The 56458-nt window shown below is 63.1% G+C and carries 55 protein-coding genes (1 of these 55 cut by a window edge); 29 read left to right on the forward strand and 26 right to left on the reverse strand.

The window, feature by feature from the left end:
• Positions 1 to 61: 61 nt before the first annotated feature.
• The gene (locus tag EU811_RS01195) at positions 62 to 787 is read right to left on the reverse strand and encodes a methyltransferase family protein (protein WP_238703252.1); all 726 of its coding nucleotides are present in this window, start codon (positions 785 to 787) and stop codon (positions 62 to 64) included.
• A gap of 214 nt (positions 788 to 1001) precedes the next feature.
• Between EU811_RS01195 and EU811_RS01200 the strand changes: the two genes are divergently transcribed.
• The 5 genes from EU811_RS01200 to EU811_RS01220 all read left to right on the forward strand — a co-directional run bounded on the left by EU811_RS01200 (position 1002) and on the right by EU811_RS01220 (position 6467).
• The gene (locus EU811_RS01200) at positions 1002 to 2405 is read left to right on the forward strand and encodes an MFS transporter (RefSeq protein WP_142936704.1); all 1404 of its coding nucleotides are present in this window, start codon (positions 1002 to 1004) and stop codon (positions 2403 to 2405) included.
• 118 nt (positions 2406 to 2523) lie between these two features.
• The gene (locus EU811_RS01205) at positions 2524 to 3186 is read left to right on the forward strand and encodes a response regulator transcription factor (protein WP_142936705.1); all 663 of its coding nucleotides are present in this window, start codon (positions 2524 to 2526) and stop codon (positions 3184 to 3186) included.
• The gene (locus EU811_RS01210; protein ID WP_142936706.1) at positions 3183 to 4595 is read left to right on the forward strand and encodes a sensor histidine kinase; all 1413 of its coding nucleotides are present in this window, start codon (positions 3183 to 3185) and stop codon (positions 4593 to 4595) included. Before EU811_RS01205 ends, EU811_RS01210 begins: the two co-directional genes overlap by 4 nt.
• Positions 4588 to 5565 (forward strand): TAXI family TRAP transporter solute-binding subunit, encoded by a 978-nt coding sequence (locus EU811_RS01215; protein WP_142936707.1) that lies wholly within the window; start codon positions 4588 to 4590, stop codon positions 5563 to 5565. Before EU811_RS01210 ends, EU811_RS01215 begins: the two co-directional genes overlap by 8 nt.
• 65 nt (positions 5566 to 5630) lie before the next feature.
• Positions 5631 to 6467: a hydroxymethylpyrimidine/phosphomethylpyrimidine kinase gene (locus tag EU811_RS01220; RefSeq protein WP_446698031.1), complete on the forward strand. Its 837-nt coding sequence runs from the start codon at positions 5631 to 5633 to the stop codon at positions 6465 to 6467.
• A gap of 95 nt (positions 6468 to 6562) precedes the next feature.
• Here EU811_RS01220 and EU811_RS01225 read toward each other — a convergent pair whose 3' ends face one another.
• Positions 6563 to 7495 carry a cytochrome b/b6 domain-containing protein gene (locus tag EU811_RS01225; protein ID WP_142936709.1) on the reverse strand — a complete coding sequence of 311 codons (933 nt, stop codon included), beginning with the start codon at positions 7493 to 7495 and terminating at the stop codon, positions 6563 to 6565.
• A gap of 302 nt (positions 7496 to 7797) precedes the next feature.
• Between EU811_RS01225 and EU811_RS01230 the strand changes: the two genes are divergently transcribed.
• A complete protein-coding gene (locus EU811_RS01230) occupies positions 7798 to 8412 on the forward strand; it encodes a TetR/AcrR family transcriptional regulator (RefSeq protein WP_142936710.1) in 615 nt (204 codons plus the stop codon).
• Positions 8413 to 8462: 50 nt separating this feature from the next.
• Here EU811_RS01230 and EU811_RS01235 read toward each other — a convergent pair whose 3' ends face one another.
• Together EU811_RS01235 and EU811_RS01240 are read right to left on the reverse strand one after the other, a co-directional pair.
• Positions 8463 to 8846, reverse strand: coding sequence for a DUF1304 family protein (locus EU811_RS01235; RefSeq protein WP_142936711.1), 384 nt, complete (start codon positions 8844 to 8846; stop codon positions 8463 to 8465).
• A 225-nt stretch (positions 8847 to 9071) separates the two neighbouring features.
• Positions 9072 to 10586 carry an XRE family transcriptional regulator gene (locus tag EU811_RS01240; RefSeq protein WP_142936712.1) on the reverse strand — a complete coding sequence of 505 codons (1515 nt, stop codon included), beginning with the start codon at positions 10584 to 10586 and terminating at the stop codon, positions 9072 to 9074.
• Between the two features lie 145 nt (positions 10587 to 10731).
• Here EU811_RS01240 and aceA point away from each other — a divergent pair, with 145 nt between their 5' ends.
• A complete protein-coding gene (gene aceA / locus EU811_RS01245) occupies positions 10732 to 12048 on the forward strand; it encodes an isocitrate lyase (protein ID WP_110504936.1) in 1317 nt (438 codons plus the stop codon).
• Between the two features lie 410 nt (positions 12049 to 12458).
• Positions 12459 to 14111: a malate synthase A gene (gene aceB / locus EU811_RS01250; protein ID WP_142936713.1), complete on the forward strand. Its 1653-nt coding sequence runs from the start codon at positions 12459 to 12461 to the stop codon at positions 14109 to 14111.
• A gap of 207 nt (positions 14112 to 14318) precedes the next feature.
• On the opposite strand, the gene EU811_RS01255 is transcribed toward aceB, so the two are convergent.
• Entirely contained in the window at positions 14319 to 15512 is a 1194-nt protein-coding gene (locus tag EU811_RS01255) for an MFS transporter (protein ID WP_142936714.1), read from the reverse strand.
• Between the two features lie 82 nt (positions 15513 to 15594).
• Entirely contained in the window at positions 15595 to 16812 is a 1218-nt protein-coding gene (locus EU811_RS01260; RefSeq protein WP_223941744.1) for an ROK family transcriptional regulator, read from the reverse strand.
• A gap of 218 nt (positions 16813 to 17030) precedes the next feature.
• On the opposite strand from EU811_RS01260, the gene EU811_RS01265 reads away from it, so the two are divergent.
• Genes EU811_RS01265 through EU811_RS01290 form a run of 6 tightly spaced genes read left to right on the forward strand, consistent with a single transcriptional unit; the run spans position 17031 to position 22603 of the window.
• Complete coding sequence (locus EU811_RS01265; RefSeq protein WP_142936716.1) at positions 17031 to 17810, forward strand: sugar phosphate isomerase/epimerase family protein; 780 nt, start codon at positions 17031 to 17033, stop codon at positions 17808 to 17810.
• Positions 17807 to 18928: a Gfo/Idh/MocA family protein gene (locus EU811_RS01270; RefSeq protein WP_142936717.1), complete on the forward strand. Its 1122-nt coding sequence runs from the start codon at positions 17807 to 17809 to the stop codon at positions 18926 to 18928. Before EU811_RS01265 ends, EU811_RS01270 begins: the two co-directional genes overlap by 4 nt.
• 17 nt (positions 18929 to 18945) lie before the next feature.
• Positions 18946 to 20109 carry a Gfo/Idh/MocA family protein gene (locus tag EU811_RS01275; RefSeq protein WP_142936718.1) on the forward strand — a complete coding sequence of 388 codons (1164 nt, stop codon included), beginning with the start codon at positions 18946 to 18948 and terminating at the stop codon, positions 20107 to 20109.
• 1 nt (position 20110) lies between these two features.
• Positions 20111 to 21112, forward strand: coding sequence for a sugar phosphate isomerase/epimerase family protein (locus EU811_RS01280; RefSeq protein ID WP_142936719.1), 1002 nt, complete (start codon positions 20111 to 20113; stop codon positions 21110 to 21112).
• A 4-nt stretch (positions 21113 to 21116) separates the two neighbouring features.
• Complete coding sequence (locus tag EU811_RS01285) at positions 21117 to 22136, forward strand: Gfo/Idh/MocA family protein (RefSeq protein WP_142936720.1); 1020 nt, start codon at positions 21117 to 21119, stop codon at positions 22134 to 22136.
• Positions 22133 to 22603: a heme-degrading domain-containing protein gene (locus EU811_RS01290; protein ID WP_142936721.1), complete on the forward strand. Its 471-nt coding sequence runs from the start codon at positions 22133 to 22135 to the stop codon at positions 22601 to 22603. Before EU811_RS01285 ends, EU811_RS01290 begins: the two co-directional genes overlap by 4 nt.
• Here EU811_RS01290 and EU811_RS01295 read toward each other — a convergent pair.
• Positions 22600 to 22971 (reverse strand): type II toxin-antitoxin system death-on-curing family toxin, encoded by a 372-nt coding sequence (locus EU811_RS01295; RefSeq protein ID WP_142936722.1) that lies wholly within the window; start codon positions 22969 to 22971, stop codon positions 22600 to 22602. The genes EU811_RS01290 and EU811_RS01295 overlap by 4 nt on opposite strands.
• A complete protein-coding gene (locus tag EU811_RS01300) occupies positions 22968 to 23174 on the reverse strand; it encodes a ribbon-helix-helix protein, CopG family (protein WP_238703253.1) in 207 nt (68 codons plus the stop codon). Before EU811_RS01300 ends, EU811_RS01295 begins: the two co-directional genes overlap by 4 nt.
• 177 nt (positions 23175 to 23351) lie before the next feature.
• Here EU811_RS01300 and EU811_RS01305 point away from each other — a divergent pair, with 177 nt between their 5' ends.
• Both EU811_RS01305 and EU811_RS01315 read left to right on the forward strand, forming a co-directional pair.
• Positions 23352 to 24383 (forward strand): LLM class flavin-dependent oxidoreductase, encoded by a 1032-nt coding sequence (locus EU811_RS01305; RefSeq protein ID WP_142936723.1) that lies wholly within the window; start codon positions 23352 to 23354, stop codon positions 24381 to 24383.
• 333 nt (positions 24384 to 24716) lie between these two features.
• Positions 24717 to 24887 (forward strand): type II toxin-antitoxin system RelE family toxin, encoded by a 171-nt coding sequence (locus EU811_RS01315; RefSeq protein WP_342211710.1) that lies wholly within the window; start codon positions 24717 to 24719, stop codon positions 24885 to 24887.
• Positions 24888 to 24904: 17 nt separating this feature from the next.
• On the opposite strand, the gene EU811_RS01320 is transcribed toward EU811_RS01315, so the two are convergent.
• Positions 24905 to 25573, reverse strand: coding sequence for a response regulator (locus EU811_RS01320; RefSeq protein WP_142936724.1), 669 nt, complete (start codon positions 25571 to 25573; stop codon positions 24905 to 24907).
• Positions 25570 to 27150 carry a sensor histidine kinase gene (locus tag EU811_RS01325; RefSeq protein WP_142937103.1) on the reverse strand — a complete coding sequence of 527 codons (1581 nt, stop codon included), beginning with the start codon at positions 27148 to 27150 and terminating at the stop codon, positions 25570 to 25572. The genes EU811_RS01320 and EU811_RS01325 overlap by 4 nt, the downstream gene beginning before the upstream one ends.
• A gap of 298 nt (positions 27151 to 27448) precedes the next feature.
• Here EU811_RS01325 and EU811_RS01330 point away from each other — a divergent pair, with 298 nt between their 5' ends.
• The 5 genes from EU811_RS01330 to EU811_RS01350 all read left to right on the forward strand — a co-directional run bounded on the left by EU811_RS01330 (position 27449) and on the right by EU811_RS01350 (position 31541).
• Complete coding sequence (locus EU811_RS01330) at positions 27449 to 28453, forward strand: Bug family tripartite tricarboxylate transporter substrate binding protein (protein ID WP_142936725.1); 1005 nt, start codon at positions 27449 to 27451, stop codon at positions 28451 to 28453.
• The gene (locus EU811_RS01335) at positions 28450 to 28953 is read left to right on the forward strand and encodes a tripartite tricarboxylate transporter TctB family protein (protein ID WP_142936726.1); all 504 of its coding nucleotides are present in this window, start codon (positions 28450 to 28452) and stop codon (positions 28951 to 28953) included. Before EU811_RS01330 ends, EU811_RS01335 begins: the two co-directional genes overlap by 4 nt.
• The gene (locus tag EU811_RS01340) at positions 28953 to 30539 is read left to right on the forward strand and encodes a tripartite tricarboxylate transporter permease (protein ID WP_142936727.1); all 1587 of its coding nucleotides are present in this window, start codon (positions 28953 to 28955) and stop codon (positions 30537 to 30539) included. The genes EU811_RS01335 and EU811_RS01340 overlap by 1 nt, the downstream gene beginning before the upstream one ends.
• Complete coding sequence (locus tag EU811_RS01345; RefSeq protein ID WP_142936728.1) at positions 30536 to 30928, forward strand: universal stress protein; 393 nt, start codon at positions 30536 to 30538, stop codon at positions 30926 to 30928. The genes EU811_RS01340 and EU811_RS01345 overlap by 4 nt, the downstream gene beginning before the upstream one ends.
• Before the next feature lie 82 nt (positions 30929 to 31010).
• A complete protein-coding gene (locus tag EU811_RS01350) occupies positions 31011 to 31541 on the forward strand; it encodes a GNAT family N-acetyltransferase (RefSeq protein WP_142936729.1) in 531 nt (176 codons plus the stop codon).
• Here the strand turns inward: EU811_RS01350 and EU811_RS01355 are convergent.
• Positions 31538 to 33673 (reverse strand): amylo-alpha-1,6-glucosidase, encoded by a 2136-nt coding sequence (locus EU811_RS01355; RefSeq protein ID WP_142936730.1) that lies wholly within the window; start codon positions 33671 to 33673, stop codon positions 31538 to 31540. The genes EU811_RS01350 and EU811_RS01355 overlap by 4 nt on opposite strands.
• Positions 33670 to 34791: a glycosyltransferase family 4 protein gene (locus EU811_RS01360; protein ID WP_142936731.1), complete on the reverse strand. Its 1122-nt coding sequence runs from the start codon at positions 34789 to 34791 to the stop codon at positions 33670 to 33672. The genes EU811_RS01355 and EU811_RS01360 overlap by 4 nt, the downstream gene beginning before the upstream one ends.
• 148 nt (positions 34792 to 34939) lie before the next feature.
• Between EU811_RS01360 and EU811_RS01365 the strand changes: the two genes are divergently transcribed.
• On the forward strand, positions 34940 to 35638 hold the full coding sequence (locus tag EU811_RS01365) for a DsbA family oxidoreductase (RefSeq protein ID WP_142936732.1): 699 nt from the start codon (positions 34940 to 34942) through the stop codon (positions 35636 to 35638).
• A gap of 30 nt (positions 35639 to 35668) precedes the next feature.
• Here the strand turns inward: EU811_RS01365 and arfA are convergent, their stop codons facing one another.
• The 7 genes from arfA to EU811_RS01400 form a co-directional block, all read right to left on the reverse strand.
• Positions 35669 to 37207 carry an arabinosylfuranosidase ArfA gene (arfA, locus tag EU811_RS01370; protein WP_142936733.1) on the reverse strand — a complete coding sequence of 513 codons (1539 nt, stop codon included), beginning with the start codon at positions 37205 to 37207 and terminating at the stop codon, positions 35669 to 35671.
• Positions 37208 to 37256: 49 nt separating this feature from the next.
• Entirely contained in the window at positions 37257 to 38159 is a 903-nt protein-coding gene (locus tag EU811_RS01375; RefSeq protein ID WP_142936734.1) for a carbohydrate ABC transporter permease, read from the reverse strand.
• 2 nt (positions 38160 to 38161) lie between these two features.
• A complete protein-coding gene (locus EU811_RS01380; protein ID WP_142936735.1) occupies positions 38162 to 39082 on the reverse strand; it encodes a carbohydrate ABC transporter permease in 921 nt (306 codons plus the stop codon).
• Between the two features lie 36 nt (positions 39083 to 39118).
• Positions 39119 to 40453: an extracellular solute-binding protein gene (locus tag EU811_RS01385; RefSeq protein ID WP_142936736.1), complete on the reverse strand. Its 1335-nt coding sequence runs from the start codon at positions 40451 to 40453 to the stop codon at positions 39119 to 39121.
• Positions 40454 to 40691: 238 nt separating this feature from the next.
• Positions 40692 to 41693, reverse strand: a complete 1002-nt coding sequence (locus EU811_RS01390) for a LacI family DNA-binding transcriptional regulator (protein WP_142936737.1) — start codon at positions 41691 to 41693, stop codon at positions 40692 to 40694.
• Between the two features lie 158 nt (positions 41694 to 41851).
• Entirely contained in the window at positions 41852 to 42643 is a 792-nt protein-coding gene (locus tag EU811_RS01395) for a TIM barrel protein (RefSeq protein WP_142936738.1), read from the reverse strand.
• Positions 42640 to 43764 (reverse strand): Gfo/Idh/MocA family oxidoreductase, encoded by a 1125-nt coding sequence (locus EU811_RS01400; RefSeq protein WP_142936739.1) that lies wholly within the window; start codon positions 43762 to 43764, stop codon positions 42640 to 42642. The genes EU811_RS01395 and EU811_RS01400 overlap by 4 nt, the downstream gene beginning before the upstream one ends.
• A 107-nt stretch (positions 43765 to 43871) precedes the next feature.
• Between EU811_RS01400 and EU811_RS01405 the strand changes: the two genes are divergently transcribed.
• The gene (locus EU811_RS01405; RefSeq protein ID WP_142936740.1) at positions 43872 to 44870 is read left to right on the forward strand and encodes a LacI family DNA-binding transcriptional regulator; all 999 of its coding nucleotides are present in this window, start codon (positions 43872 to 43874) and stop codon (positions 44868 to 44870) included.
• A gap of 48 nt (positions 44871 to 44918) precedes the next feature.
• Positions 44919 to 45623 carry a TetR/AcrR family transcriptional regulator gene (locus tag EU811_RS01410; RefSeq protein ID WP_142936741.1) on the forward strand — a complete coding sequence of 235 codons (705 nt, stop codon included), beginning with the start codon at positions 44919 to 44921 and terminating at the stop codon, positions 45621 to 45623.
• On the opposite strand, the gene EU811_RS01415 is transcribed toward EU811_RS01410, so the two are convergent.
• Together EU811_RS01415 and EU811_RS01420 are read right to left on the reverse strand one after the other, a co-directional pair.
• Positions 45624 to 46271: a LytR C-terminal domain-containing protein gene (locus tag EU811_RS01415; protein WP_142936742.1), complete on the reverse strand. Its 648-nt coding sequence runs from the start codon at positions 46269 to 46271 to the stop codon at positions 45624 to 45626.
• Between the two features lie 22 nt (positions 46272 to 46293).
• Positions 46294 to 46593 (reverse strand): type II toxin-antitoxin system VapB family antitoxin, encoded by a 300-nt coding sequence (locus tag EU811_RS01420; RefSeq protein ID WP_024819465.1) that lies wholly within the window; start codon positions 46591 to 46593, stop codon positions 46294 to 46296.
• A gap of 145 nt (positions 46594 to 46738) precedes the next feature.
• On the opposite strand from EU811_RS01420, the gene EU811_RS01425 reads away from it, so the two are divergent.
• Complete coding sequence (locus tag EU811_RS01425; protein WP_142936743.1) at positions 46739 to 47659, forward strand: hypothetical protein; 921 nt, start codon at positions 46739 to 46741, stop codon at positions 47657 to 47659.
• 241 nt (positions 47660 to 47900) lie between these two features.
• The gene (locus EU811_RS01430) at positions 47901 to 49316 is read left to right on the forward strand and encodes a stealth family protein (protein WP_142937104.1); all 1416 of its coding nucleotides are present in this window, start codon (positions 47901 to 47903) and stop codon (positions 49314 to 49316) included.
• Here the strand turns inward: EU811_RS01430 and EU811_RS01435 are convergent.
• The 4 genes from EU811_RS01435 to EU811_RS01450 form a co-directional block, all read right to left on the reverse strand.
• Positions 49294 to 50274 (reverse strand): phosphodiesterase, encoded by a 981-nt coding sequence (locus EU811_RS01435; RefSeq protein WP_142936744.1) that lies wholly within the window; start codon positions 50272 to 50274, stop codon positions 49294 to 49296. The two genes, EU811_RS01430 and EU811_RS01435, sit on opposite strands and share 23 nt — an antisense overlap.
• Positions 50275 to 50417: 143 nt before the next feature.
• Complete coding sequence (locus EU811_RS01440) at positions 50418 to 50900, reverse strand: glutathione peroxidase (protein ID WP_142936745.1); 483 nt, start codon at positions 50898 to 50900, stop codon at positions 50418 to 50420.
• A 77-nt stretch (positions 50901 to 50977) separates the two neighbouring features.
• On the reverse strand, positions 50978 to 52495 hold the full coding sequence (locus tag EU811_RS01445) for a M23 family metallopeptidase (RefSeq protein ID WP_142936746.1): 1518 nt from the start codon (positions 52493 to 52495) through the stop codon (positions 50978 to 50980).
• 155 nt (positions 52496 to 52650) lie between these two features.
• Positions 52651 to 53046: a MarR family winged helix-turn-helix transcriptional regulator gene (locus EU811_RS01450; RefSeq protein ID WP_142936747.1), complete on the reverse strand. Its 396-nt coding sequence runs from the start codon at positions 53044 to 53046 to the stop codon at positions 52651 to 52653.
• A 184-nt stretch (positions 53047 to 53230) separates the two neighbouring features.
• Between EU811_RS01450 and EU811_RS01455 the strand changes: the two genes are divergently transcribed.
• From EU811_RS01455 to EU811_RS01460, 3 genes are read left to right on the forward strand one after another with little or no spacing between them, the layout of a single operon-like run.
• Positions 53231 to 54244: an MFS transporter gene (locus EU811_RS01455; protein ID WP_238703254.1), complete on the forward strand. Its 1014-nt coding sequence runs from the start codon at positions 53231 to 53233 to the stop codon at positions 54242 to 54244.
• 17 nt (positions 54245 to 54261) lie between these two features.
• Positions 54262 to 54447, forward strand: a complete 186-nt coding sequence (locus EU811_RS24025) for a hypothetical protein (RefSeq protein ID WP_223941713.1) — start codon at positions 54262 to 54264, stop codon at positions 54445 to 54447.
• Between the two features lie 34 nt (positions 54448 to 54481).
• Positions 54482 to 55405 (forward strand): oxygenase MpaB family protein, encoded by a 924-nt coding sequence (locus EU811_RS01460; protein WP_142936748.1) that lies wholly within the window; start codon positions 54482 to 54484, stop codon positions 55403 to 55405.
• 69 nt (positions 55406 to 55474) lie between these two features.
• On the opposite strand, the gene EU811_RS01465 is transcribed toward EU811_RS01460, so the two are convergent.
• Positions 55475 to 56458: the 3' end of a bifunctional proline dehydrogenase/L-glutamate gamma-semialdehyde dehydrogenase gene (locus EU811_RS01465; RefSeq protein ID WP_142936749.1), read on the reverse strand. 2478 nt of this gene lie beyond the right edge of the window; the window shows 984 of its 3462 coding nt (coding positions 2479–3462); its start codon lies beyond the right edge, outside the window; the stop codon is at positions 55475 to 55477.

A 56458-nucleotide genomic window follows, 5' to 3' on the forward strand; every position in this document is an offset into this window, starting at 1 on the left:
TCGGGGACCAGTTCATAACCACCCCTTCAGCCGAACCCTCTCTCACATCACTCGGAGGTGGTCATGAGTCACGAACCCTAGCCTGTTGTTCGGGAGTATGTGTCTTCGCATTGTCCCTAGCCCTCGCCGCCGACGCTGGCGGCGTGGCTAGGTGGAAGCTGGTGCGAATCAACCAGATGGGCGAGCCCACATAGCGGGGAACGTCTCTCTGATAGTCGGCATAGGCCTGGCCGAATCGCTCCCTGAGCATATTTTCTTCCCACAGCGCGCCCAGATGTTCCACCAGCATTCCAGCAGGCAAAGTCACCAGAGCCCAAGCGGAACCCCTGGAAACCGCCACACCTGAGTGAATCAGCCACCACCCCAAATACATCGGGTGGCGGCTCGCCGCATAGGGTCCGCTGGTCACCAAACCTTCGGGGTGGCCCAGAGCAAAGCTTCCAGTCGTTTTACGCCGGCGCTCCGCAACAGCCCAAGCGGTGATTCCCGCGCCGGTCAGCGCCAAGCCCACACCGGCCGCCCGGCGTCGGACGTCGCGCCCAAGGTGAGCGTCGCGCCCAAGGACGGAGGCGGGATGCACACGATCGAGGACTACATCCAGCACCAGGCCCACAACCTGCCCTGGTGGCAGCGGAATGCTGGCTGCCTCACGTTTCACCGCGCGGGCGGTTCGTAGAACTGCACCCATGCCAAGAAGATAACCCCGGCCGCCCGGGAAAGCCACAGCCGAACCGGCAGCCGGGAATCCTGTGGCAAGCGCCCGCCGTCGAGCACTAACCGACGTCACCCGAAACCTAAGGAAGTGTTAGGAAATCCCCCGCGGACTAGGGCTGTGCCGTGCATCACCCATAGTTTGGAACATGTCCTCTTCACCCCGGAGGGCCTTTCTTAGTCAACAAAGAGCCATGCGCAAGGACGCCATGAGCACGAGCTTCATGGACAGAACGAACTCATGCAAGACACGGCCGCTGCAAAACGCTGCCGTCCAGGAAGGTTCATTGATGAGCACCCAACAAGCTGCACCTCTGAGCGAAGCCGCCCAGACACGTAAAGCCGTGAGCAACATCCTCAAGGGCTCCGCGGGCAACCTCGTGGAGTGGTTCGACCTCTACGTCTATACGGTTTTCGCGGCGTATTTCCAGTCGCACTTCTTCAACTCCTCGGACGATCTGCAGGCAGGCCTTGAGGCGATGGCTGTCTTCTCGACGTCGTTCCTCATGCGTCCCATCGGTAGCTGGTTCTTCGGCCGCTATGCCGACCGGAAGGGCCGCAAGGCTGCGCTGACGCTCAGCGTGACGCTGATGTCGGCCGGTTCCTTCGCCATCGCGATCCTGCCGACGCAGGACGTGATCGGCCTCTGGGCCCTGATCCTGCTGGTGTTCATCCGTGTGGTGCAGGGCTTCTCGGTTGGCGGGGAGTACGGCACCAGCGCTACCTACATGTCCGAGGCGGCGACGGCCAAGCGTCGAGGCTTCTTCTCCAGCTTCCAGTACGTGACGCTGATTGGCGGACAGATGCTGGCCCTCCTGGTGCTGGTGATCCTGCAGAACACCATGAGCAAGGAAGACCTGACGGCATGGGGCTGGCGGATTCCGTTCGCCATCGGTGGTGTCGCTGCTTTGGTTGTTCTCTGGCTCCGCCGTTCCATGGAAGAAACGCTGTCCTCCGATCAGCTCCGCGCCGCCCACGTCAAGGTTGAGGGCGAGGCCCAGCCTGGCACTATGAAGCTCCTGCTCACCAAGCACTGGAAGCCACTGCTCATCTGCATCGGCATCACCCTTGGCGGCACCGTGGCGTTCTACACGTACACCAACTTCATCCTGAAGTTCATGAACGATACATCCGGCATCGCCAAGACCGATACCTCAGTGATCAACTTCTGGGCGTTGTTGATCTTCATGCTGCTGCAGCCTGTGTACGGCCTGATCTCGGACAAGGTTGGCCGCAAGCCCTTGCTGATCTGGTTCGGCGTGACCGGCGTGCTCTTCACGTGGCCGCTGCTCTCCACCCTTTCCGGCACCAAGGATCCGTTCATCGCATTCCTGCTGATGCTCGGCGGCCTGCTCATGGTGGGTGGTTACACGTCCATCAACGCTCTGGTGAAGGCTGAGCTGTTCCCGGCATCCATCCGTGCCCTCGGCGTCGGGCTCGGATACGCGATTGCCAACTCGCTGTTCGGTGGCACGGTTCCCCTGATCGGTGCGGCCCTGCAGAAGTCGGGTCAGGTGGACATGTTCTTCACCTACGTCACCGCCGCGATCTTCATATCGCTGCTGGTGTACATCTTCGCGTTGAAGAACAAGAAGCCCACGCACTTGGATGCGGAGCAGGGCAACGCCTTCGTGGCCAAGGGCACTGTGCAGGAAACCGACGACGACGGCATGAAGGCTCGCGTCGACGCCTAGCCTGCCTGCCTTGTGAGGCCCGTTCTGCGCACTTTGGATACTCCGAAGGGCGCAGAGCGGGCCTCGCAACGTTAAGCTCTAGTAGCGAACCAGCCCAGCGAACCGAAGGACCCAGACAGTGCACGTGCTCATCGTCGAGGATGACGACGCCATGGCGTCGGCCTTGAGCGCTGCCGTCGCCTCCGCTGGCCACAAGCACACCCGGGTTTCCCGCGGCGAGGACGCACTCCTGGCCCACCGCCAGCACGAGGTCATCCTCCTTGACCTCGGCCTTCCGGACCTGGATGGCTTGGATGTCCTGCGGAAGCTCCGCCAGGTCACGCAGATCCCCATCCTGATCCTGACGGCCCGCGACGACGAACGCAGTGTGGTTCTTGGACTCCGTTCGGGAGCGGATGACTACCTCGTCAAGCCGGTGAAGCTCGTGGAATTGCTGGCCAGAATCGAGGCCGTGACGCGCAGAACCAATCGGGCGGGCAATGCAACGCCGCACAGCATCGTGCTCGGAGAACTGGAAGTAGACCTCGATCGCCGCACGGCCGCCGTCGGGGAAAGACAACTGGCCCTGACCGCCACGGAGTTCGACCTCCTGAGCCTCCTCGTCAAGAACGCGGGCTCGGTTGTCACGCGTGAGCAGATCCTTGACGCGCTCTGGGGCGACGCCTTCCTGGCCCACTCACGGTCATTGGACGTGCACCTGACCGGCCTCAGGTCCAAGCTCCAGCTTCCCGGTTTCATCATCAACGTCCGCGGCGTCGGCTATCGCGTCGAGCAACCGTGAAAGTCCGAGTTCTCGGCATCCTGAGCCTGCTGGTGGTGATCATCGTGGTTACGGTGTCCAGCGTGATCCTGACCTCGGCCAGCCGGGAACTCACCCAGGAACTACAAATCAACCGCGTCGCAGCCCTGAACCGCTTTGCGCAACTGGCCAGCGAAGCTGCGGAGGATAACGACACCACCCAACTCCAGCGCGAGATGGACCGATACTCAGAGCTATATGATGAAGGAATTCTGATCCGGCTCCAACAGAAAACCCTCCGTTCCGGCGGCCTCAGCGAGGACCAGCCCGAGGTCAGGGATGCTCTGAACCGGGCGAGCCTCAACCTCAGCGACACCACGCTCAGCCCCATCCGTGCCTTTGGCTCCGGCGGGGACACTATTTCAAGATCTTTCGGCACCGCCAGCCAGGTACTCGGCGAGGTAGTCCTTGAAGTGGACCTCGACGCGGCCCGGCAGAAGCTACGGGAGCGCTGGCTCGCCGTCGGAACCGCCGCCTTGGCGCTGGGTGCGCTGCTCCTGCTGGCGGCATCGCGCATCACTGCCTGGGTCCTTCGCCCGGTGCACAGACTGAGCAAAGCTGTCCACGAGTTGGAATCCACGGGCAAAACCAGCCAGCTTCCTGAAGCCGGTCCGCCTGAGCTGCGCGAGCTGAGCCGCTCCTTCACCACTATGGCCGACGCCGTGACCGAAAGCATGGAGTCGCAGCGCCGGCTCATTGCCGACACTTCACATCAACTCCGGAACCCTGTTGGCGCGCTGCGCCTGCGCATCGATCTGCTGCAGCTCGCCTTGCGCTCGGAACCCGAGAAGGAGGCAGCCGCCGGCGTCGTTGCGGAACTCGAGCGGGTGGAGGAAATGCTCGACGGCGTGCTGAAGCTGGCTGCGGCGGAACACCGCGCCTTTGAGGGGGCTACGCGCGTGCAAGAAGCAGAGCACAAACGCCTGGCCGTCATCGACCCCTACCCGGTCCTGCAGGGTGAAGTGGAAAGGGCGGCGCCGGCCGCTCACCGTGCAGGATCGCAGCTGACGTTGTTGGCCCCAACCTCGGAAAACCACATCATGTGCGACCCCGACGAACTCGCGCACATGGTGGGCGAACTCCTCGCCAACGCCATCAAGTACGCCCCCGCTGCGCGTATCTCCGTGGCGACCCAGCCGACGCAAGGCGGCACCGCCGTCGTGATTTCCGACGACGGGCCCGGCCTCCCAGCCGAGCAACTGGCCGCGTCCACCACCAGGTTCTGGCGGGCGCCGCAGCACAGCAAGATTCCCGGCAACGGTCTGGGCATGACCATCGTGGAGCGGCTGGCGCAGGCAAACGGTGGGCGACTGATCCTGGAGCCGGGCGATCCCCATGGCCTGACGGCCCGCCTCGAGTTCGTGAAACCCAAGGAGGGCACGCATGCCTGACTTACCCAGGTTCTCCCGGCGGAACGCCCTCAAAACCGCCATCGCGATCGGCCTGGGCGGCAGCCTGCTCGCGACGACCACCGCCTGCACGCCGGAGGAACCCCTGCAGGAGCTCACGGTTGCAGGTGGTGAATCTGGTGGCTTCTATCTGGAGTTCGCCACTCTCCTGGCAGGCCTGTTGCAGCGGGAGCGCATCGCCGAAAGGGCCGTCGCATTGACCACTGGCGGCAGTCTGGAGAACATCCAGCGGGTCTTATCCGGCGAGGCGACGTTCGCCGTCGCACTGGCAGATGCAGCAGCCCAGGCCGCTGCCACCAGCCGGACCGGAGAGGGTTTGGTGGCGCTGGGCAAGGTGTACCAGAACTATGTCCACTGCATCGTCCGCGAAGACAGCGGGATACGGACCCTGGCAGACCTCGCCGGGAAGACCGCGGGCGTGGGCGAAGTGGGCTCGGGGACCACCCTGACCGCTGGACGGATCATCACAGCCGCGGGACTTTCTGAGCCGCCCCGCGCCGTGAAGCAAGTCAACCTCGGCCTAAACCAGGCCCTGGCCTCACTGCAGGACGGTTCGATTGATGTGATGATCCAATCGGGAGGAGTGCCCACCGCTCCCATCGCTGCCGCAGCAAAGGACATTGGACTTCGGCTACTGGATATTTCCGAGCTCATCCCGGCGACGCGGGCTCAGTCGGGGTTCTTTTACGATCGCGTCCTGATCCCCGCAAACAGCTATGGCAACGCTCCCGCCGTCTGGACGGTGGGCGTTGCCAACCTACTCCTGTGCCGCAGGGACCTTGCCGACCATGTTGTTCGGCAAACTGTGGAGGTGCTGGTGGAACAAGCCCAGGATCTGGTTCCCACATCCAGCACCGGCGTGCAATTCCTTAGCCCGGAGACGCTCATCAACACCGCGGGTATCCCGCTGCATCCGGCGGCCGAAGCTGCCTACAGGGCGCTGCACGGCTAGGCCTCACGATCACCTTTCACAGGCCGGAATCGGCGTACGACCGGGAAACTGGCAAAATGGAAACCATGACTTCAGCCGTTGCCCCTGCCATTGCCCTGACCATTGCCGGCTCCGAAGCGACCGGAGGCGCCGGCGCGCAGGCCGACCTCAAGACCTTCCAGGAACTCGGCGTGTTCGGCATCGCGAACCTCACCTGCATCGTTTCCTTCAACCCGAAGGACAACTGGAACCACCGTTTTGTGCCGGTGGACCAGCAGGTCATCGCAGACCAACTGGAGGCCACGACGGCGGCCTACGGTGCCGCTTCCGGCGCACCATCGGTGCTGGACACCGTCAAGATCGGCATGCTCGGAAGCCCGGCAACCATCAGCACGGTGGAGAAGGCGCTGACTGATGGCGCGTTCAAGCACGTGGTGCTGGACCCGGTGTTGATCTGTAAGGGCCAGGAACCGGGACACGCGCTGGACACCGACCAGGCTTTGAAGGCACAAATCCTGCCGCTGGCTACCTTCGTGACGCCGAACCACTTTGAAGCCGAGTCCCTGTCCGGGCTCACCATCACGGACGAAGAGTCCCTCAAGGCTGCCGCCGTTCGGATCCACGAAATCAGCGGCGCAGCAGTCCTCGCCAAAGGTGGGGTGCGGCTGGAAGGCCCCGACGCCGTCGACGTTTACTACGACGGTGAGACGCTGGAGGTCCTGCGCGCCCCGAAGGTTGGCGAAGTGGCCGTGTCCGGTGCCGGCTGCTCGCTTGCTGCCGCTGTGACCGCCGAACTGGCCAAGGGCGCGACGCCCCTTGAAGCCGCCCGCACCGCGAAAGCTTTCGTGACTGCCGGTATCAAGAACCGGGTGTCCTCCGGCGCTCCGTTTGATGCACTGTGGCAGGGTGGGGCTTTGTCCTAGCCTCTCTCGCTACAGACACAAGCAGCCGCCCCGGAAACACTTCCGGGGCGGCTGTTTTCTTTGCGCGAAGTTTTCTTTGTGCGAACGCGGGGACGCTAGCGCGAGACCTTGCCCATGAGGGAGGCAATAGGCCGCAGGAACAGTGGTCTGGCCAGGAACCAGGCCGCCGCGGTGAAGACAATGGACGCAGCGAAGATGCCGAAGCCCCACCAGCTGTTGTTATCGTCAGTGGACGCGTACATGTGGTTGAGGTTCCTCAGCGCGCCGGTTGCCAGCACCAGCGTGACGTGGACAATCACGAAGGCCACGAAGTAGATCATCACTGGGAAGTGGATCTTGCGGGCAAGCTCGATTGGGTAGAACTTGTTGATCGCTGCCTTCTTAGGCCACGCACCGGACATCCTGATTCCGGTAATGATGGCCAGCGGGGCCGCGATGAAGACCGTGATGAAGTAGGTCAGGAGCTGCAGGCTGTTGTAGTTGTTCCAGCCGTTTTCGACGGGCCAATTCAGCGAGGCGTATTGCAGGCCTGCTGAGACCGCGTTCGGGAAGACGTCCCAGTTGGTGGGGACAATGCGCAACCACTGGCCGGTGGCGAAGAGGAGCACGATGAAGATGATGCCGTTCAAGACCCAGAGTGCGTCCAGCGTCAGGTGGAACCAGAGATCCAGGCTGATCTTGGTGGGTGGGTTCTTGGTCTTGATGAGACCTTTGTTGTTTCTGGTCCAGTTGGCGGCCGGGCGGGTGGTGGTGCGTACCTGCCAGCCCGAACGGATGATCAGGACGATGAAGAACATGTTGAGGAAGTGCTGCCACCCGAGCCACGCGGGGAAGCCAGTGGGGGTGCCCTCAGGAATGGCCGAGTGCCCGGGGTAGTCCACCAGGAACTGCTGCACGGGCTGAAGGGTCCGGAGCCATTGAGCAACGAGCACCAGGATCAGTGCCACCACCAAAGCTCCTGCGGTGACGACGACGGGCTTGAACCACCTGTTCGACGTGATCCCGGACGACTTGCTTGAAACGGACATCAGGCCGCGTTCCTCTCTGGCTTGTTTGGCTGCGACCAGTTGGCGCTATATAGCGATTCAACCAGTTGCAGCCCGACGGTAAAAACGGCACCCGGGTTTCAGGGCGTCCTGCGTCAAAAATCGCAGCATTCGGATACATGCCGCAATGTGTATTTCTAGAACAGACTTCCAGAATTATTTCCCGCAGTTCAAGGCTCAGTCAAGACTTGTTGTTGGCTATGTGGATTCTTTCGGAGGTAGGATTCCAGAAAATAGCCGTCCGACACTCCGATCTACGTCCTGCCTGCGAGAGGAGCCCAAGCGTGGTCCGTAAGACGTCCGAAGTAGCCAGCAACGCGGGCTCGTGGCAATGGACCCGGACAGCAGCCACCCAACGCAACCTGCTGGACGCTGCCACCGACGTTTTCGTGGAACATGGCTTCACCGACGCGAGCATCTCCGACATTGTTTCCCGCGCGGGATCCAGCGTTGGCAGCCTCTACCACCACTTCGGTGGGAAAACCGAACTCTTCCTCGCACTCTGGGACGACTACCAAAACGAACACGAAAAGCTCGTTGCCGCGGCCGTGGCCAAAGCCCGGAAGGCCGGCGAATCCGATCCCCTGGCACTTTTCAACGTAGGCAGCCGGAGCTACTTCGACTACACGTGGAAGCACCGGGACCTGGAGCGCGTGTTCATCGAGGGCGACACTCCCCCAGGTTTCGAAGTCCTGCGGCGGGAACGTGGGCGCGAGTGGGTCCGGCAGAACACCGTGCTCCTCGGCGCCAGCGACGACACCCTGGGCCGACTCACCATAGCCGTGATCACGGACATCGTGACGGTGTCCGGTCAGGAAGTTGCCCTGAGCGCCTCCAAGCGCGAGGCCGACGAGGTTGTTGATGCTGCGGCCGTGCTGGTGAAGCGACTGGTCCGCTGATCCCTGGCTCGCCCGCTGCCCTTTGACCAGCCTTCGCCAACTACCACCCCCTAGCGAAATACAAGGTAAAAGACGATTGCCAACGCCGGGAAGAGCGCCTGGCCGATGGCGCTGAGCAGGAGGCGCTTCTCTGTGACCCACAGCCAGAAACCAAGGAAGACGTGGCACGCGCAGCAGAAAATCACTATGGCTGACCCGCTGGCGGGAGTGCCTGAGAAGTTCACTAGCCACAGGCCCACTGCGATGCCAAGGCCGAAGGTGATGTTGTAGGCGCCAACATTCATCGCCCACATCCGAACCGCTCGCACGTCTTCCGGCCTGATCAGGAAGATCCGGTGGAACCGTTGGTCGCCATGGAAGAAGATCTCCAGGACGCCAACGCTTATCAGTGCCAGGCCGGTGGATCCAGCGAGTATCTGGCTTAGCACATTCATGCCGCGCTCCTAGGCCAATCTTGCAACCTCCGCTTCTTGCGTGCAGGCTACTCCTCAGGCGCGAAGACCTTCAAGGGGCGGGCGCCGCCGCATTGACTGTTGAGCACCAGCCATCTCATGAGTAGCCCGGCCCTCGAATCTGAGGGTTTGGCAGCAAGCGCCATAGCCCAAGCACGCGGGACGTGAGAGAGCGATCGGCCAAAAGCCGCGGGACGTGAGAGAGCGTCAGCGCTCGGAGTGGGCCGCCAGGAAGCTGTACACCTCGGTCTCGTCCACGCCCGGGAACGCACCCGGGGGCATGGCGGCAAGCAAGTGCGAGTGTGCGCGGGCGGAGGGCCACGCATTGCCGGCCCACTCGTTCGCCAGCGAGGCCGGGGGACGCTTGCAGCAATTCGGGTCCGGGCAGTTTGACGTTGCCCGCGCCGTGGTCTCCCGGCCACGGAACCACTTCACATGCTGGTAAGGCACGCCGATGCTCAAGGAAAATTCACCAGCGGCCGAGCGTTCGGTGCGGGCAGTACACCAGTAGGTGCCCGACGGAGTGTCCGTGTATTGGCTGTAGGCGCTGAACTTGTCCGGCACGTCGAATACCGCCCGCGAGGTCCATGCCTTGCACGACGGCTGACCCTCGATGGCCCCCGTGTGGTCCTGCGGGAAGGCCACGCCATCGTTCTCGTAGGCCTTGTAGATGATGCCGGACTGGTGGGTCTTCTGGAAGTGTGTGGTGATGCCCAGGTGCTTGGTGGCCAGGTTGGTGAAGCGGTGCGCAGCGGTTTCGTAGGACACAGCGAAGGCGTCGCGGATGTCCTCCACGGCGATTTCCTTGGCGGCCTTGGCCTTCTGCAGGAACTCCACCGTGGCCTGCTCCGGCAGCAACAACGCCGCGGCAAAGTAGTTGGTGGCCACCCGCTGCGCCAGGAAATCCCCGTAGTTCCGGGGAGTTTCATGACCCAGGACGTAGTGTCCCAGCGCCTGGAGCAAAACAGACCGGGGATCGTGATCCTGGCGCTGGTTCTGCGTGAGATAAATTCTGCGGTTCTTCAAATCGGTCACGGACCGCGTGGAGTGCGGCAAATCGCCCACGTGATGCAGCGTAAATCCAAGGTTCTCGGCGATGTCCGCAATGACGTGCTGGCTGAGCGGACCCGTGGTGTAGCCAACCCCCTTGAGGACCTTCTGCGCCTCCGCCTCATACTCGGGGAAATAGTTACCGCGCTCGCGCATCATGGCACGCAACTCGCCGTTCGCGCGGCGGGCTTCTTCCGGCGTCGCCACCTGCTCATTTAGTTTGCGTTCGAGTTCCTGAAGCAGCCCCACCTGCGACTCAAGTACATCCAGCGGAAGCCGCGAGCTGATGCGGATTTTGGGCAGATTCAGGGATTCGTACAGCGGCCCGCGCTGGTACCGTTCCAACTCGATTTCCAAGGCTGCCCTGCGGCTGGGCGGCTCGGCCCCCAGCAGCTGATCGATGGTCACATTCAGTGACGCGGCGAGCTGCTGCAGCAGCCCCAGTTTGGGTTCGCGCTTGCCGTTTTCGATCAGGCTCAACTGGCTCGGGGCGGTCCCGACGGCGGCACTCAAGTCATCCAGCGTCAGCCCGGCCTGCTTGCGCAGATGGCGCACGCGGCGGCCAAGGCTGATGACGTCCAGTTCAGGGGACGCAGCGGACAACGACGGCGATGCTACTTCGCGATTCCAGCTCACAGGCGACATTTCTTGAGAATACGCGAAGAAGTGCATTTCTTTCCATAGTTTTCCTCTAGTAACCCTCTTGGAAGTGCAGAAAAGTAGGACTTACGAAAAAGAAATACAGATCCCGGGCAAGCCGGCCAATGCAGCAAAGGCGCAGCGGTGGCCGGCCCGGGCACCACATAGGAGATCAAAAATGACCGCATCATTTGAACCCGCAGAGCAGTCCGCAGAGCAGCAGGCCGCAGCGCTGGAACTTGAATGGTCCGCCAACCCGCGGTGGGAAGGCGTCACCCGTGATTACTCGGCCACCGACGTCGTCCGCCTCCGTGGTCGCGTCTCCGAAGAGCACACCCTGGCCCGCCGCGGCTCGGAGAAACTCTGGAAGCAGCTCACTGAGGAAGCTCCCACCGGCGGCTACACCAACGCCCTCGGGGCCCTGACCGGCAACCAGGCGGTGCAGCAGGTCAAGGCCGGCCTCCGCGCCATCTATCTTTCCGGTTGGCAGGTAGCCGCCGACGCCAACCTTTCGGGCCAGACCTACCCGGACCAGTCCCTGTACCCGGCCAACTCGGTACCCCAGGTTGTCCGCCGCATCAACAACGCCCTGCTCCGCGCAGACCAGATCGAATACGCCGAGGGCGTCAAAACCGTTGAAGACTGGCTGGTCCCGATCGTCGCCGACGCCGAAGCAGGATTCGGTGGCCCGCTGAACGCCTACGAGCTCATGAAGTCCATGATCACCGCCGGCGCCTCGGGCGTTCACTGGGAAGACCAGCTCGCTTCCGAGAAGAAGTGTGGCCACCTGGGCGGCAAGGTCCTCATCCCCACCCAGCAGCACATCCGGACCCTGAACGCAGCCCGCCTGGCAGCCGACGTCGCCGGTACCCCCACGGTGGTCATTGCCCGCACGGACGCCGAGGCAGCAACCCTGATCACCTCAGACGTTGACGAGCGCGACCAGGAATTCATCACCGGCGAACGTACCGCCGAGGGCTTCTACAAAGTCCGCAACGGAATCGAACCGTGCATCGCCCGTGCCAAGGCCTACGCACCGTACTCCGACCTCATCTGGATGGAGACCGGCACCCCGGACCTGGAACTGGCCCGTAAGTTCGCCGAATCGGTCAAGGCCGAGTTCCCGGACCAGATGCTCTCCTACAACTGCTCCCCGTCCTTCAACTGGCGCAAGCACCTGGACGACACCACCATCGCCAAGTTCCAGCGTGAGCTCGGTGCCATGGGCTTCACGTTCCAGTTCATCACCCTGGCCGGATTCCACGCCCTGAACTACTCCATGTTCGACCTCGCCCACGGCTACGCCCGTGAAGGCATGAGCGCCTACGTCGAGCTCCAGGAAAAGGAATTCGCCTCCGAATCCCGCGGCTACACCGCCACCAAGCACCAGCGCGAAGTCGGCACCGGCTACTTCGACGACATCGCAACCGCGCTCAACCCGAACGCATCCACTTTGGCCCTGGTGGGATCCACCGAAGAAGGCCAATTCCACTAATCAACACCCGACGGCAGCTGGTCCCGGCCTGAACCTCCGGCCTACAGACCGGCAACGCTCTGCCTGCGGAGGTCGAGCAAGGTAATCCTCCGCGTGCTATTCCCCATCCCCGCCGATAGACCTCGCAAAGCTCGGTCGACGGCGGGGACAGGGCCCCTTTTACGCACGCTTCCGGATCACCTTGTTCGACCGTTGGGTCGATCGGTACCGGGGAGGCAGGCACCCGGCCGGAGTGGCCGGTAGTGCGGCAGCCTGCGCAAAAGGGGACCCCTTATCAGGGTCTGTCCTCGCTCAGCGAGGTCAGACCCGCATAAGGGGGAATAGCAGGCAGAGCAGTTCCGGCCCGAAGGCCCCAACCCACCCAGACAAGCGCCGCCGTCGAACATTTGCTTCTCATAGGAGAGATTGAAATGAACAGCTTCACTGACAACTTCACTATCAATGGCATCACCATCACCGCGCAGCCCATTTGCCGGCAGAACGAGGTCCTCACGCCGGACGCCCTTGAGTTCATTGGCAAGTTGCACCGGGCGACGGCGGATCGTCGTCAGGAGCTGATGCAGGCACGGCACGCCCGCCGCAACCAGATTTCAGGGGGCCAGGATCCGCGGTTCCTGCCGCAGACCGAGGCCATCCGGAATGACCCGTCTTGGCGGGTCGCTCCCCCGGCGCCCGGGCTGGAGGATCGTCGTGTTGAAATCACGGGTCCGGTGGATAAGAAGATGACCATCAACGCCCTGAACTCGGGTGCGAAGGTGTGGCTGGCAGACATGGAGGACTCGTCCACGCCGACGTGGCGCAACGTGATCCAGGGGCAGCTGAACCTGACGGATGCGCTGGAGCGGCGGATCGATTTCACTTCTCCTGAGGGCAAGGAGTACAAGCTCAAGGCCGCCGAGGACCTGCCCACTATTGTGGTTCGCCCGCGCGGTTGGCACCTGCCGGAGAAGCACATGCTGATCGACGGGAAGCCGATCGCCGGCGGCATTGTGGACTTTGGGCTGTTCTTCTTCCACAACGCCCGCCGGCTGCTGGCCCAGGGCAAGGGCCCGTACTTCTACTTGCCTAAGATCGAGAACCACCTCGAAGCCCGGTTGTGGAACGACATCTTCGTCCTGGCGCAGGACCTGCTGGGCATCCCGCAGGGCACCATCCGCGCCACGGTGCTGATCGAAACCATCACCGCCGCGTTTGAGATGGAAGAGATCCTGTACGAACTTCGGGACCATGCTTCGGGTTTGAACGCAGGCCGCTGGGACTACATCTTCTCCCTGATCAAGAACTTCCGCACCCGTGGACCGCGTTTCGTGCTCCCGGACCGTGGCCAGGTGACCATGACCCAGCCGTTCATGCGTGCTTACACCGAGCAGTTGGTCCGGGCCTGCCACCGCCGCGGTGCCATGGCCATTGGGGGCATGGCAGCAGCGGTTCCGAACCGGAAGGACGAGGCCGCGAACACGGCGTCGTTCGAGAAGGTTCGTGCTGACAAGACCCGCGAGGCCAACGACGGCTTTGACGGTTCGTGGGTGGCCCACCCGGATCTGGTGCCCGTGGCACGCGAGGTCTTTGACAAGGTGCTGGGCAACAAGCCCAACCAGTTGGACCGCTCCCGCGAGGACGTCACCCCGGATGACCGTGCACTGATCGACATCGCCAGCACCGAGGGCACCATCACCGAGGGCGGGGTTCGCCTGAACATCGAGGTGGGCATCCGCTACATCGAGTCCTGGCTGCGCGGCAACGGGGCCGTGGCCATCCACAACCTCATGGAAGACGCCGCCACCGCGGAGATCTCCCGCTCCCAGCTCTGGCAGTGGATCCACTCCCACGCCATCACGGACCACGGGGACATCATCACCGCGCAGTGGGTGGAGGACATGCTGGATGAGGAATTCGCCCGCCTGGAACGCTTCGACGGAGACCGCTTCGCTGACGCCCGCGCCATCTTCGAAGAAGTCACCCTGGCCGAAGAATTCCCCACCTTCCTGACCATCCCCGCGTACGCCCGCTTCCTCACCGAGGCCCGTGAAGAGGCCACGGAAGAGGAGCTCGTCGCCGCTTAGGTCCAGGACCTGAGTAGCGACACAATCAAGCCCCGACGCTGGGCTGCCTGCACTTTTCGCAACAAGTGACCCCGACCGCCGGGGAGGCAGCCCAGCAGCGGGGCTTCTCCATGCCCGGGCCCTCCCGATTCGATGGCTCGCTGCACACCGTGCCGTGCGAACGGCATCCTCCGCAGGGAACCCCCGAATCGGGCACGCGAGAAGAGCTCAGCGCTGGCGGGCCACCCAGCGCACGGACAACGTGGTGCACACACAGAACGCGAGCACCGAGCCGAGGATCACGAACAGCGGCACCGTCCACCCATCGGTCTCACTGTGCACGAACCCAACAACAGTGGGAGCCAACGCGGCGAAGCAATAACCAACCCCTTGCACCACAGCGGACATCTTCCCGGCCGCGGCCTGCGACTGCGCAAACTTGATGATGGCAATGAAGATCACCGTGATCCCGCCACCCTGGGCAACACCGCCCAGCGAGGACCACAACCACCAGAAACCAGGTGCCAGCAACAAGCCCACGGGAACCGTCAGCCACAGCGCGCTCAAGGTGACCGCCACCGTCGTCGTACTGGTGAAACGGGCCAGGAGTGGCACGCCCAGGCCGCCCACGATCGCGAAAATCTGAAACAGCGAGGACCCCGCACCGGCTTCGGCGGTACCCATGGCGAGTTCGTCGGCAAGGAAACTGGGCAACCACGCGGTGACCCCGTAGTAGGAGAACGCCTGACCCGCGAAGCCGAGAGTCAGGCCTACAGTCAGCCAGCGAACACCCGCAACAGGACCGGCCCCGGAAGCAACAGGCAAGGGAACCGCAGCGGGAACAAACGCCCGCCGCGCACCCACTGTTGGAACCCAGAACAGAATGGCCGCCAACGCCAACAAAGCGCTCGCAGCCAGGGCAAGCCGCCAGCCCACCAGTTCGGCGAGGGGCGCGGTGGCCACGGAGGTAAGGAATGAGCCCACGTTGAGTGCAGCAGTGTAAACGCCCATGGCGGTTGCCTGACGCCGCGGTGCGAAGTCTCGACGGATGATCAGCGGCACTGCAATATTGCCGATGGTGATGGCCACGCCAATGATGACCGTGCCCACCATCACCGAGGCGCCACCGCCGCTGGATCGAATCACCACGCCCGCAAGAACACCCAGCAGGGTGAGCATCACCGCGAATTCAGCCCCCAGGCGGCGCCCGGCCAACGAAGCCAAAGGCGAAGCAAGGGAGAAGCAGAGGACGGGAATGCCGGTCAGGAGCCCGAGTTCCACAGGCGAGAATCCGAGATCCTGCTGTAACGAATCCACCACGGGCGCCACCGCCACGAAGGGTCCGCGCATGTTCAGGGCAATGAGGCCGATGCACGCGAGGATCAGCCAGCCGCGGGGTACTTTGGCGAGGAACTGGCTCATCGGGCGCACGGGGAAGGAAAGAAAGTACTCATCACTTTCATTGCTATCACGCTCCCACGCCGCGAAAGCCCTTAAAGAGGACCTAGCCCGCTGCTTGGAGCGTGGCCTCAATCACGGACGGTGAGAGAACATGCTGGGTCACCAGGTGGCTGGCGCCAAGGATCGCCGCGCGCTGACCGGCCATGGAAATGCCGATGCGCAGGTGCGTGGTGGCCAGGGGCAAGGACCGCCGGTAGACCACTTCGCGGATCCCGGCCACCAGGTGCTCACCTGCCTCCCCCACGCTGCCGCCGATGATGATCATGGACGGGTTGAGCAGGTTGACCACGGTGGCTAAAACATCGCCAACATCGCGTCCGGCCTGCCGAAGCGCCTGGATGGCCTGCAGGTTTCCTTCGCCAACGAGTCGCAGGACGTCGGCGCCGCTGGCAGCTTCCAGCCCTTGTGCCTGCAGTTGACGCGCGACGGCGGGACCTGAGGCCAGCGCCTCGAGGCAGCCGTGGTTGCCGCAGCGGCAGAGGACGTCGTCACCGCGGGGCACACGGACGTGGCCGAGGTCGCCGGCGGTGCCGTTGGCGCCGCGCTGTAATTGTCCGCTGCTGATGATGCCCGCGCCGATTCCGGTGGCCACTTTGATGAAGAGGAAGTTTTCATGGTCCGGCCAGTACGCGGTGCGTTCACCGAGGGCCATGATGTTGACGTCGTTGTCCACCAGGACTGGAACCGGCAGGGAGCGCTGAACGTACGTGACGACGTCGAATCCGTCCCAGCCAGGCATGATGGGCGGCTTGACCGGCCTGCCGCTGGCGTGTTCCACGGGACCGGGCAGGCCGATGCCTATTCCGGCGAGCTCGCCGGGTTCGCGGCCGGCTTCGGCCAGGAGTTCCATGCCCGCTGAAACCACGCGGCCCAGGACCACGTCCGGCCCGTCAGCGACCTCCTGCGTCAGCCGTCGCTCGGCCACGACGTCGCCGCCGAGATCGGTGACGGCAACAATCACGTGGGTAGCTCCGACGTCGACGGCCAGGACAACGCGCGCGGCGGGGTTGAAGGCAACGCGCGACGGCGGCCTGCCGCCTGTGGAGCTCGCCTCGCCAGCAGGGCCGACGAGCCCTGAGCTGATGAGGGCGTCAATCCTTGAGGCAACGGTGGAGCGGGCAAGGCCAGTGGTTTCTGCAAGCTCAGCCCGAGTGCGCGCCTTACCGTCGCGGAGGAGTTGGAAGAGATTTCCGGCGCGGGAGAGATTGCCGGCTTCGGGCACGGAGCTATTTCCGGCGTCGATTCCGGCCTCAGATGTCATGCAATTAGTGAAGCATGATTGCTTATGCATGTCATCCAGCAGAAGTTTCGCAGAATTCTTGCAACTTTTGCTAGACGCTCGGCAAAAGTCCCTTTAGGCTGAAAGGAGTTGGTGTCCAGTCCATTGACGTGTGGAATCGGTGGCTCCCCGAGGGGGTGCTCACTAGACTGGCGCCAAGGCCCTGATATCCCGGAAAAGCACTCCCGAAAAGGATCCCCATGTCGTATTCGCTCCAGCTGTATACCCTCCGTGATGCCATCCAGGAGGACCTGCCAGGCACCATCAAGAGGGTTGCCGAGATCGGTTTCACGCAGGTGGAGCCCTATAACTTCGTGGCCACGGCCAAGGAACTTGGCGCGGCGTTGAAGGAGAACGGCCTGACGGCACCGTCCGGCCATGCCCCGCTGTTGAGCCAGGACCAGGATGAGATCTTTGCAGCAGCCAAGGAGCTGGGCATCACCACGGTGATCGATCCATTCCTTCCCGCCGAGCACTGGCAGTCGGCCCAGGACATCCAGGCCACCGCGGCCAAGCTCAACGCAGCAGCGAAGAAGGGTGCCGAGTACGGCATCCGCGTGGGCTACCACAACCACGCATGGGAGCTGGAGTCCACCATCGAAGGCAAAACCGCCCTGGAGTACCTCGAAGGTTTGCTGGATCCCGAACTCGTCCTTGAAGTAGACACGTACTGGGTTGCCGTCGGTGGCCAGGACCCCGTGGAACTGCTGGCACGCCTGGGTGACCGCGTGAAGCTCATCCACATCAAGGACGGCCCGGCCACCACCGACACCAAAGCCCAGCAGCCCGCAGGCCAGGGCACCGTCCCGGTGCTGGATGTCATCGCCGCAGCGAAGTCCCTGGAAGTGGGCGTGGTGGAATTCGATGACTACTCCGGAGACATCTTCCAAGGCATCACCGAGAGCTTGAACTACCTCACCGCAGCGGCCAGCGCAGACGCTGCAACCGACACCCAGGCAGCAGAAGGAGCCAAGGCATGAGCTTCGCACCGTCTACCCGCAAAGGCCCCGTGGGCGTTGCCGTCATCGGCGCGGGCAACATCAGCAAGCAGTACCTGGACAACCTCACGGTCTTCCCGGACCTGAAAGTCCTGGTGATCGCGGACCTCTTCGAAGAGGCAGCAAAGGCGCGCGCCGAAGAATACGGGATCCTCGAATTCGGTGCCCCGGAGCTGGCCCTGAACCACCCCGACGTCGAGATCATCGTGAACCTGACCATCCCGGCAGCGCACGTCGAGGTCGCCACCGCAGCCGTCAACGCGGGCAAGCACGTCTGGACCGAGAAGCCCTTCTCCTTGGACCGCGAATCCGGGCTCGGCCTGCTCAAGGCAGCCGACGCCGCTGGGATCCGCCTGGGCACGGCCCCGGACACGTTCCTCGGCGCCGGGCTGCAAACCGCCCGACGCATCATTGAGCGCGGCGACATCGGCACACCCCTGACCGGCATGACCACGTTCCAAACCCCCGGCCCGGAGTCCTGGCACCCCAACCCCGCGTTCCTGTTCCAGCACGGCGCCGGCCCCCTGTTCGACATGGGCCCGTACTACCTCACCGCCCTGATCCAGACCTTCGGATCGATCCGCAAGGTGGCCGCCGTCGGTTCCTCCGCCAAAGCGACCCGCGTCATTGGTTCCGGCCCCAAGGCAGGCGAGGAATTCGCCGTCGAGGTCCCCACCCACGTCTCCGCGATGGCGCAGTTCGAAGGCGGCCAGTCCTCCCACAGCGTGTTCTCCTTCGAATCACCGCGCCTGCGGATGGGCTTCGTGGAAATCACCGGCTCTGAGGCCACCCTGTCCCTCCCGGATCCAAACTACTTCGACGGCGACCTCAAGCTCTGGCGTCCCGGCGCGGAAGAGCCGGAGATCATCCCTGCAACGGGTCCGGCCAACGGCCGTGGCCTGGGTGTTCTGGACATGGCCCGCGCCCTTCGTGCCGGTACTGCCCACCGGGCCACCGGCGACCTCGCCTACCACGTGCTGGACAGCATGGTCTCGATAGCCGAATCCGTGGAATCGGGTACCTTCTTGGACGTCACCAGCAACGCACCCGCCTCGGCCGCCCTCCCCGAGGACTGGGCACCCGAAACCGCCACCCTCTAGAGCCGGCGAGGAACCTGATGACTATTCCTACATCCTCGCCGCTGGGCGTCGCGGTAATCGGTTACGCCTTCATGGGTAAGGCCCACTCGAATGCTTGGCGGAACGTCTCCAGCTTCTTCGACGTCCCGGCCTTCGAGCAAAAAGTGCTGGTGGGCCGGGACGCAGATGCCGTCGCGGAAGCCGCCGCCAAGTACGGCTGGGCCGAGTCCGCCACTGACTGGCGCTCCGTGATCGAACGGGACGACATCCACATCATCGATATCTGTGCACCGGGCTGGATGCACGCCGAAATCGCCATCGCGGCTTTGGAAGCAGGCAAGCACGTTCTGGTGGAGAAGCCGCTGGCCAACACCTTGGGTGAGGCCGAGCTGATGACCGCAGCCGCCGCAAAGGCCCGGGACCGCGGTGTGCAGTCGATGATCGGCTTCAACTACCGCCGCGTCCCAGCGCTTGCCCTCGCCAAGGAACTCATTGCGGAAGGTCGTCTCGGCACAGTCCGGCATGTTCGCGCCGCGTACCTGCAGGACTGGCTGACCGACGCCCAGTCCCCCATGTCCTGGCGCCTCCGCAAGGAAACCGCCGGATCCGGCGCCCTGGGCGACATCGCCTCTCACGCCATCGACCAGGTCCTGTACCTTCTGAACGATGCTGTCACCGAGGTTTCGGGCCGCCTGCAGACTTTTGTTGATCAGCGCCCCGGCGCAGAGGGCCCGGAGGATGTCACGGTCGACGACGCCGCCTGGGTAAACCTCTCGCTCGCCTCCGGAGCAATCGCCTCAGTTGAAGCTTCCCGCGTAGCGACTGGCCAGAAGAACTCCCTGAGACTGGAAATCTACGGCTCGCTTGGTTCAATGACCTTTGACCTGGAGAACCTGAACGAACTCTATTTCATGGACACCACAGTGCCCGTCCGTGAGCAGGGCTTCCGCCGGATCCTGGTCAACGAGCCCGAACACCCGTACCTGGAAGCGTGGTGGCCGCAAGGTCACATCATCGGCTGGGAACACACATTCACGCACCAGATCCGCGACTTCCTCACCGCGATCGCCGCGGGTGAGTCGCCGTCGCCGTCGTTTGAAGAGGGCCTGAACGTCCAGCACATCCTGACCGCCGTGGAAGAGTCCGCGGCCGCCAAAAGCTCACTGATCCAGCTCACCGCATCCGTTACTGAAGGAGCCTGACATGCCCCGCCCGTACACCCTGTTCACCGGCCAGTGGGCCGACCTCCCCTTCGAGGAAGTCGCGCGTCTTGCTTCCGGCTGGGGCTACGACGGCCTGGAAATCGCCGTCTCCGGAGACCACCTGGACGCCTGGCGCTGGGACGAACCCGGCTACGTCGAATCCAAACTCGCTGTCCTGGAAAAGTACAACCTCAAGGTCTGGGCCATCTCCAACCACCTCAAAGGCCAGGCCGTCTGCGATGACCCCATCGACTTCCGCCACGAAGCGATCGTCGGATCCCGCGTCTGGGGCGACGGGGAACCCGAAGGCGTCCGCCAACGCGCCGCCGAGGAAATGAAACACACAGCCCGCCTCGCAAAAGCGCTCGGCGTGGACACTGTGGTCGGGTTCACCGGCTCCTCCATCTGGCAGTACGTCGCCATGTTCCCTCCCGTCCCCGAGAAGGTCATCGAGGCCGGCTACCAGGACTTCGCCGACCGCTGGAACCCCATCCTGGACGTCTTCGACGAATGCGGGGTCCGCTTCGCCCACGAAGTCCACCCCTCCGAAATCGCCTACGACTACTGGACCACCGTCCGGACCCTCGAAGCGATCGGCCACCGGCCAGCCTTCGGGCTGAACTGGGACCCGTCGCACTTCATGTGGCAGGGCATCGATCCCGTGTCCTTCATCTGGGACTTCAAGGACCGGATCTACCACGTGGACTGCAAAGACACCAAGCTCCGCCCCACCGGCCGGAACACCGTCATGGGCTCCCACCTGCCCTGGGGCGACCCCCGCCGCGGCTGGGACTTCGTCTCCGCCGGACGCGGCGACGTGCCCTGGGAATCGTCCTTCCGCGCCCTGACCGCCATCGGCTACAACGGCCCCATCTCCGTAGAATGGGAAGACGCAGGAATGGACCGACTCCACGGCGCCCCGGAAGCGCTGGCCGCCCTCAAGAAGTTCGACTTCCCGGCTTCGCAGACCTCCTTCGACGCCGCCTTCAGCAGCAAGGACTAAGCACGTGACCCTCAGCAACGGCACCTCTGATGGAACTATCCGCTGGGGAATCCTCGGCACAGGATTCATCGCAGGGCTCCAGACCAAGGACTTGAAGGAGAACGGTTTCACGGTGCAAGCCGTGGGATCGCGATCGTTGGAATCGAGTGAGTCGTTCGCTGGGGAGTACGGCGTGGCCACCGCGCATGGCAGCTATGAGGACCTTGTTGCAGATCCCCTGGTTGATGTGGTCTACGTGGCCACGCCGCACCCTTTCCACCATGAGAACGCCCTCTTGGCGTTGAATGCGGGCAAGCACGTCCTGGTGGAGAAGGCGTTCACCATGAATGCCCGCCAGGCACAGGACATTGTTGACCTCGCGGAATCCAAGGGGCTCGTGGCGCTGGAGGCCATGTGGACCCGGTTCCTGCCGCACATGATTCGCCTCCGGGACATCATCGCTTCAGGAACCATCGGTGCGGTACGCAAGGTGGTGGCCACCCACAACCAGAGCCTTCCCAAGGATCCCGCCCACCGGCTCAACGATCCCGCCCTGGGCGGCGGGGCGCTGCTGGACCTGGGCATCTACCCGGTCTCCTTTGCCTTCGACATCCTGGGCACTCCTGCGTCCATAAAGGCCAGCGCCTCCATGTCGGCCACCGGAGTCGATCGTCAGACCGCAGCGATCTTCGAATACGCCAGTGGTGCCCAGGCGATGGTGGATTGCGAACTCGACGCCGCCAGCGCCAACCGTGCCATGGTGATCGGCAGCGAAGGGTGGATCGACATAGAAAGCACTTGGTACAACCCGGTTCCCTTCACCGTTCATGCCGTGGACGGCAGTGTCATTGAGCGGTATGACCAGCCCGTCACCAGCCGCGGCATGCAGTATCAGGCTGCTGAACTGGAACGCCTGATCCGCTCAGGTGAGACTGCCGGAACCATCCTGCCGCCAGCCGAGACCGTGGCCATCATGGCCGCCATGGACGAAATCCGGCGCCAGGTAGGACTGAGCTACGACGCTGACCGGGTTGGTGCGGCATGAGCGAATCTGCACGCATGGTGGAGCTGAAGCAGCAAGAGGATGAACTGGTGTTCGGTTCGTTCGATCACCATGACGCATGGCGACTCGGCTCGCTGATCGCCAACCACGCCATCGCGTCGGACTTCGGCGTCGCGATCGATATCCGCAGGCACAACATTGTGCTGTTCCGCTGCGTCCTGCCCGGTGCCACGGGCGACCAGGAAGAGTGGATCCGCCGCAAGTCCGCCGCCGTGCTGCGATTCGAGCACAGTACGGCATTGTTGGGTGAACAATTCGCCGAGCGCAACCCGTTGGGCGGCGGATGGCTTGCCCCCGAGGACTACACCCTCGACGGCGGTTCCTTCCCCATCCGCGTCCGGGGAGCCGGTGTGATCGGTGCTGTCACGGTTTCGGGGCTGAGCTCTGACGAGGACCACCAGATGGTGGTGGACGGAATACGGAACTACCTGAAGACGGTAGGGGTCTAGCGGCGGGGCACCAAGTGCTGAGAAATCTCAGCGGAAGAATCCCGCAGTTCGATGGCGCCCGCGGCGACTCCAACCACAAGCTCGAAGCCTTTTTCCGTGGTGAAGTCATGCTTATATCCGTTGATCCACAGCAACAGCACCATGAGCGTCCACGCAGTTCGCTTGTTCCCATCTATGAGGGGATGGAACCGGGCGACAGACTCCAATAGCGCAGCTGCCTTAATTGCAAGATCAGGATAGGCTTCCGCTCCCATGACAGTTGTAGCCGGCCTGGCCAACGCCGAGGCCAACAAGCCAACATCGCGAATATGAAAGCCGTACCGGTCAACGACGTGAAGGGCGTCTTCAATGTCCAGGTACGCTGTCACGCGTCCTCAAGGCGCGTCAGCAGCTCAGCATCATGACTCATCACGAAATCAAGGCCTTCACTGATTTCGCGTCGACGCGCATGACGCTGCAGAACCAACTCTGCCCCCTGCAACAGGAGTGCGGACTTGGACGTGTGTTCCTCTGCGGCCAACTTCTCCAGCCGTCGATCGAGGTCTTCTGGGACGCGCAGATTCAAAGCCATGGTTCGATGGTACCAAAGCGGTACCTTGAACCTTGGAAGCCGTCATCAGTCACGTCGCTGTGAAGAAGCTGTGCTTGGCGTAACGTGCACCCATCACAAAAGGTAACGTCCCGCCGTCGTCCTCGGTACCGGCAATTATTCTGGGCAGTAACCTCACGCCCAGCCCGAAGGAAGCCCATGCCAACCCAAGAACATCCCCTCCGCAAGCTTGGATTCCTCACCATCGGCCTGTTCGACCCCACCGATCCGGCCGCCGGGCACCGATCCACGCTGGAGATCATTGAACTCGGTGAGCAGTTGGGGTTCGACAGCGCATGGTTGCGGCACCGCCATCTGCAGTTCGGCATCTCCTCCCCCGTGGCGGTGATGGCCGCCGCCAGCCAGCGCACGTCCAGGATTGAACTCGGCACCGCAGTAACGCCGCTGGGTTGGGAAAACCCGTTACGCCTGGCAGAGGACCTGGCCACCGTGGACCTACTCGCGGGGGGACGGATCAATCCGGGGCTGAGCGTGGGCGAACCCATGAACTACCACACCGTGAAGCATGAGCTGTACCCGGATTCTTCGGAATCAGAAGACTTCTCATATGCCCGCGTGGACCGGTTCGCACGGTTGGTGGCAGGCGAAAAAGTAAGGGACTTCTCCGGCAAGCAGGGCGTTGTGGAGGAGTACTCCAACCGGGTGGAGCCGCACTCACCCGGACTGCGCAGCCGCCTTTGGTACGGGGCGGGCAGCATGAAGTCGGCCGTATGGGCGGGGGCCAACAGCTTCAATCTGCTGTCCAGCAGCGTGATTTTCCCGGATAAGGACCAGGAACCGGACTTTGCCAGGGTCCAACAATCACAGATCCGGGCGTACCGTGAAGCCGCAGCAGCGTCCGGAAACACCGCCCGGGCTTCGCAGGGCCTGGTGGTCATCCCCACCGATTCGGCTTCCGCGGCCCAGCAGGAGAAATACCAGCGTTACGTCGATCAGCGCACTCCGCGGACCAGCGCTCCGCAGGGGCCCAAGGGCATGCTTTTCGCAAAGGACCTTATTGGCACCAGCGACGAAATCGCCGCGCAACTGTACGCCCATGAGGGCTTTCAGGAAGTGGACGAAGTCGCCTTCGCCCTGCCGTTCAGTTTTGACCACGAGGACTACGTGCAGATCCTTAGCGACATCGCCGGGAAGCTGGGGCCGGCATTGGGCTGGAACCCGACCGCATGAGCACCTAGCGCTGAAATGTACATTTCAGCGTAGAAAAGCCTAATTGGTGTATGAGCGAGATGACAGTCACTGTTGCGCGAAGTCGGCTTTCCGAAGCGGTTGATACCGCGCGAGTAAGCCACGAACCGGTGTATTTGTTGCGCCGTGGTCGCCGCGCCGCGGCACTGAGCTGCTCGAACCGAAATGACCGAGACCGGCAGTGGTGCCGTGCCATGGGAGGAAGTCAAAGCGGAGCTGGGCTTGGCTTGAGCTATTCAGTGCAGCTCGCGCCTGCCGCCGTCCGTCAGTTGCGAAAGCTCCCGCCGGACGCACGCCGACGTATTCAGGCTGCAATTGAACTCCTCGCCGAAACACCTCGCCCGCCAGAGGCAAAAGCTATCCGGCAACAGTGATGACTGGCGTGTCCGTACCGGCGACTTCCGGATTATCTATGAGATCCGGGACGCTCAACTTATTGTTCTGGTAGTCGCCATGGGCCACCGTCGTGATATCAACCAGCACTGATTCGCACCCCTCAGGACTCACCGCCCCTTCAGCACATATCGCCTTTCAGGGCGTCCGACGCCGTACTTGAGTCTGACCTCCAGCGCCCCCTCGTCGTGGAGGTACTCAAGGTAACGACGGGCGCTGACCCGGGACGTACCCAACTGTTCTGCAAGCTCGGCGGCTGAGAGGTCACCGGGCGCAGACTTGAGCGCCGATTCAACCAATTCGAGCGTCTCCACGCTGCAGCCCTTGGGAAGGGTCCGCTCGGAAACACTCAACCCGAAGACGCGGTTTACATCGGATTGCTCCGCTTCAACCTTGGACGCGTCCAGGCCCTGGTAAGCACTGAGATAGTGCTCCAGCCGCTCCTGTAGGTCGGATTGGGAGAACGGCTTGATCAGGTAATGGACTATGCCGCCGCGCAAAGCCTTCCGCACAGTCTCCACTTCGCGGGCAGCGCTGATCACCAGGACATCCAGCTCCGGGGCAATATCGCGGAGCTGGTGCATGAGGTCAAGCCCGTTGATGTCCGGGAGATGGATGTCCAACAGCACCAGGTCCGGCTGCAGCCGCTCGGTCTCCACCAGGGCCTGCGCACCCGTATGGGCCACGCCCACCACTCCGAAGCCGGGCGTCCGTTGGATGAACCCGGCATGGACCTTGGCCACCATGAAGTCGTCGTCGACGATCAGTACTTTAATCACGGCTGAGTTGCCCCCTTGTTGCTGAAGCGTGCAGAGAACACCGCTCCATGGTCGTTCGAGAAGCTCAGGTCCCCTCCGGATCGCCGGCAGATCACCCGTGACAACGCCAAGCCAAAACCGCGGGCGTCTCCCGGGCCGGGCTCTTTGGTGGAGAAGCCCTGCCGGAAGATGTCCTCGGCGGAGCCGGAGGGTACACCGGGGCCGTTGTCCCGGACCGTGACGGCCACCTCGTCACCGGAGTCTGCCACCAGCACCCGGACCGATGCCCCCGGAAGGCCGGTGACGGCGTCGAACGCGTTATCCACCAGGTTGCCCACCACCGTGGTGAGGTCCCGCGACAGTTCCTCGTTGACGCGCGGCAGCGCGGACTGCGGGTCCAGCTGCAGTTCCACGCCGCGCTCGGTGGCAAGACTGGCTTTGGCGATGAGGAGGGCCGCGAGCGCGGGGTCCTGGATGCGGCTGGTGACGTCATCGTTGAGCCTGGTCCGGTCCAGTGTGGCGCCGTTGACGAACTGGACTACGGAATCGTATTCGCCGATTTGGATGAGTCCGGAGATGACGTGGAGTTGGTTGGCGAACTCGTGGGCTTGGGCCCGCAGGGTGTCCGTGACGGTGCGGGTGGCGCCGAGTTCGCTCTCCAGGGAGGATAGCTCGGTCCGGTCCCTCAGTGTTGTCACCGAGCCGATGTCGCGGCCGTGCGAGCGGAGGGCCACGCGGTTCATGACTACCAGCCGTTCCCCGACGAGCACCAGCTGATCGGGGTCTGACTGCTCACGGGTAAGGACGATTTTCAGTGCAGGATCCACGTGCAGGGATCGCAGCTTTTTACCCACGCAGTCCGGTGGCAGGCCAAGGAGTTGCCGGGCGCTCTGGTTTGCCACTGTGATGCGCTCGTGGGGATCCAGCGCCACCACACCTTCTTTGAGGCCCTGCAGCATCGCTTCACGGTTTTCCACGAGCCCCGTGATTTCCCGCGGTTCCATGCCCAGGGTTTGCCGTTTGACGCGGCGGGACAGCAGAAGGGATCCGGCCACTCCGAGGACACTGGCCACGCCCAGATAGGTGAGGAGGTTGGGAACGGCGTCTCCCAGCCGCTCGATGGTGGAAGGGTAGTTCCGGCTGATGGAGGCTATGCCGATCATTGTTCCGGCGTCGTCCAGGACGGGGACGTGGGCGGAAAGTACGGCACCGTTACTGCCCGGCAGGACGCCTGTCCAGGCACGGCCTTCCATGACCCTGCTGTCACCGAGCGGCATCGACTGCCCCACCAGGCTTGGATCTGAGGAGGCCACCACGGTGCCGTCCATCCTGGCGAGCGCCACGTGGGAGGATCCGGAGACGGTGCGGACAGATTCGGCAACGGCGGGAAGTGCTGATCCGGTGCGGGGTTCGGCAGCAGGTAGCAGTGCACGCACCGTAGGGTTGTTGCCCAGGGCTTCGGCTGCAGAAAGCGCCCGGCGGCCTTCGGTCCGTTCGAAGGCGGCGGCGGATTGCGCCAGCGAAATAGCCACCACGGCAACAAGAACCGCCAGGACGATCAGCAACTGCAGCACAAGGTATTGCCCTGCCAAGGACATCCCTCGTCTTCGAGGCAGTCGAGTCAATCGCGTCACTGCTGGTTTCCTTTGGTGGCGCCTGTGAGCGGGGTGCGGGCAACTGCTCCCCCTGGCGTATCGGAACTATACCCCAGCGGCACAGAAGACCCCAGTGGTACAGAAGGCCAGCTCAGACCGTCAAAAACCGTGAACGCAATGAACTTAAAGATCACTGCGAACACAAGAGTGATCCCTGTCACTTACGGACCTAGCATCAAATCAACGGGGCACAACGCTGATCGCCCTGCACTGAATTTTCGATGATGAGAAGAGGAACACCATGCGCCAGATCCGCGCATTGCGAGTCGCCGCCGTCGCCGCCGGCATCGCCCTGATGGCCACCGGCTGCGGTGCCACAGGCAAGTCCACCAGCTCTGACAGCACCGGCGCAGCAGGACCCATCACCGGCCTCCAGATCATGGTTCCCAACACCCCCGGCGGTGGCTACGACACCACGGCGCGTGCAGCTGCGAAGGTCCTGGACGACGAGAAAATCTCCACCAACACCGAGGTCTTCAACCTTGCCGGTGCGGGCGGCACCGTGGGCTTGGCCCGCATCGTCAACGAGAAGGGCAACGGTGATCTCACCATGCTCATGGGCCTGGGCGTTGTTGGGGCGAGCTACACCAACAAGTCCGAGTCCAAGCTGACCGAAACCACCCCGCTGGCAAAGCTCATCGAGGAACCGGGCGCCATCATGGTGGGCAAAGACTCCCCGTACAAGACCATTGATGATTTAGTGAAGGCATGGAAAGCCGATCCTGCTTCCATCTCGGTTGGCGGCGGCTCCTCTCCCGGCGGTCCGGACCACCTCCTGCCGATGCAGTTGGCCGGCGCTGTTGGCATTGACGCCACAAAGGTCAACTTTGTTTCCTACGACGGCGGTGGCGACCTTTTGCCGGCCATCCTCGGTAACAAGCTCGGCTTCGCCGCTTCAGGTGCCGGCGAGTACCTGCAGCAGATCAAGTCCGGTGAGATCCGCGTACTGGCCACCAGTGGCGAGAACCGCCTGGACGGTGTGGACGCTCCCACACTGAAGGAATCCAACATTGACCTGGTCTTCACCAACTGGCGTGGCGTTGTGGCCCCTCCGGGCATCAGCGAGGACGACAAGAAGTCCCTGATCGCCGCCCTTGAGAAGATGCACGCATCCGCTGGCTGGAAGGAAGCTCTCAAGACCCACAGCTGGTCCGATGCGTTCGTTACCGGTGACGAGTTCAAGACATTCCTGACTGACCAGGACAAGCGGGTGGCGGACGTCCTCACCAAGCTCGGGTTGGCGTGAGCTCCTTAGCCACAGGCCTTAAAGGCCGCGCCGAGCTGGGGGTAGCCCTCCTGCTCGGCGCGGTGGGCGTCCTGGTCTTCCTGGATGCGAACGGCCTGGTGACCCCGTACTCCCAGTCGGACCCGGTGGGTCCGAAGACTGTTCCGTTCATTGTTTCCGGACTCTTGATTATTTGCGCCATCCTCCTTGCCATCAACGTCCTCCGGGGCGGCAAGGGTGAAGCCGAAGGCGGCGAAGACGTGGACCTCGCCCACTCTGCAGATTGGAAGACTGTCCTTCCCCTGGCAGGAGCTTTCATCCTGAATATCCTGCTCATCGACTGGGCCGGCTGGGTCATTTCCGGAACGGTGCTCTTCTGGGGCAGCGTGCTGGCACTGGGCAGCCGCCGCTACATTCGTGACGGCCTCATTTCCGTCGCCCTGGCCCTGCTGACCTTCTACGGTTTCTACCTCGGCCTGGGCATCGCACTGCCGGCCGGGCTCCTGGAAGGAATCCTCTAATGGACGTCTGGTCCTCCTTGATGGACGGTTTCGCCACCGCCCTGACCCCCATGAACCTCTTGTTCGCCGTAATCGGCGTCCTCTTGGGCACCGCCGTCGGCGTCCTTCCCGGACTTGGCCCGGCCATGACTGTGGCATTGCTCCTGCCGGTGACCGCTGCGTTGGAGCCCACCAGTGCCTTCATCATGTTCGCCGGTATCTACTACGGCGGCATGTTCGGCGGTTCCACCACCTCCATCCTCCTCAACACACCGGGAGAATCGTCGTCGGTGGTGACGGCGATCGAAGGCAACAAGATGGCCAAAGCGGGCAGGGCCGCGCAGGCGCTTGCCACTGCGGCCATCGGTTCCTTCATTGCCGGTACCATCGGCACTGCCCTGCTGGCCGTCTTCGCACCTATTGTGGTGCAATTCGCCGTCAGCCTGGGCGCTCCCAGCTACTTCGCGATCATGATTCTGGCCCTCCTTGCCGTCACCGCAGTCCTTGGTTCCTCAAGACTCCGCGGCTTCGCTTCGCTGGCCCTGGGCCTCGCAATCGGGCTGGTGGGCATCGACTCCGTGACCGGCCAGCGGCGCCTGACGTTCGGCCAGCCCCTGCTGGTGGACGGCCTGGACATTGTGGTGGTGGCTGTTGCCATCTTCGCCGTGGGTGAAGCGCTCTGGGTTGCCGCCCACCTGCGCCGGACCCCGCTGCACGTCATTCCCGTTGGCCGCCCATGGATGGGCAAGAACGACTGGCAGCGTTCCTGGAAGCCTTGGCTTCGCGGCACTGCCTTCGGCTTCCCGTTTGGCGCCCTTCCAGCTGGCGGCGCGGAAATTCCTACGTTCCTCTCTTACGTCACCGAGAAGCGGCTCAGCAAACACCCCGAGGAGTTCGGCAAGGGCGCTATTGAGGGCGTCGCCGGACCGGAAGCGGCAAACAACGCCGCCGCTGCCGGAACACTGACCCCCATGCTTGCCTTGGGCCTGCCCACCAACGCAACGGCTGCCGTGATGCTCGCTGCCTTTACGTCCTACGGAATCCAGCCGGGCCCGCAGCTGTTCTCCAGCCAAGGCCCCCTGGTCTGGGCACTCATCGCCAGCCTGTTCATCGGCAATTTCCTGCTCCTGCTCATCAACCTGCCCCTGGCGCCGGTCTGGGCCAAGCTGCTGCAACTCCCCCGCCCATACCTCTACGCAGGCATCCTGTTCTTTGCCACGCTGGGCGCCTACTCGGTCAATCTGCAGGCTTTCGACCTGGTGATCCTGCTGGTACTGGGCGCCCTGGGCTTCATGATGCGGCGCTTCGGGCTCCCGGTCCTGCCGCTAATCCTCGGCGTCATCCTTGGCCCGCGCATCGAAGGCCAGCTCCGCAAGACGCTGCAACTAAGCGCGGGCGACCCCGCAGGCCTCTTCAGCGAACCCATCGCGATCGTGGTCTACATCATCGTGGCGATCATCCTGGCCTGGCCGTTCATCTACAAGCTCATCCGACGCAATCGGCCAATGCCAGTGCTTGCCGGGCCACCTGTCCAGGACCGTCACACCGAGGCCGAAGCAACCCGCCACAAGACCACCCCGGTCCAGCACAAACAGGAGAAACCATGACCATCGTGGTGGGATACGTCCCCACACCGGAAGGCGAAGCGGCACTGACGCAAGCCATTGCCGAGGCCAAGAAGAGCAACGACACCCTGCTGGTCATCAACTCCTCCAAGGGCGACGCCCTGGTGGATAACCGGTACGCCCAGGAACCGGATATCCAAAGCATCGAGGAGCGGCTGGCGGACCATGGAATCCAGCACATCATCAAGCAGCCGGTCCGCGGCCATGACGCAGCGGCCGAGGTCCTGGACGCCGCCGACGAAAATGACGCCAGCCTGATTGTGATCGGCCTTCGCCGCCGCAGCCCAGTGGGCAAGCTCATCATGGGCAGCGTGTCCCAACGGATCCTGCTGGAGGCGGACTGCCCGGTGCTGGCGGTCAAGGCGGAGTAACAGGACTTTTTCGTACAGCTAATGCCCCTAAGATTCGTTCTTGGGGGCATTAGCTGTCCAAAAACTCGCAAGGGGGACTCACGTGACTGAAACCATCCGCACCGCAACAACGCACGACGCCGGGAAGCTGGCTGAGCTTGCCGCCATCACCTTCCCGCTGGCCTGCCCGCCTGGCGCCTCACCGGCGGACATCCAGGCCCACATTGAAAAGACCCTGAGCGAAGACAACTTTGAGGACTACCTCGCCGACGCGAAAATCACCATCCTGGTGATCGACGACGACGGGCAGCTCAACGGGTACACCATGCTGATTGCCAAGCCGACCAGCGACCCCGACGTCGCAGCCGTCTTGTCCGCGCTCCCCTCCACCGAGCTGAGCAAGTGCTACGTCCACCCGGACCACCACGGCAAGGGCGCAGCATCAGAACTCATCAGGGCCTCGTTGGCGAATGCTGCTGACAAGGGCGCAGCCGGGGTGTGGCTGGGCGTGAACAGCGAGAACGCGAAAGCCATCCGCTTCTACGAGAAGAGCGGTTTCCAGCGGGTAGGCACAAAATCTTTCAAGCTCGGCAACACCGTGGAGCATGACTTCGTCATGGAAAACGAGCTCTAGCCGAACAAGTCCCCCGTCAGCGGCGGCCGAGGGTCTGAGCGCAGTTCGAGCCCTGCCGGAAGCCCGCTTACGGTACCGGACGAACCGGAGGCTTGCACGGTGATCCGCGAGCGCCCCAGCAGCACGTTGTCCGCGCGGAACGACCCATAAGCGTCCGGCAGGATCGGCGCCAGATGCAGCACGTTCCGGGTGAAGTCGGGGTCGAACCGCAGCAGGATCCGGGCGAGTTGGACCGGCGCCGCCGCTGCCCACGCTTGCGGGGAACACGCCGTCGGATACGGAACCGGCTCCGAAAAGTCGCCACGGTCAAAGCCGCAGAAAAGCTCCGGAAGTTGCCCGCCAAAGTACTCGGCGGCGTCGAACAGTCCGCTCGCAACCCGGCTGGCTTCCTTCACGAAGCCGTACCGCATCAGTCCTGTGGCGACGAGCGCGGTGTCGTGGGGCCAGACGGAGCCGTTGTGGTAACTGACGGGGTTGTACGCGCCCATGTCGGACCCCAGAGTCCGGATGCCCCAGCCCGTGAACATCTCAGGGGACATCAGCCGCTCCGCCACCAATGGGGCCTTGTCCTCATCCACGATGCCCACCCAGAGGCAGTGCCCCATGTTGGAGGTGCAGGAATCCACGGGTTTCTTGTCCTTGTCCAGCGCCAAGGCAAAATAGCCCCGCTCCGGGAGCCAGAAGGCTTCGTTGAAGGCGGCTTTCAGCGCTTCGGCGCGGTCCGCGCATCGGCGTTCGACGGCGGGGTCCCCCGCTACCCGCGCCAGCAGGGACCGTCCCACGTAGGCCGCGTAGGCGTAGGCCTGAACTTCGCAGAGGGCTATGGGCGTCTCTGCCATGCGGCCGTCGGCGAAGTTGATGCCGTCCCAGGAGTCCTTCCAGCCCTGGTTCACCAAGCCGTGCTGGTTGGGCCGTTGGTACTCGATGAAGCCGTCGCCGTCGCGGTCCCCGTACTGCTCCATCCATTCGATGGCGCGGTCAGCGTGCGGGAGGAGGGATTCGATGATGTCCGTGCCGAGGCCCCACCGGCTGAGCTCACCGAGCGTTGAGACGAACAGGGGCGTCGCGTCCGCGGTTCCGTAGTAGGCGGTCCCTCCCAGGGCGAGCCCTGCTGTGACCCCGAGTCGCACCTCGTGGGGCATGCGTCCCGGCTCTTCCTCGGAGTCGATATCAACCTTGGTCCCTTGGAGCGTGGCCAGGGTCTGCAGGGTTCCGGCCGCCAGGTTGGGATCCACCATGAGCGACATATAGGAGGCAAGGAGCGAGTCACGCCCAAACAGTGCCATGAACCACGGCGCACCCGCGGCTACGGCGGCGCGGCCTGGGTGTGCGGGGTCGAAGATCCGCAACGAGCCCAAATCACGCTGGCTCCTTTCCAGGACTTCCTCTACGTTGGCGTCCGTCACGGCAATCCGGGGAACATGCTCTTCCCATGCGACGTGGCGGCGAACGCCCGGCGTGTGGTGCAGCGGCGTGGTTTCGGTAAAGGGGTCGCTAGGTCCTTTTCCGTTGACCAGGGGAAGGGCGATGATGCTGGTGGACCACTGGCTGCGGGCAGGAATGGTGACGTGGAACCGTAGCCCATCATCGGAAACCTTGGCGCCTGAGGCCCGGAACGACACACCCCGGCGTTGCCCGCTGGAGTGGAGGGAATCGATGTGCAGTTCTTTCCTGTGGGCCTTCTTCACAGGGTTGCCGGCTTTGTTGGTACGGCCGCCCTTGACGTCGAAGAGATCAGCGAGGTCGGCGTCGATCAGCAGTTCAATCTCGCACGGCGCGTCCTGGCTCGAATAGTTCCTGATGGTGATGTCGTCCCGCAGGCCGGCCCCCACGTGCCTTTGGTGCTGGACCACCAGCGGGCTGTCGAACCTGCCGTCTGCCGAGCAGGCCCTGCCAAGGTACTCAGCTTGGAAGGCGGTGGGGTTCCGGGCCACCAGCGGCTCCCGGAGCGCCCCGTTGACCCGCAGGATCCAACGCGACACTATCCGCGTGTCCTGATAGTAGGCACCTTGGGAACCGCCGCCGTGAATGTCACCGGAATGCGAGGAAATACAGAACGATGAACCTTCGACGACGGTGACGGCGCCCAGTTCTGACGCTCCGGCTTCGGTGTCTTCGTTCCAGGCAGTCATGGCCGGCGGGCCTCCTCCGGAGTTTTCCTTGAGGGTGGGTAGCCTTGGAGGGCTTGCCTCCGATTCTCTTGCAATACGTCCCCGCCGGGAAGAGGTCCGGCGCGGAATTGTTCAATGACCTTCGCGTAAAAGTCAACGTGGTCCGCTGCCATGCGTTGCGCGCTGAAGGATTCTTCCACGGAGCGTCTGCAAGCCTCACGGTCCAGGTCCGGGATGCGGCCAACACACTCCACCAATTTTCCCGTGGACGCCACAAAACCGGTGACACCATTCCTGACGATTTCCGGAGCTGCCCCGATGGGTGTGGCCAGGACGGGGGTTCCCGTGGCCAGGGCTTCGATCATGACCAGCCCAAAAGGTTCGTGCCACTGGATGGGGTTGAGCAGGGCCATCGCGTCGCCCATCAACTCGTATTTCTCCGGATCCCGGAGTTCGCCCAGGAACTCCTCGTTGGAAGCCAAGGAAGGCTGCACCACGTCATGGAAGTAGGCAAGTTCATCCGGTGCGTGCATCTTGGCTGCGATCCGCAGGGGGACATCCGCTGCCCGGGCAATACGCACCGCCTCCATGAGTCCTTTATCCGGGCACATCCGTCCCACGAAACACAGGTATCCCCCGGCGCCGCGGCCGGGGCTCACCGCGGAAAGGTCGATCCCGTGATGGATGACCGCCGAGATTTCCAGATCCTGGACCCGGCTGCACTGATCGTGGGAGATGGCGATGATGGCGGTGTCTTGTGCCATGTCCCGGTACAGGGTTGCCGCCCGTGGTGAGAGCTGCCCGTGGATGGTGGTCACAACGGGCACATCCTGCGGCCGGTGGGAGTAGAGGGGGCCGGCCAGGGTGTGATCGTGGATGATGTCCACATCGCCCATGTCCCGGTAGGCCCTGATCACATGGCCCAGCTCGCTCAGTGTGAGGCCGACTTCTTCCGGCTCACTGGGCCCAAAGCCCGGAAGCTGGGGCACCGGGCACGTGCTGTCCGCTGCCGTTGCAAGCAGTACCTCGTGTCCCGCATCCACGAACGCCCGTGCCAAGGCATCCACTACACGCTCAGTTCCGCCGTACTTTTCGGGCGGCACGGTAAACCAAGGGCCAACAATGAGTCCGATGCGCATGCTGGTGCCTCCGCGCAAAACCCCCATTCCAAGGGCTGGCTACATAACCCTTTACACAGACTATTTGCCTTGGCCTGCAACAACAACGGGTGAGGAAAATAACAGCCGGGTATGGAATGCGCGGGCGGCGCTCAGGGTTGCAGAGAGCATGAAGATTGAGATCTGGTCAGACGTCGCGTGTCCGTGGTGCTACATCGGCAAGCGCCGTTTTGAGACCGCCCTGGCACAGTTCCCGCACCGCGATTCCGTGGACATTGAGTGGAAGAGCTACCAGCTGGACCCCTCAATCCCGGAGCACTATGACGGCACGGAGCTGGACTACCTGAGCAACCGCAAGGGCATGGCTCCGGAGCAGGTCAAGCAGATGTTCGCCCATGTCACGGAGACGGCAAAGGGCGAAGGCCTGGACTACCACTTCGACAAGGTGGTGGTGGCCAACAGCTTCACCGCCCACCGCCTCATCCATCTTGCTGCCTCCCACGGGCGCCAGGATGCAGCCAAGGAACAGCTGCTCAGCGATCACTTTGAGCACGGCAAGGACATCGGCAACAAGGAGTACCTCACGGAACTCGGTGCCTCCCTCGAACTGCCGGCCGATGAAGTGGCGGAGCTTTTCACTACGGACAAGTTCACCGAGGACGTGAACATGGACATCAACGAGGCCCGCGCCATCGGCGTCACCGGCGTCCCGTTCTTCGTCATCGACCGCAAGTACGGCATCTCCGGCGCCCAGCCCGCCGAGCTGTTCAGCGAGGCCCTGAACCAGGCGTGGCAGGAAGCCAACCCGCTGATCCCGGTGGGTGCCTCCGACGCTGAGGCCTGCGGCCCTGACGGCTGCGCAATCTAGCCAGCCACCCGCCGTCGTGCGTTAACCCGGCTAGCCTTTCACCACATCAAGCTCGACGACGGCCCAGGACAATGCGGGCAGCGTCAGGCGCAGCTCCGAACCGGTCGCCTTCACACCTTCCAGAGCAGTCAGGCCAACGCGGCCCGGCTGATCCTGGGTGTTGATGGTCAAACGGTCCCCACCCTCCGGGATCTCCAGGACCTCGGCGCGGACCACCTGCCGGGCGTCGAAACCGCGCAAGGCAACCTCGACGTCGGCGGCTTCTTCCAGCCCGCGGTTGGCGAAGAACAGTGCCACCCGGCCCGTTTCCTCATTCCACGTAGCGCTGACGTCCACCAGGTCTGTGTCCCCAAACCGCGCATTCGAGTACTTGTCCGAGTCCACGGAGAGCCGCAGGATCTGGCCCTTGGCGAGCTCAGCCATCCGTGCGAACGGGTGGAAAATGGTCTGCTTCCAGGCAGGACCGTTCTCCTCCGAAAGGATCGGCGCAATGACGTTGACCAGCTGTGCCTGGTTGGCGATCTTCACACGATCACCGTGCCGGAGCAGCGAGTTGAGCAGCGTTCCCACCACCACGGCATCGGTGACGTTGTACTTGTCCTCGATCACGCGCGGGTGCTCGCGCCAACCGGCCTTGGCCACGTTGTGCGGCTGGTCTTCCGTGTCCAAGCCCCGCTGGTACCAGACGTTCCACTCATCGAAGGACAAGTTGATGTGCTTCTTGTGCTTGCCCTTGGCTCGCACAGCATCCGCGGTGGCGATCACTGACTCGATGAAGTAGTCGGTATCGACGGCGGAGGCCAGGAAGCTGCCGACGTCGCCGTCGTGCTCCTGGTAGTAGGCATGGAGGGAAACATAGTCCACTTCGTCGTAGGTGTGGGTGAGGACGGTCTGCTCCCACGCGCCGAAAGTCGGCATCGAAGAGCTGGAACTGCCGCAGGCCACCAACTCCAGCGTGGGGTCAACGAACCGCATGGCCTTGGCGGCTTCCTGTGCCAGGCGTCCGTACTCGTCGGCGGTTTTGTGGCCGATCTGCCACGGCCCGTCCAGCTCATTGCCCAGGCACCAGAGCTTGATGTTGAACGGGTCCTTGTGCCCGTTCTTGGCGCGGAGATCGGACAGGTAAGTTCCGCCGGGGTGGTTGGCGTATTCCACGATCTCGCGGGCCGCGTCCACGCCCCGGGTGCCCAGGTTGATGGCTTCCATGATTTCCGTGCCGGCTTGCTTGGACCAGTCCACAAACTCGTGAAGGCCGAATGCATTGGTCTCCACGGTGTGCCAGGCTCCGTCCAGCCTGCGGGGCCGGTTTTCACGCGGGCCCACCCCGTCTTCCCAGTTGTAGCCCGAGACGAAGTTGCCGCCGGGGTACCGGATGACGGTGGCGCCAAGTTCCTTCACGAGCTTCATGACGTCCTGGCGGAAACCGTTCTGGTCGGCCTCCGGGTGGCCGGGCTCGTAGATTCCGGTGTAAACACAGCGGCCCATGTGCTCCACGAAGGAGCCGAAAAGTCGTCGGGGTACCTCGCCAATGGTGAAGTCGCGGTCGAGGGTGATGCGTGCGCGGGACATGTATCTCCTTGGTTGTGTATCGAAACTGTTGATAAGTGGAAGGTGCCGGTCAGGTTCCGGCGAGTCCCGTCGTCGCGACGCCTTTGATGATTTGGCGCTGGAAGAACAGGAAGACGAGGATGAGCGGGAGCGCCGCGAGCAATGCGGACGCCATGTTCTGCGCGTACTGAATGCCGTAGGCGCTCTTGATGGTCTGCAGGCCAACGGGGAGCGTGAGCAGGTTGCCGTCGTTGGTGGCGATGAACGGCCACAGGAAGTTGTTCCACGCGCCGATGAACACGAAGATCGCGACGGCGGCCAGGATGGGCCGGGACAACGGCAGGATGATCTGGGTGAAGATCCGCAAGCGGCTGGCACCGTCCATGACGGCCGCTTCTTCGAGTTCGCGCGGGATCTGGTCGAAGAATTTCTTGAGCACGAACACCATGGCGGGGTGGATGACCTGCGGCAGGATGATGGCCCACGAGGTATCGATCAAGTTCAGCGCCAGCATTTGGTAGAACAGCGGAATGATCAAGACGGGCGGCGGGATGATGATGGACGCGATGATCACGGTCATCAGCACCTTCTTGCCCCTGAAGTCGATCCTGGAAAGCGCGTAGGCCACCAGTGCCGAGATCACCAGGGTGATGGCCGTAATGGCCGCGGACGTGTAGAGCGAGTTCCAGGTCCACAGCGGGATGTTGCCGTCCTGGAACACCTTCACGAACGCTTCGGGTGTAAATCCCGACGGCGGCAGCCAGGTCACGTCCGGAGCTGCGGCGTCCGTTTCGGTTTTGAAAGCGGTGGCCGTGGCCCATGCGAAGGGAATCAGCCACAGCACTGCGATGAAGGCAGCAACGACGATGGCGGCGATCCTGCCGACCGTCAGCTTCTTGCGCGGTTGGCGGATTGTGAGGCTATCTGCGGTTGTGGCATGTGGTGCGGGACGGGTCAGGGTAGGGGTTGCCATGGTTATGCACTCCTGCGGCGGGTGATGACGAACTGCATGACCGAGATGACCACGATCAGTCCGAAGAAGATGTAGGAGATGGCTGCCGAGTAACCCAGCCGGTAACCGGTGAACCCGGTTTCAAAGATGTACTGGACCACTGGCCGGGTGGATCCACCGGGGCCACCCGCGGTCATCTGGTACACCTGATCGAAAATCTTCAGTGACGCCAGGATCTGCAACAGCACAATCATCACCGTGGTGGGAGTGAGCTGCGGCAGGGTGATGGAGAAGAATTGACGCCACGCGCCCGCACCGTCCAGCGATGCTGCCTCATAGTGTTGGGCCGGAATATTCTGCATCGCGGCCAGGTACAGCAGGAAGTTGAAGCCCACGGTCCACCAGAGAGTGGCGATGACGATCGCCCACATAGCTACGTTGGGATCATTGAGCCAAGCAACCCTGGGGAGGCCGATGCCCGTGAGGAACTCGTTGATCAGGCCTAGTTGAGGGTTGTACATCCAGGTGAAGAACAGGCTCACCACGGTTGATGCCAAGAGATAGGGCGCAAAGTAGGACAGGCGCCACAGCCACTGCGCGGGTAGCCCGATATTGAGCAACGCGGCCATGACCAGCGCGACGAGGACCAATGGGACGGTGCTGATCACCGTGAAGTAGAGGGTGTTGCCCAAGGAACGCCACATATCGGCGTCGGCCAGAGCTTCGGCGTAGTTCGCGAAGCCGATGAGGCTGTCGTTCGCTCCAGTGAGGGACTTGCCCGTGAGGCTCATGTAGAAGCCGTAGAGAATGGGCCAGACCAGGAAAGCAAGGAAGAAAACAAGGAACGGAGCGGCGAATCCCCAGCCGCTCAGGTTGCTTCGGGTGCGGCTGCCGGGTTTGCGTAGATTCTCCGGCCTGGGCCGGGACAGCGTAGAGGTACTCATTCAAGAACTCCTTTGGTCGCTCGGTACGGGGGCCGGTTAAACCGGGTTGGGGCGGGAGAGGAGGGTGTTGGTGCGTTGTTCGAAGGCATCCCATCCTGCAGCTGCTTTGTCCCTTCCCAGAAGGACGTTCTGGACGTTCTCCGCGAAGTAGGTTTGCCAGTCCGAGCCCGAACCGCTGAACCAGGATTCGGGATCGTAGGCGATGATGTCCGCCGCGTTGGCGTAGTGAATTTGGGGCGTGAGCTCACGGTAGGCCTGTGACTGGACCACGGGCTGGTAGCCGGGGATGTGTCCGGCTTCAGCCCAGGACAGCGATCCTTTGAGGACATCGGTGACGAACTTGTAGACGTCCCTGCGCTTGTCCTCGTTGAGCTTCAGTTGGCGCGGGAGGACAAAGGAGTGTGAGTCCGCGTAGGACGCGGGTGTCCCGTAGAGGGTGGGTATGGTGGCCGCATCGACGGGGATGCCGGCTTTTTTCATGGTGGGCAGCTCCCACACACCGCTGAACAGCATGCCCGATCCTCCGCGGGCAAACTCCGCGATGCCCGTGCTGATATCCCCGGCCTGGGCTGCGATGGTGTCGTCAAAGAGGGACGCCATGAATTCCAGCGACTCGATAGCCGCTTCCCGGTCCACCTTCATGGGCTGACCCGGTGTCAGTTCCATGTCAACGCCGTGCTGCTTGTAGAGGGTGTAGAACAGTCTCCACATCTGCGAACCACTGCCAAGGTAGCCAAAGGACAGCCCGTGGGCCTTGGTGACCTTCTGCATTTCCAGTGCCATGGCCTTGAACTCCTGCGGGGAGCTGACTTCCTGAAGCTGACCGTTGCTGGCCAGCACGCCCGCTTTTCCTGCTATATCCGTGTTGTAGAACATCACGAACGGGTGGGAGTCCAGTGCGATGGAGAAGACCTTGCCGTTGTGCTGGCTCTTTTCCCAGATCCTGGGGGCGAAATCGGAGGCCGTCACGCCATTCTCTGCAAGCAGGTCCAGGTCCCACGGCTCAATGAGTCCACCTGGCGCATACCCGGGAACCCGGCTGGCGTGCATGATGGCCACCTCCGGTGGGCGACCTCCCGCCGATGCCATGGCCAGTTTGGTGTAGTACGGCGGACCCCAGGCAAGCACGGTGGGGTGCACCTTGAATCCTGGATTGGCCTGGTTGGCGGCGTTGATCATGGCCTGCATCTTGATGCCGTCACCGCCGGAAAGGAGGTGCCAAAACCCGATGTCCTGAACCGCCGCGGCCTGTGCTGCACCTCCGCAGCCCGTGAGGCCTGCCGCCAGGAGGCCGCCGCCAAGGAGGGCTGACCCTGTCATTAATTGTCTCCGGGACAAATGTTTCCCGGTCAAAGATTCAAACTGCTTCACCCGTCACTCCTTTGGATGGGTCCGCTGAAAGGTCACTGCTGTGCTGCGTTTACTGGAGTGCGTTGCTGCACTGCTACTGCATGGAATTCCGGCTCCGGCGCGTCCCCGCTCTGGAGTTAAGGTTGGCCCCAGGGTGACGCAGGTCTCACATTACATCGATGTAATAGGCAGGGCAAGAGAAAATTGTTAGCGCACACAATTTGATGGATGACTCTTGACTCATCCTTGGGGCATCCCCCTAGGAGCGGGTGCTGTCCCGTTCGACGATGGTGTATTCAACGCTGACAACGCGCTGCGCGGAGCCCCTGTCCGCCATGCGCTCTGTCAGCAGGCGTAGTGCCTCGCTGGCGATGGTGCGCTTGTCAAAAGAGACCGTGGTCAGCGAAGGAACGGCGTAGCGGCCATCGGCTATGTCATCAAAGCCCGCTACCGCAATGTCCTCCGGAACCCGCAAGCCCCGCTTCCAGAGCACGTTCAGCGCACCAATTGCCATGGAGTCCGTGAAGCAGAACAATGCTTCGGGAGCGGGATTCGCTTCCAGATAAGCACCCAGGGCTTTCGCGGCGGTTTCCGGCGTCCACTTTTCGCACGGGATCATCAGCGATTCATCGCGCGGAATCCCGAGGCTGTCCAGAGCCGCTTCATACCCCTGGGTACGCTGAAGGGCCGCCGCGGATCCGCGCCCCTGGGTGGTGCCCAGCACGGCGATACGCCGCCGTCCGGAGCTGGCGAGCGCCAGGGTCATGTCCCGCGCGGCTGCGAAGCTGTCCACAAACACCCGGTCAGCCAACTGCTGGGACACCTCACCGAGCAGGACCACAGGAGGCAGTGCAATGCCAACTTTCACGGCGCTCTCATCCAGGACCACGGGATTGAGGATCAGGCCGTCGATGAGGTTGGCCCGCGCACGTGTCATCAACTCCTGCTCACGCTGTGGATCCGAGCCCGTTTCCTCGATCTGCACGCTAAAGCCTTGCTCGTGGGCAATCTCCACAATGCTTTGGGCAATCTCTGCGGAAAACGGAGTGGCCAGGTCCGGCAACGCCAGCCCAATGACCCCTGAGCGCCCGTTCCGCAGTCCGCGTGCCGAAAGGTTGGGGACGTAATCCAGCTCAGCCATGGCCTGCTCAACCCTGAGCCGTGTGGGGCCGCTGACAGGCACGATCCCATTCATCACATTCGAAACCGTTTTGGGCGAGACCCCCGCACGGCGCGCTACGTCCTTGACCGTTGCGCGCAAGACGCCCCCTAGCTGCTGTTGGCCGGCGCTGCTGCTGTTGACCGGTTTTCCTTGATGCTACGCGAGTTTTGGCCCGCGGACGCAGAGGACTGGCGCCCGCGGGCGTCAACGCAAAAGCTCACGCCGTCATCTCGGACGGATGCGTCGGCCGCACCCAGCTAGCTATCAAAGGCCGCACGGAAGGCCGCCAGCGCGGTGTCCCCTGCTTCCAGGCCGGATCCTCCCGCGGCATTCGCCTCCAGACCCACCACGCCCTCGTATCCGGCCTTCTTCAGGGCTGATGCCACACCGGTGTAGTTGATTTCCCCGGTGCCGGGTTCACAGCGGCCGGGGACGTCGGCTACCTGTATTTCTCCTACCCAAGGCAATGCGGCCCGGACGAGTTCAATGAGGTTCCCCTCACCAATTTGGGCGTGATAGAGATCCAGCATCATCCTGACGTTGGGGTGGTTCACCGCCGCCACCAGCGCCAAGGTGTCTTTGGCGCGTGCCAAAGGGATTCCGGGGTGGTCCAGGACGGTGTTCAGGTTTTCCAAGGCGAAGACCACACCGTGCTTCTCGCCCAAGGCCGACAGACGTTCGAGCGTGCTCCGGCCCGTCAGCCACATCTCGCCGGTAGACCGGTGAACGGGGCGGACAGCCCGGCCGCCTTCTCCGAGTTCTGCGGGATGGACCACCATGCGCTCGATACCAAGTTCAAGCGCGACAGGAATCAGTTTCTCCGCCGATGCCAGCACTTCATCTGCGCTACCGGGGTCAGTGAGGCTACCGCCAAAGTAACCGCTCATCGAAGAGAACCGGGCGCCCGTTGCTGCCAGGGCCGCGATGTCCCGTCCCCGGGTGTCCCACAACTCCACCTCGAAGCCTTGCTCATGAATTCTCTTCACACGCTCTATCAACGGCAGTTCGCCGTAGAGCATCTCAGCGCAGGCAACCAGGCGGAAGCTCATGCTTTATCCCCCACCCTTTGCAGCGCGGGTTCCGCTGGGCTAAGGACGGCAATATCTGCCACATCAACCGGCACCCCGGTTTGGGCTGAACGGGTGGCGGCAAGGGCCACGGCAAGGGCGTTCCGCGCATCGATTCCACCGGGAGCTTTGGGAGCAGCGGAGGCCTGAATGCCGTCGCGGTCAGCCTTCACCGACTCCACAAAGTGGGCGAGTTCGGCTGTGTACGCATCATGGAAGAGGTCAACATTCAGGCGGACGGTGTCCGCATTGATACCGGTGGCGGTGTAGCTTGTGGCCGTGGTGGCCTGGGGGCCTCCCGCCGTCACCATTCCGGCAGAGCCAAAAACTTCTCCCCGCACGTCATAGCCGTAAAGCGCGTTGAAGTTGGCCTCGGCCACGGCAATGGCCCCGTTGCTGTAGGTCACAGTGACCACGGCAGTATCCAACAGGCCACCCTCCTTTGCTTCAGGAGCCACCAGCGCGTCAGCCACAGCATGAACGCGAACAGGGACAGCGCCCGGGTTCAGCCAGTTCAGGGTGTCGAAGTCGTGGATGAGTGTTTCAAGGAAGATGGTGCCCGGCGGAATCCGCTCCGGGTTGGCGATCCCGTCCGGGCTGCCTGGATCGCGGGTCAAGGACCGAAGCTGTTGCGGGGTCCCTACGGCGCCGGCATCGATGAGTCGCCGGGCGGCAGCGAAGTCATTCGCGTAGCGGCGGTTGAAACCGAACTGGACAACCACGCCTGCGGCGTGTGCTGCTTCCAGGGCCGCATCAAGCTCTTCCACCGTTCGGCCTCCCGGCTTTTCACAGAAGGCATGCTTACCTGCCCGCGCTGCTGCCGCGATCAGCCCGGAATGAAACCGCGCCGGAGCGGAGATGAGGACAGCATCCACGTCCGGATCGTTCAGTACATCCTCGGCGTCGGTGCTGATCTTGCCCACACCCAGGCGGCCCGCCAATGCCTCGACGGCGGGAAGAGCGGGGTCGGCGATTGCTTCAAGCCGGGCAGAGGGGATGCGTTGCGCCACGGATTCAGCGTGGAAAGTCCCAATCCACCCCGCTCCAATCAGACCAATACGAACCGGCCGGTCTTCTCTGGCCGGATGCTGAAGGTAACCCATGCTTGCTCCTAAAAAATTCTTCTAGATCGTTCTAGTCGATCCATAGTGGCATGCGATTGGCACTGCGTCTAGATCGTTCTATACACTGAACAAACTTGGAGGAAAAGATGTCCGAACCGCAGCGCCGCCCCACCCTGATGGACGTAGCCGAGGCCGCCGGTGTCTCACGCGCACTTGTTTCCATCGTGATGCGGGGTGCACCCGGCGCGGCGGAATCAACGCGGCAAAAAGTCTTGGAGACGGCCCGCCAACTCGGATATCGCGCGGACTCCCGGGCCAGGCTGCTGCGAAGCAGCCGAACCAAACTCCTGGGCCTCATCTTTTCCAGTTCACAGCCTTTTCATGCCGAAATCGTGGATGCCGCGTATGCCGAAGCCTCGTCCAGAGGCTATGAAATAGCACTGAGCGCAGTGGCCAACGGCAGGCCCGAGGCCCGCGCCATCGAGACTTTGCTGGATGTAGGTGCGGAGGCGCTGATCATCATCGCTCCCACCCTCAGCGCGGAAGACCTGGCACTGCACGCCCGCCAAGTGCCGGTTGTGAGCTTGCTACGCGACGACGTAGGCGATTCTGTGGACTCGGTCAGCAGTGATGATTACGCCGGCATCTCGATAGCCGTGGACCACCTGGTGAGCCTTGGCCATCGACGGATCGTTCATGTGGACGGTGGCTCTGCCGTCTCGTCGGACAAACGTCGGGAGACGTACTGTACCGAAATGATCCGGCACGGCCTGCAACCTGTGATTATTCCAGGCGGCCCCGGCGAGGAGGACGGCATGGGTGCGGGGCAGATCCTTCAGGCGGATCTGCCCACGGCTGTCATCGCCTTCAATGACAGGCAGGCGCTGGGAGTAATGGAAAGCTTCAAGGCCGCGGGGATCAGCATTCCCGCGGATGTCTCCATACTCGGTTACGACGACAGTCACTTCGCCAGGCTAAGTTACGTGCAATTGTCCTCTGTCAGCCAGGACGCTCCGCTCCTTGCTGCCGCCGCCGTTGGCCGGGCGGTAGACCGAATCGAGGGGACACAGTCACCGGGCAGCGTGGTCCGGACACCGCATCTGGTCCTCCGCCGCACCACGGCACAGGCTTCTGCGCACAGTTGATGTCAACGCTTCACCGCTCTTAGTGACAGATCGCGGTAAAGTGTCTGTATGCCAAGGATCACGGCCGCCACGAATGCTGCCCAACGCGCCGCGACCCAACGTCGGATTCTCACCGCCTTTGGAGAGCTCCTGTTCACCCATGGACTCCCCGGCCTCACCATGACCGACGTTGCGCGCCACGCCGGTGTGGGACGCACGGCTGTCTACAACTACTACGCGGACATGGAGCAACTGCTCATCGCGTATGCCTTGGACGAGACCGAGCGCTTCATTGTGGACCTCCGCGATTCACTGGCCGCGCTGGAAAACCCGGTTGACCGCCTTGCCCTTTACGTCCGCGCCCAGGTGGAGGATCTCAGCCGACGCCATCTGCCCCCTGGCCCGGCCATGGCTGCAGTCCTCTCCCCCGGGTCCTTCGCCAAGCTGGCCGACCACGTGGGAGATCTCAACGTACTGTTGCAGGACATCCTCCAGGACGGAGTACGGCAGGGCTATCTGCCGGACGTCGACGTCGAGCAATTGGCGCGGCTCATTCTCGGAACGCTCTCAGCCAGCGCCGCACGCCGCAACCGAACGCCCGACGGCGAGACTCCCGCGCCGTCGCCGGCCTCCGACGTCGAGCCTCACTCAGCTGTTGAACTTCATACGGCACAAACGGTGCGTTTCATTCAGTTGGGCGCTGGTGCCCGGTTCGACGACGCCGGGAGGCCCCTCAGGCTCGAAGCGCCAGCCCACGACGCCTTGGCTGGCTAACTACTGACCCGCCGGAAGCGTGGGAATGATGGGCCACTTGGAGTTGTCAGCGATCCGCAGGTCCTCCCGCGGGCACTCCAGCGTGCCAGGTGTCTGGTCCACTAACTGTGGCTCCACCAAACCTTCGAAGCCTGGCGTGAGGATCACGTCCACGGACTCGTCCTCACGGTTGTCCTCGAAGTAATCCGTTCCTGCAAGGTTCCGCTGGATATTGAACGCCGCGGCCTGGCCTTTGACGCCCGAGACCACCACGCCAATGCCCGAATAGGCGGTATCGCTGTTGTCCACCGAGGCCACCTTGTAGCCCCGGGCCGTGAACTGTTCTGCCACTGTGCCGGCCAGCCCTCCGCGTGAGGTGGCATTGAAGACGTTGAGCGTCACGGTCTCGTTCGGGACGTAGTCGAACGTGGTGGTGGGACACAGGCTAATGGGAGCTTTGCTGGCGATGGCGCTGGGAACCTTGACCACGCCGTTCATGATCGCCCACGCACCCACCGCGCCGGCAGCTATGACACCCACCAACAGGACAAGGACGATCCCATGGAACAGCCTCCGCCGGAAGCGGCCTTTGTGCGCCAGCTCGTCCTCGGCAAAGGTCGCCCGAAGTTCGGGCCCTGTGACTACCCGGTGTCCATGGAGTTGCGTCACATCTTTGGGACGCCTGCCCTTGCTAGCCATCGATTACCAATACACGTGCGTGAATGGCTGTCCTTTGGTGGAGCGCGGTTCGGACCGCCCTGTGAAGTCCGTCTTCGAGGTACATGACCCCTTGATACTGGACCACGTGCGGGAACAAATCACCGAAGAACGTTGAGTCCTCAGCCAACAGCGCCTCCAGGTCCAAGGTCCGTTTGGTGGTCACCAATTCATCGAGGCGGATGGGCCGCGGGGGCAGGGCAGCCCAGTCCCGCGGCGCAGAGAATCCATGGTCAGGGTACGGGCGTCCCTCGCCCACAGCTTTGAAGATCACCCTGCAAGCCTATGGAAGATGCCGCGCTAACGGAACTTGTGACCCGCAGCACAGGCAGGTTGTGGCCAAAAGGTGACTAACCTTCGCATGGCGTCACAGAAGTCATAGCTGTGATGGGAACCTCCGGGACTGACAGAATGGGGGCATGACTCAACCGCTCCAAGGTACTCACCGGACCGCTGCCCGTGCGACGCCCGCGCTGGCGCTGCTGCTGGACGTCGATGGTCCCATCGCCAGCCCTGTGACGCGCGACGTCAAGCCGGACATCATTGCGGACATGGTGGCCCTGGCTGCCGCGGGCATACCGGTCATCTTCAACACGGGGCGCTCGGATGCGTTTATCAGCGAGCAGGTCATGGAGCCCATGATTGCGGCGGGCATGCCGGCTGACACTGTCATTCACGCAATCTGCGAGAAGGGCGCCGTCTGGTTCAGCTACACCGCAGAAGGGCCCGGTCCCATCCATGTGGACCACCAGCTCGCCGTGCCCGCAGCGTACGGGGACGATATCCGCAGGCTTGTTGCCGAGGACTACTCGGCGCACATGTTCTTCGATGAGACCAAGCGCGCCATGGTTTCGGTGGAGCAGCACGTGGACGTGGCCAGCAAGGACTACCTGGCCGAGCAGAAACTTTTCGACGCCGATGCACTGGAGATCATGGGACGCCACGGCCTCAACGCCGCCATCCTGGACCACCACGCACCGGAGTCCGATGACACTGCGGACTACCGCGTGGACCCCACCATCATCTCCACGGACATCGAATCCGTCCGCCTGGGCAAGGACCTCGGGGCCAGCCGGGCCGTTGAACTCCTGGCAGCCCAGGGCATCACCCCGCTCTCCTGGAGGACTGTGGGTGATTCCCGTACGGACTACGCCATGGCAGACTGGCTTCACCACAACGATCACGATGTGAAGCACGTGGACGTCCGGCCGGCAGATGGCATACCCGTCAAGCCCTACACCATCCTGACGGCGGCCGACCTTGAACTGGCCGACGACGTCATCCACGACGACGCCGGCGGCGCATTCCTCCGCAGCTGGCGCGAGGCCCTTTCGATCTAAGTTCCAGCGCATCATAGTTGTAGAGTTTCAGAGCAACCCGCACCGCAAAGATCCCGGAGATACAGCCATCACACAAGCACAGGTCGATCCGATTTACCACGGCAGCCCGTCCATCGAAGAGGACACGATTGCTGAGGCAATCTCGCCTGCCGTCGTCGCGCATCTTAAGCACAGGTCCGACGTCGTTCGTCACCGCGGGCGGTACGCCCTGGTCAACGACGACCTGACCCCGCAACAGGCCATGGTGTCCGATCTCCTGGCTGTCCGGGCCGCTTTGGACGCTGCCGGTATTGACTTCATCCTGGTGCGCGGAAATGATGAGCGGCCCGTCATTGCCGTGGACTGGGAGTCCCGCAAGGACGTCCGGGAGGCGCTGGTCTCGGCTTTCCGCAATGAGCCGTTCTACTCCATGACAGTGGATGCCAAAAAGAAGACCTCGGTGCTGGTTGCAGATGGCGAGCTGTCCGCAAACCGGAAAGCCCGGATCTTCCGCCTGTACCGGCCGCGCGTCGAGATCGGCGGCGGTCTCTGGTACGGCCCCGCCCTGGGCGTACAGCTTGAGCTGTGGAGGTTCGAGGGCGACCACCTGGAACTCCCGGTGGAGAACTCCCTGACCCGCCGCACCATGTTGCGTCAGGACGCGGTGCGAGGCACGGTTCAGAGGCATGGCCTGTCCTGGCCCACTATCGAAAACATGTTCGCGGACCACGCCAGCGACATCGATTTCGACATCGACATCGTTTTCTCGTGGGTGGACGGCAGCGACCCCGAGTACATCGCCAGGAGGCGCGCACAGCAAGCCGACGCCGTCCTCGGCGAGGGCGATGACCACGAAGCCCGTTTCCGGCAAATCAACGAACTAAAGTACGCGCTGCGCTCAGTGCATATGTTCGCCCCGTGGATCCGGCGGATCTTCATCGCAACGGACTCCCCCGCACCGGAATGGCTGGCCGACCACCCTTCGGTGACCATCGTCCGGAGCGAGGAATTCTTTGCCGACCCCTCAGTTCTGCCTACCCACAATTCCCAGGCCGTGGAATGCCAGCTGCACCACATCAAGGACCTCTCGGAGCACTTCCTGTACTCCAACGACGACATGTTCTTTGGCCGTCCCGTGGGTCCTGACATGTTCTTCACGCCCGGCGGCATCACCAAGTTCATCGAGGCCGACACCCGGATCGGCCTGGGTGAGAACGACGCCGAACGCAGCGGTTTTGAGAACGCAGCCCGTGTGAACCGCAAGTTGCTGTGGGAGCGCTTTGGCCGAATCACCACCCGGCACCTTGAGCACACGGCCGCGCCGCTGCGCAGGAGTGTGGTGGCACAAATGGAGAAGGAATTCCCGGCCGAGTTCGCGAAGACCGCAGGTAGCCGGTTCCGGGCCGCGGACAACATTTCCGTGACCAACTCGTTCTATCACTACTACGCCCTGCTCACGGGCCGCGCCGTCACGCAGACCAGCGCAAAGGTCAGGTATGTGGACTCCACCATGTGGGCCGGGCTGCACTATCTGCCCAAGCTCCTGGCAAAGCGCCACATGGACTTCTTCTGCCTCAACGACGGCAGCTTCCCCGAGGTTGAAGCAAACGAGCGCGCAGACCTGGTGACCGACTTCCTGGAGAAGTACTTCCCGGTTAAGGCGCCTTGGGAGAAGTAGGGCCGGAGGAAACCATCGGAAGCGAAGAGGTGTGCGTGCCCGGCGATGTGTGAGCCCCTACCCGGGACTCGTGCGGAATGCGGATACCGGCTTCGGCCAAGCGCCGCTGAACCTCGTCGGCATCCACTGGCTCACCTACAGTGACTCCTCCGGACATCGGGACCACTGAATGCACGATCGTGTGCTCGTAAACATGGATCATGTTGTACGACTGCGCTCCGTCGCGCCCGCGCTGTCCGCCGGCGCGCACCGCCAGGTCCTGGGTGTAACACGTAGCTGAGGCGACCGATACCGGGATGCCGGTGAAGCTCGCCGTCGTCGAGTAATGCAGGTGACCGCCCAGGATGGCGCGGACGTCAGTATTACGCACGACGGCGGCCAGTGCGGCTTGGCCACGCAGCTCCACCAGGACGGCGAGGTCCTGCACGCATGGGACGGGCGGGTGGTGGAGGGCCAGGATGGTGCCGTCCGGGGCCGGCGTTGCCAATTCAGCTTCCAACCACTCCAGCTGCGATTCCGACAGTTCGCCGTAGTGGTGGCCGGGGACCGTGGTGTCCAGGGTGATGATGCGGAGCCCGTTGACGAAGTAGCTGCGGTCCACGGGGTCCTGGGGCTTGCTGGCTGCAGAGGCGTCGGCGAACGCTGAACGGAAGTTTGCCCGGTTGTCATGGTTGCCCATGGCCCAAATAGCTTTGGCTCCAAGTGACGCACACAGGGGTTCAATCATTTCGCGGAGGTGCTCGTAAGCTTCCAACTCGCCTTTGTCGGCAAGGTCTCCGGTGAAAATGATGGCCTCAGGCCGGATCCTTGAGGCGATGATTTGCTCACAGATCTCCCGGAGCCTGGCTGAGCTGTCCACCGAGCCGTGGAGCGTGCCCGGACCACCCACCAGGTGAAGATCGCTCAGGTGCAAAAGCACATGACCTGGTTTGGGGTATTCGGCCTCGATGAGCTCCATAGCTTCGCCTTAGCGTTTGGTGGGAGACGGCTTCTCCCGTATCAATCCAGTAGTCCCAATCCAACCAGACAACAAGCCAACAACTGGCTAACATCCGGCGGAATGTTGGAAAATTACTTTTCTCCCTTCTGGATCAGCGGCGTCTATGCCAGCGCCTCTTCCACTGCTTTCATGAGGTATTCGGAGTCGGGCTCCACTGCGGATGGGAACCTTGCTACAAGTTCTCCCTTGCGGTTTATGACGAACTTCTCGAAGTTCCACTTGACCTTGGCCGACTGCCCATCCTCGTCCCGGGTCAGCTCCGCGAACAAGGGATGTTGCTGCTTTCCCAGGACGTTGGCTTTGCTGGTCAACGGGAAGGACACACCGAAGTTCCGTTCGCAGAATTCAGCGATCTCCTGGTCCGCGCCGGGCTCCTGCCCGCCAAACTGGTTGCAAGGCACCCCCAGGATCTCCAAGCCCCGGCCGCGGTACTTGCCGTACAACTCCTCGAGGCCTGCGTACTGGCGCGTGAAGCCACACTCTGAAGCGACGTTTACCACCAGGACCGCCTGGCCTTCGAAGCGGCCGAAGTCTGCTTCGGTGCCATCGTTGAAGGTGAGGGGAATGCTGTACAGGCTGGTCATGGGATTCGCTTCCTGACGACGTCGTCTGGCGGTATTGCCGCCATCGAGCTTACGGGAGCCGGCTTGGGTGGCGAAACCTAGGGCGTGGGAAGGATGAGCGAGGACAACGGCACCAGCACACCGTCCGGCCGCTGGACCAGGTCCGGGGCGATCAGAATGTATCCGGGCGGCAGGACTACTGCCGGCAGCGACGTCGGGAGGACTGCAACAGGCGAGGGTGCAGGAGCCACCGGAGGGGCAGGAGCCACTGGAGCAACGGCCTGGGTAACTACCGGCGCGGGTGCAACAGGTACTGGCGCCACAACCACCGGCGCAGGTTCCACCACAACAGGCGCTACGGGGGCCGGTGCAGCCGGAGCGGGTGCTACCAGAGCCGGCGCCACAGGAGCCGGCGGGACTGTGTTGGTTTCCGGCGCGCTGGTTGACGGCGATGGTGTTGTGGGGGCAGTCGGCGTCGGTGTCGCAGTGGTGGTCGGCGTCGGTGTCACTGTAGCCGTAGGGGTCGGCGTGGGGGTGGCGGTCGGAGTCGGAGTAGCCGTCACGGAAGGTGAGGGCGTCGGCGTCGTGGTTTGAACCGGCGTCGTGGTGGCAGGCGGGGTGGTCTGGGTACCGCCAGGGCTGCTGGGTGGGTTGGTGGCAGGCGGGGTGGTGCCCGAGGGAGCTGAGGGTGGAACCGGAAGGGGTTCGTCGTTTTCGTGCTCTCCACCGATGACGGCCCGGGTGGTGCCATCCGATACGGGAACGGCCCACTGCGGTGTTGCCGAGGTGCCGGTGCCAACACCGGGCTGGTAGTTCACCATGGCGATGGTTTGCAGCGCATCAACCTGCCGGATGGGCAACAGCGTCCAGTTGGCGGGATCAGTGTGAAGGCCGTTGACGATCGTCTCGAAGTGGAGATGGCAGCCGGTGGACCATCCGGTGGTCCCAACCTCCGCAATGACCTCGCCCACCCGCACTGATTGGCCTTGAGTGACGCCGATCGCCTGGAGGTGGTTGTAGGTGGTGACCAGGCCGTTGCCGTGCTCGATTTCAACCCGGTTCCCACCGCCCCATACGTGCCACCCGACAGCCCGCACCACGCCGGCGTCGGCAGCGTACACACGCGTACCGCAGGCGGCTGCGTAATCCTGGCCCCAGTGGAATTCTCCGGCCAGGCCCGTCAAGGGGCTATAGCGGTAGCCGTAGGACGAACTTTTGTTGAGGACCTCAAGCGGCGAATAGAGGCTCCCTGCAGGGGGTCGTGACAGCCCTGCGGAGGCAACGGTCAGGCCTGTGGAGCCGTCTTTGCTGACTGTGCGGATCATGGCGCGGTCGAAGTAGACCATGGGCGTACCGGCAACCTGCTGGGGTGGTTCCATGGTGGGGTCGATGACCAGGGTTTCGGCTTCCGGCGGCACCAGGGTGCCCAGGGCTGTCGGTTCCACCACCCCCTGCGCCAGTGCTCCGCCCACGGAACTGCTGGAGACAGCGTTCAAGGGTTGGAAGCCAAACGCGAAGAAGGCGAGGACCGCGAGGCTCCCTGCGATTAGAACGCGATGGAAACCTACGGTGCGGATCAGTTCTACTGCCCGGTCTGATTCATGATGCTTGCCCACAAAACACTCCCCAAAGCCAGCGGCACCAAACCCCAGCCTGGCGTGCAAGCACCATTGTTGCGGGTATCAGGGGAGAAATAAAGGCTTCCCGGGTCCCTTCTACCGAAAGGTTGCCTCAGTTTTGGCTCAAGAATCTTGAGCTTGGACTTCTGCGGCTAGGAGCCCAGGTTTTCCTTGAGCAGGGCGCGGTGTTCGACGGCGGCAGTGGCGTGAAGTGCGCGGCCCGCCTCGGTCAATTCCAGGAAGAGGGACCGGCGATCGTCGGCGCAGGTTTCGCGGGACACCAGGCCCGCTTTTTCCAGGCGATCCACCACCTTTGACACAGCACTCTGGGTCATGGGGGTGCGCTCCCCCAAGGCCTTCATGCGGCACGCGGACTCTTCGCTCTCGGCCACCAGGTCCAGGATTTCGAACTCGTTGAGGCCAATGTCGAACTTGGCTTCGAGCGCGCGGTCGATCGCTCCGGCGGTGCGGAAGTAGGAGTTCTGGATGCTGCGCCACTGCTCCACCAATTGGCGGTCCTGCAGTTGACGGTCACGCGTCGTTGCCATGGTCCGATTCTAGTTCATGACGACGTTAGAATCCACGTCATAAGATGACGCATCATATTCCTTGTCATTGAATGACGCGTCATGTACATTCAAATCCATGACATCACCCACCACCCTCAAGACCTCAACCGAGCCGCCTTTGGTTTCAGCCGTTCACTGAACGCGAGCCCAGTGGCTGCTGCTCATGGTTGTGTGCACCGTCCTGGCTTTGGACGGGCTGGACGTCTCCATGGTCGGCGTTGCGCTGCCCTCCATCGGGCAGGAACTCAACCTCGGAACCGACTCCCTGCAGTGGATCGTCTCCGCCTACGTCCTTGGTTACGGGAGCCTCCTGCTCCTGGGCGGCCGACTCGCGGACCTGTTGGGCCGCCGTCGAATCTTCCTTATCGCTTTGACCGTCTTTGCCGCGGCGTCCTTGCTGGGCGGGCCGGTTGACGACCCCGCCATCCTGATCGCTACCCGGTTCATCAAGGGACTGGCCGCCGCGTTCACTGCACCCACCGGGTTCTCCATCATCACCACCAACTTCGCCGAAGGCCGCGAGCGCAACAAAGCGCTGTCCATCTTCACCACGTTCGGCGCCAGCGGTTTCTCACTGGGCCTGGTGGTGGGCGGCCTCATGACCAGCCTGAGCTGGCGTTGGACGTTCCTGGTCTCGGTTCCCATCGCGGTGGTGGTTGTCCTCCTGGGCATGAAATTCATCCCCAAGGACAAGCCCTCAGCGGAGAACAGCGGGCACGATATCTGGGGTGCCGTTACCCTCACACTGGGCATGCTTGGCTTGGTCTACACCTTGGTTTCAGCACCGGAGCAGGGCTGGGGATCTGTGGCAACAATCGCCGGATTCGCAGTGTCCATCGCCGTGCTGGCAGCCTTCGCGGTGATCGAAAACAAGGTCAAGCATCCGCTGATCCGCTTCAGTATCCTCAAGGAAGGCTGGGTGGCCAGGGCAAACCTCAGCGCCGTGGGGCTGTTCGGCTCCTACCTCAGCTTCCAGTTCATCGTCACCATGTACCTGCAGTCGGTGCTGGGATGGACACCGCTGGGAATGGCGCTTGCCCTGCTGCCGGCAGGTTTGCTGGTCATGGGTAGCGCGCCGTTCGCGGACCGCCTCATTGAAAAGTTCGGTGCCACACAACTGATTCTCAGGCGACTACCGGCATTCGCGATTCCGAGCAGGGGCTGGCTGCCGGGCTGATACAAACGAGCACCCAAGTGGGCGCCGCACTGGTTTTGGCAGTCACCACAGCCCTCGTCAGCGGACACGGTCAGGCCGCCGGAACCGTCAGCGCCCAAGCCATGCTGGAACAGTACCGTCCGGGCCTGATCCTGAGTGCCGCCGTCGCCATCGCCGCGCTCTTGGTGGCGGCAGCACCGAAACGGCGACGCGTGCGCAGCTGATCTCCCCTGTACAGGCGAGCCAAAGCGAGGTCTCATGGGATCTATGAGGAATTACCTCACGGAGTATAGGCATGAGCTGCAGCGCACGTTCACAGGGACGTCGGGCACGCCTCCGGAGTGGGTACCGCGCCTTGCTGAAGGGAACGACGCCGGCTATCACCTTCCGGGATCGGCGGTCTGGGCGGTGCATGGTCATGTGGCTACCATTGTGGCCGGGATCAGGGTCCTGCTGATGCAGGCCCTGCATCCCGGCGCTCTGGCAGGGGTTTATGAGCACTCGGGATTTCAGAAGGACCCTCTTGGCCGGTTGGCAAACACTGTCCGCTGGATTTTCACGGTGACGTACGGTTCCACGGAGGCCGCCGAGGCAGCCACCGCCCGTGTGCGGAAGATCCATGAGCGCGTCCGGGGGACGTACGTGGACGGCAACGGGGTCACGCGCGGGTATGCCGCCAACGATCCCGAGCTTCTCCGCTGGGTTCACGTCACCTACGCGGATTCCTTCATCACCGCCAACCGCATCTGGGGTAGGCCCATCCCGGGCGGTCCTGATGCCTACGTTCGTGAATGGGCGGCCGCGGGGAGGCTCATGGGAGTTGTAGACCCGCCGCTCACTGAGGCTCAGGTCCGTGACGAACTCGAACAGTGGTACGCCTCCGGGATACTCAGAGCCGACGAGCGGCTCGCCCAGACGGTGTCCTTTATCCGCTATCCGCCCCTAAGCCCACTCCTCAAGCCCGGCTACACCATCCTGTTCGCGGCCGCCGTCGCAAGCCTTGAACCCAAGTATCGCGAAATGCTGGGTATTCGCCGTGCCGGTTTGGGTCCGGTTCCTTTGCCCGTCATCACCGCTGCCCGGGCCGTGCTGGGCATGGTTCGCTTTGCCTTGGGCTCCCACGGACCCAGTGAGCTGGCCGCCCGGCGAAGGTTGCAGAGGCTGGGATACGCGGAGGCTTAAAGCCGAAAGCCAACCCCTCCGCGCAAGTGAGTATCGCAGAGGGGTTGGCTTTCAACCTTTTCTCGCGTGCTAGATCAGGTGGTCCGAGAGGTGGTTCGGGGTGCCGAAACGGTGCGCGGTGATGGAAACGGCCTGCTCGCGGAGGAACGGCAGCATCTCGATCCGGCCGGCCTGGGTCACAGCGCCGTGGTAGACCGCCACGTCCGGACGACCACCCATGGCTGCGCTCAGCGCGGCGAAGTCGCCACCGATCAGGCGGATCCGGCCGGCGTCGAACCGTGCCGCCCGGGCCAGCCAGGCGGCGTCGTCCTCGATCCGGACGCTGACGCCCAGGTTCGCGAACACGCTCACCACAGCGTCGGGAAGTACGACGGCGGAGCTCACCGTCAGCTTCGAGCCAGCCACTGCACCGGCTGCTACGACGCGGAGCAACTCAGCGAGCCGCTCGCCTTCGGAGAGGCGGACCGTGACGGGGAGGGAACGGTAGCGGAAGACGTTGCGCTCAGCCGACAGGGCGGAAACATCCTTCGCGGTGCCGAACTCGGATTCCCACGCTGCTGCGTCGCTGAAGAGTGACTGCTGCAGCATCTGAAGCTCCTGAGCCGTCACGTCAGCGGACTTGGCAGCCGCGAGAAGCTGCGCAGCCGCACCCTGAAGCATGGTGCCCCGCTTGGCCTTGGCCTCGGCGGGAAGCCAGCTGCCCAGGCCCACCAGGTAGTTCGGTCCACCGGCCTTGGTTCCGGCGCCAACGGCCGACTTCTTCCATCCACCGAACGGCTGGCGCTGAACGATCGCACCGGTGATGCCGCGGTTGACGTAAAGGTTTCCGGCCTGGATGCTGTCCAGCCAGACGCCCATTTCCGCGGAGTCCAGGGAGTGCAGGCCGGCGGTGAGGCCGTACTCGATCTCGTTCTGGATGGCGATGGCTTCTTCAAGGGTCTCAGCGGTCATGACACCCAGGACCGGGCCGAAGAACTCAGTCAGGTGGAAGTAGGAGCCACGCTTGACGCCCGAGCGGATGCCCGGGGACCACAAGCGGCCGGTCTCGTCGAG

The sequence above is a fragment of the Arthrobacter sp. TS-15 genome, from assembly GCF_006964045.1.
Taxonomy (GTDB): Bacteria; Actinomycetota; Actinomycetes; order Actinomycetales; family Micrococcaceae; genus Arthrobacter.

What these genes read in the sequence shown, in the direction of transcription:
- EU811_RS01300 (WP_238703253.1), bottom strand. Translation starts at nt 23,174, where the DNA reads ATGGCTTTGAATCTGCGCGTCCCAGAAGACCTCGATCGACGGCTGGAG.
- EU811_RS01430 (WP_142937104.1), top strand. Translation starts at nt 47,901, where the DNA reads ATGGTGTCCGATCTCCTGGCTGTCCGGGCCGCTTTGGACGCTGCCGGT.
- EU811_RS01235 (WP_142936711.1), bottom strand. Translation starts at nt 8,846, where the DNA reads ATGAATGTGCTAAGCCAGATACTCGCTGGATCCACCGGCCTGGCACTG.
- EU811_RS01265 (WP_142936716.1), top strand. Translation starts at nt 17,031, where the DNA reads ATGTCGTATTCGCTCCAGCTGTATACCCTCCGTGATGCCATCCAGGAG.
- EU811_RS01365 (WP_142936732.1), top strand. Translation starts at nt 34,940, where the DNA reads ATGAAGATTGAGATCTGGTCAGACGTCGCGTGTCCGTGGTGCTACATC.
- EU811_RS01325 (WP_142937103.1), bottom strand. Translation starts at nt 27,150, where the DNA reads ATGTCCTTGGCAGGGCAATACCTTGTGCTGCAGTTGCTGATCGTCCTG.
- EU811_RS01305 (WP_142936723.1), top strand. Translation starts at nt 23,352, where the DNA reads ATGCCAACCCAAGAACATCCCCTCCGCAAGCTTGGATTCCTCACCATC.
- EU811_RS01425 (WP_142936743.1), top strand. Translation starts at nt 46,739, where the DNA reads ATGACTCAACCGCTCCAAGGTACTCACCGGACCGCTGCCCGTGCGACG.
- EU811_RS01435 (WP_142936744.1), bottom strand. Translation starts at nt 50,274, where the DNA reads ATGGAGCTCATCGAGGCCGAATACCCCAAACCAGGTCATGTGCTTTTG.
- EU811_RS01380 (WP_142936735.1), bottom strand. Translation starts at nt 39,082, where the DNA reads ATGAGTACCTCTACGCTGTCCCGGCCCAGGCCGGAGAATCTACGCAAA.
- EU811_RS01270 (WP_142936717.1), top strand. Translation starts at nt 17,807, where the DNA reads ATGAGCTTCGCACCGTCTACCCGCAAAGGCCCCGTGGGCGTTGCCGTC.
- EU811_RS01455 (WP_238703254.1), top strand. Translation starts at nt 53,231, where the DNA reads ATGGTTGTGTGCACCGTCCTGGCTTTGGACGGGCTGGACGTCTCCATG.
- EU811_RS01255 (WP_142936714.1), bottom strand. Translation starts at nt 15,512, where the DNA reads ATGAGCCAGTTCCTCGCCAAAGTACCCCGCGGCTGGCTGATCCTCGCG.
- aceB (WP_142936713.1), top strand. Translation starts at nt 12,459, where the DNA reads ATGAACAGCTTCACTGACAACTTCACTATCAATGGCATCACCATCACC.
- EU811_RS01275 (WP_142936718.1), top strand. Translation starts at nt 18,946, where the DNA reads ATGACTATTCCTACATCCTCGCCGCTGGGCGTCGCGGTAATCGGTTAC.
- EU811_RS01400 (WP_142936739.1), bottom strand. Translation starts at nt 43,764, where the DNA reads ATGGGTTACCTTCAGCATCCGGCCAGAGAAGACCGGCCGGTTCGTATT.
- EU811_RS01440 (WP_142936745.1), bottom strand. Translation starts at nt 50,900, where the DNA reads ATGACCAGCCTGTACAGCATTCCCCTCACCTTCAACGATGGCACCGAA.
- EU811_RS01220 (WP_446698031.1), top strand. Translation starts at nt 5,631, where the DNA reads ATGACTTCAGCCGTTGCCCCTGCCATTGCCCTGACCATTGCCGGCTCC.
- EU811_RS01460 (WP_142936748.1), top strand. Translation starts at nt 54,482, where the DNA reads ATGGGATCTATGAGGAATTACCTCACGGAGTATAGGCATGAGCTGCAG.
- EU811_RS01260 (WP_223941744.1), bottom strand. Translation starts at nt 16,812, where the DNA reads ATGACATCTGAGGCCGGAATCGACGCCGGAAATAGCTCCGTGCCCGAA.
- EU811_RS01215 (WP_142936707.1), top strand. Translation starts at nt 4,588, where the DNA reads ATGCCTGACTTACCCAGGTTCTCCCGGCGGAACGCCCTCAAAACCGCC.
- EU811_RS01200 (WP_142936704.1), top strand. Translation starts at nt 1,002, where the DNA reads ATGAGCACCCAACAAGCTGCACCTCTGAGCGAAGCCGCCCAGACACGT.
- EU811_RS01340 (WP_142936727.1), top strand. Translation starts at nt 28,953, where the DNA reads ATGGACGTCTGGTCCTCCTTGATGGACGGTTTCGCCACCGCCCTGACC.
- arfA (WP_142936733.1), bottom strand. Translation starts at nt 37,207, where the DNA reads ATGTCCCGCGCACGCATCACCCTCGACCGCGACTTCACCATTGGCGAG.
- EU811_RS01290 (WP_142936721.1), top strand. Translation starts at nt 22,133, where the DNA reads ATGAGCGAATCTGCACGCATGGTGGAGCTGAAGCAGCAAGAGGATGAA.
- EU811_RS01240 (WP_142936712.1), bottom strand. Translation starts at nt 10,586, where the DNA reads ATGCACTTCTTCGCGTATTCTCAAGAAATGTCGCCTGTGAGCTGGAAT.
- EU811_RS01360 (WP_142936731.1), bottom strand. Translation starts at nt 34,791, where the DNA reads ATGCGCATCGGACTCATTGTTGGCCCTTGGTTTACCGTGCCGCCCGAA.
- EU811_RS01225 (WP_142936709.1), bottom strand. Translation starts at nt 7,495, where the DNA reads ATGTCCGTTTCAAGCAAGTCGTCCGGGATCACGTCGAACAGGTGGTTC.
- EU811_RS01395 (WP_142936738.1), bottom strand. Translation starts at nt 42,643, where the DNA reads ATGAGCTTCCGCCTGGTTGCCTGCGCTGAGATGCTCTACGGCGAACTG.
- EU811_RS01410 (WP_142936741.1), top strand. Translation starts at nt 44,919, where the DNA reads ATGCCAAGGATCACGGCCGCCACGAATGCTGCCCAACGCGCCGCGACC.
- EU811_RS01330 (WP_142936725.1), top strand. Translation starts at nt 27,449, where the DNA reads ATGCGCCAGATCCGCGCATTGCGAGTCGCCGCCGTCGCCGCCGGCATC.
- EU811_RS01355 (WP_142936730.1), bottom strand. Translation starts at nt 33,673, where the DNA reads ATGACTGCCTGGAACGAAGACACCGAAGCCGGAGCGTCAGAACTGGGC.
- EU811_RS01405 (WP_142936740.1), top strand. Translation starts at nt 43,872, where the DNA reads ATGTCCGAACCGCAGCGCCGCCCCACCCTGATGGACGTAGCCGAGGCC.
- EU811_RS01280 (WP_142936719.1), top strand. Translation starts at nt 20,111, where the DNA reads ATGCCCCGCCCGTACACCCTGTTCACCGGCCAGTGGGCCGACCTCCCC.
- EU811_RS01345 (WP_142936728.1), top strand. Translation starts at nt 30,536, where the DNA reads ATGACCATCGTGGTGGGATACGTCCCCACACCGGAAGGCGAAGCGGCA.
- EU811_RS01450 (WP_142936747.1), bottom strand. Translation starts at nt 53,046, where the DNA reads ATGGCAACGACGCGTGACCGTCAACTGCAGGACCGCCAATTGGTGGAG.
- aceA (WP_110504936.1), top strand. Translation starts at nt 10,732, where the DNA reads ATGACCGCATCATTTGAACCCGCAGAGCAGTCCGCAGAGCAGCAGGCC.
- EU811_RS01375 (WP_142936734.1), bottom strand. Translation starts at nt 38,159, where the DNA reads ATGGCAACCCCTACCCTGACCCGTCCCGCACCACATGCCACAACCGCA.